Origin of the sequence: Amycolatopsis nivea, from assembly GCF_004522235.1 — a bacterium.
Taxonomy (GTDB): Bacteria; Actinomycetota; Actinomycetes; order Mycobacteriales; family Pseudonocardiaceae; genus Amycolatopsis; species Amycolatopsis nivea.
The window spans coordinates 113016-170686 of record NZ_SDLT01000014.1 but is presented as its reverse complement, the minus strand read 5'-3'; the positions used below and the strand labels follow the sequence as shown (position 1 = coordinate 170686).

General features: G+C 70.0%; 44 protein-coding genes (2 of these 44 cut by a window edge). 29 read left to right on the top strand and 15 right to left on the bottom strand.

Annotation, left to right across the window (positions count from 1 at the left end; translation table 11 throughout):
• The 9 genes from EIZ44_RS18900 to EIZ44_RS18860 form a co-directional block, all read left to right on the top strand.
• On the top strand, nucleotides 1-247 hold the 3' portion of the coding sequence (locus EIZ44_RS18900; RefSeq protein WP_134730133.1) for an ABC transporter substrate-binding protein/permease. It extends 1235 nt beyond the left edge of the window; the window shows 247 of its 1482 coding nt (coding positions 1236-1482); the start codon falls outside the window, past its left edge; it ends in the stop codon at nucleotides 245-247.
• Nucleotides 247-978, top strand: a complete 732-nt coding sequence (locus EIZ44_RS18895) for an amino acid ABC transporter ATP-binding protein (protein WP_134730131.1) — start codon at nucleotides 247-249, stop codon at nucleotides 976-978. The genes EIZ44_RS18900 and EIZ44_RS18895 overlap by 1 nt, the downstream gene beginning before the upstream one ends.
• A gap of 158 nt (nucleotides 979-1136) precedes the next feature.
• A complete protein-coding gene (locus tag EIZ44_RS18890) occupies nucleotides 1137-2561 on the top strand; it encodes an MFS transporter (protein WP_037812936.1) in 1425 nt (474 codons plus the stop codon).
• The gene (locus EIZ44_RS18885) at nucleotides 2558-4036 is read left to right on the top strand and encodes an FGGY family carbohydrate kinase (protein ID WP_134730129.1); all 1479 of its coding nucleotides are present in this window, start codon (nucleotides 2558-2560) and stop codon (nucleotides 4034-4036) included. The genes EIZ44_RS18890 and EIZ44_RS18885 overlap by 4 nt, the downstream gene beginning before the upstream one ends.
• 46 nt (nucleotides 4037-4082) lie before the next feature.
• Nucleotides 4083-5768 carry a glycerol-3-phosphate dehydrogenase/oxidase gene (locus EIZ44_RS18880; protein WP_134730127.1) on the top strand — a complete coding sequence of 562 codons (1686 nt, stop codon included), beginning with the start codon at nucleotides 4083-4085 and terminating at the stop codon, nucleotides 5766-5768.
• The gene (locus EIZ44_RS18875) at nucleotides 5765-7327 is read left to right on the top strand and encodes an FAD-binding oxidoreductase (RefSeq protein ID WP_134730125.1); all 1563 of its coding nucleotides are present in this window, start codon (nucleotides 5765-5767) and stop codon (nucleotides 7325-7327) included. Before EIZ44_RS18880 ends, EIZ44_RS18875 begins: the two co-directional genes overlap by 4 nt.
• Nucleotides 7328-7561: 234 nt before the next feature.
• A complete protein-coding gene (locus tag EIZ44_RS18870; protein ID WP_134662227.1) occupies nucleotides 7562-8155 on the top strand; it encodes a glycerol-3-phosphate responsive antiterminator in 594 nt (197 codons plus the stop codon).
• Complete coding sequence (locus EIZ44_RS18865; protein ID WP_134662226.1) at nucleotides 8152-8436, top strand: putative quinol monooxygenase; 285 nt, start codon at nucleotides 8152-8154, stop codon at nucleotides 8434-8436. Before EIZ44_RS18870 ends, EIZ44_RS18865 begins: the two co-directional genes overlap by 4 nt.
• Nucleotides 8436-9515, top strand: coding sequence for a zinc-binding dehydrogenase (locus EIZ44_RS18860; protein ID WP_134662452.1), 1080 nt, complete (start codon nucleotides 8436-8438; stop codon nucleotides 9513-9515). Before EIZ44_RS18865 ends, EIZ44_RS18860 begins: the two co-directional genes overlap by 1 nt.
• Before the next feature lie 18 nt (nucleotides 9516-9533).
• On the opposite strand, the gene EIZ44_RS18855 is transcribed toward EIZ44_RS18860, so the two are convergent.
• The gene (locus EIZ44_RS18855; RefSeq protein ID WP_240691346.1) at nucleotides 9534-10097 is read right to left on the bottom strand and encodes a YbhB/YbcL family Raf kinase inhibitor-like protein; all 564 of its coding nucleotides are present in this window, start codon (nucleotides 10095-10097) and stop codon (nucleotides 9534-9536) included.
• Between the two features lie 144 nt (nucleotides 10098-10241).
• Between EIZ44_RS18855 and EIZ44_RS18850 the strand changes: the two genes are divergently transcribed.
• On the top strand, nucleotides 10242-11198 hold the full coding sequence (locus tag EIZ44_RS18850) for a phosphotransferase family protein (RefSeq protein ID WP_134730123.1): 957 nt from the start codon (nucleotides 10242-10244) through the stop codon (nucleotides 11196-11198).
• Nucleotides 11199-11316: 118 nt separating this feature from the next.
• On the top strand, nucleotides 11317-12366 hold the full coding sequence (locus tag EIZ44_RS18845) for an FUSC family protein (protein ID WP_134730121.1): 1050 nt from the start codon (nucleotides 11317-11319) through the stop codon (nucleotides 12364-12366).
• Between the two features lie 105 nt (nucleotides 12367-12471).
• Here EIZ44_RS18845 and EIZ44_RS18840 read toward each other — a convergent pair whose 3' ends face one another.
• Entirely contained in the window at nucleotides 12472-14742 is a 2271-nt protein-coding gene (locus EIZ44_RS18840; RefSeq protein WP_134730119.1) for an FdhF/YdeP family oxidoreductase, read from the bottom strand.
• 212 nt (nucleotides 14743-14954) lie between these two features.
• On the opposite strand from EIZ44_RS18840, the gene EIZ44_RS18835 reads away from it, so the two are divergent.
• The 3 genes from EIZ44_RS18835 to EIZ44_RS18825 are packed head-to-tail and all read left to right on the top strand — an operon-like array spanning nucleotide 14955 to nucleotide 16821.
• Nucleotides 14955-16172 carry a PucR family transcriptional regulator gene (locus EIZ44_RS18835; RefSeq protein WP_037812920.1) on the top strand — a complete coding sequence of 406 codons (1218 nt, stop codon included), beginning with the start codon at nucleotides 14955-14957 and terminating at the stop codon, nucleotides 16170-16172.
• A gap of 2 nt (nucleotides 16173-16174) precedes the next feature.
• Nucleotides 16175-16357 carry a hypothetical protein gene (locus EIZ44_RS18830; protein ID WP_037812919.1) on the top strand — a complete coding sequence of 61 codons (183 nt, stop codon included), beginning with the start codon at nucleotides 16175-16177 and terminating at the stop codon, nucleotides 16355-16357.
• Nucleotides 16339-16821 (top strand): CBS domain-containing protein, encoded by a 483-nt coding sequence (locus EIZ44_RS18825; protein ID WP_134662221.1) that lies wholly within the window; start codon nucleotides 16339-16341, stop codon nucleotides 16819-16821. The genes EIZ44_RS18830 and EIZ44_RS18825 overlap by 19 nt, the downstream gene beginning before the upstream one ends.
• Here the strand turns inward: EIZ44_RS18825 and EIZ44_RS18820 are convergent.
• The 6 genes from EIZ44_RS18820 to EIZ44_RS18795 all read right to left on the bottom strand — a co-directional run bounded on the left by EIZ44_RS18820 (nucleotide 16802) and on the right by EIZ44_RS18795 (nucleotide 25308).
• On the bottom strand, nucleotides 16802-19153 hold the full coding sequence (locus EIZ44_RS18820) for an alpha-L-fucosidase (RefSeq protein ID WP_134730117.1): 2352 nt from the start codon (nucleotides 19151-19153) through the stop codon (nucleotides 16802-16804). The genes EIZ44_RS18825 and EIZ44_RS18820 overlap by 20 nt on opposite strands.
• Before the next feature lie 203 nt (nucleotides 19154-19356).
• A complete protein-coding gene (locus EIZ44_RS18815; protein WP_134730115.1) occupies nucleotides 19357-20943 on the bottom strand; it encodes a glycoside hydrolase family 13 protein in 1587 nt (528 codons plus the stop codon).
• Nucleotides 20944-20992: 49 nt separating this feature from the next.
• Entirely contained in the window at nucleotides 20993-21862 is an 870-nt protein-coding gene (locus EIZ44_RS18810) for a carbohydrate ABC transporter permease (protein WP_037812911.1), read from the bottom strand.
• Entirely contained in the window at nucleotides 21859-22833 is a 975-nt protein-coding gene (locus EIZ44_RS18805) for a carbohydrate ABC transporter permease (RefSeq protein WP_134730113.1), read from the bottom strand. The genes EIZ44_RS18810 and EIZ44_RS18805 overlap by 4 nt, the downstream gene beginning before the upstream one ends.
• Nucleotides 22811-24190, bottom strand: coding sequence for an ABC transporter substrate-binding protein (locus tag EIZ44_RS18800; protein WP_134730111.1), 1380 nt, complete (start codon nucleotides 24188-24190; stop codon nucleotides 22811-22813). The genes EIZ44_RS18805 and EIZ44_RS18800 overlap by 23 nt, the downstream gene beginning before the upstream one ends.
• Before the next feature lie 110 nt (nucleotides 24191-24300).
• Nucleotides 24301-25308, bottom strand: a complete 1008-nt coding sequence (locus EIZ44_RS18795; protein WP_037812904.1) for a LacI family DNA-binding transcriptional regulator — start codon at nucleotides 25306-25308, stop codon at nucleotides 24301-24303.
• Between the two features lie 355 nt (nucleotides 25309-25663).
• Between EIZ44_RS18795 and EIZ44_RS18790 the strand changes: the two genes are divergently transcribed.
• The 13 genes from EIZ44_RS18790 (at nucleotide 25664) to EIZ44_RS18730 (ending at nucleotide 49725) form a co-directional block, all read left to right on the top strand.
• Entirely contained in the window at nucleotides 25664-29248 is a 3585-nt protein-coding gene (locus tag EIZ44_RS18790; protein WP_134730109.1) for a discoidin domain-containing protein, read from the top strand.
• A 74-nt stretch (nucleotides 29249-29322) separates the two neighbouring features.
• Nucleotides 29323-32991 (top strand): CARDB domain-containing protein, encoded by a 3669-nt coding sequence (locus EIZ44_RS18785; RefSeq protein ID WP_167754194.1) that lies wholly within the window; start codon nucleotides 29323-29325, stop codon nucleotides 32989-32991.
• A gap of 155 nt (nucleotides 32992-33146) precedes the next feature.
• Nucleotides 33147-33431 carry a DUF1905 domain-containing protein gene (locus EIZ44_RS18780; protein WP_037813387.1) on the top strand — a complete coding sequence of 95 codons (285 nt, stop codon included), beginning with the start codon at nucleotides 33147-33149 and terminating at the stop codon, nucleotides 33429-33431.
• A 115-nt stretch (nucleotides 33432-33546) separates the two neighbouring features.
• Nucleotides 33547-35679: a N,N-dimethylformamidase beta subunit family domain-containing protein gene (locus tag EIZ44_RS18775; protein ID WP_134730107.1), complete on the top strand. Its 2133-nt coding sequence runs from the start codon at nucleotides 33547-33549 to the stop codon at nucleotides 35677-35679.
• Nucleotides 35680-35707: 28 nt separating this feature from the next.
• On the top strand, nucleotides 35708-36730 hold the full coding sequence (locus tag EIZ44_RS18770) for an LLM class flavin-dependent oxidoreductase (protein WP_037812899.1): 1023 nt from the start codon (nucleotides 35708-35710) through the stop codon (nucleotides 36728-36730).
• A 220-nt stretch (nucleotides 36731-36950) separates the two neighbouring features.
• Nucleotides 36951-38069 carry a cobalamin-independent methionine synthase II family protein gene (locus EIZ44_RS18765; protein WP_134730105.1) on the top strand — a complete coding sequence of 373 codons (1119 nt, stop codon included), beginning with the start codon at nucleotides 36951-36953 and terminating at the stop codon, nucleotides 38067-38069.
• Nucleotides 38070-38360: 291 nt separating this feature from the next.
• Complete coding sequence (locus EIZ44_RS18760; protein ID WP_134662213.1) at nucleotides 38361-39629, top strand: ABC1 kinase family protein; 1269 nt, start codon at nucleotides 38361-38363, stop codon at nucleotides 39627-39629.
• Nucleotides 39629-40561 carry a DUF1702 family protein gene (locus EIZ44_RS18755; RefSeq protein WP_134730103.1) on the top strand — a complete coding sequence of 311 codons (933 nt, stop codon included), beginning with the start codon at nucleotides 39629-39631 and terminating at the stop codon, nucleotides 40559-40561. Before EIZ44_RS18760 ends, EIZ44_RS18755 begins: the two co-directional genes overlap by 1 nt.
• Nucleotides 40558-42471 carry a CRTAC1 family protein gene (locus EIZ44_RS18750; RefSeq protein ID WP_134730101.1) on the top strand — a complete coding sequence of 638 codons (1914 nt, stop codon included), beginning with the start codon at nucleotides 40558-40560 and terminating at the stop codon, nucleotides 42469-42471. Before EIZ44_RS18755 ends, EIZ44_RS18750 begins: the two co-directional genes overlap by 4 nt.
• The gene (locus tag EIZ44_RS18745; protein ID WP_134730099.1) at nucleotides 42468-43400 is read left to right on the top strand and encodes an RnfABCDGE type electron transport complex subunit D; all 933 of its coding nucleotides are present in this window, start codon (nucleotides 42468-42470) and stop codon (nucleotides 43398-43400) included. The genes EIZ44_RS18750 and EIZ44_RS18745 overlap by 4 nt, the downstream gene beginning before the upstream one ends.
• A complete protein-coding gene (locus tag EIZ44_RS18740) occupies nucleotides 43397-48604 on the top strand; it encodes a type I polyketide synthase (protein ID WP_167754193.1) in 5208 nt (1735 codons plus the stop codon). The genes EIZ44_RS18745 and EIZ44_RS18740 overlap by 4 nt, the downstream gene beginning before the upstream one ends.
• Nucleotides 48601-49032, top strand: a complete 432-nt coding sequence (locus EIZ44_RS18735) for an acyl-CoA thioesterase (RefSeq protein ID WP_037812894.1) — start codon at nucleotides 48601-48603, stop codon at nucleotides 49030-49032. Before EIZ44_RS18740 ends, EIZ44_RS18735 begins: the two co-directional genes overlap by 4 nt.
• A gap of 12 nt (nucleotides 49033-49044) precedes the next feature.
• A complete protein-coding gene (locus EIZ44_RS18730; protein ID WP_205673223.1) occupies nucleotides 49045-49725 on the top strand; it encodes a winged helix-turn-helix transcriptional regulator in 681 nt (226 codons plus the stop codon).
• A 541-nt stretch (nucleotides 49726-50266) separates the two neighbouring features.
• Here the strand turns inward: EIZ44_RS18730 and EIZ44_RS18725 are convergent.
• The 6 genes from EIZ44_RS18725 to EIZ44_RS18700 all read right to left on the bottom strand — a co-directional run bounded on the left by EIZ44_RS18725 (nucleotide 50267) and on the right by EIZ44_RS18700 (nucleotide 55184).
• Nucleotides 50267-50998 (bottom strand): twin-arginine translocation signal domain-containing protein, encoded by a 732-nt coding sequence (locus tag EIZ44_RS18725; protein ID WP_051728937.1) that lies wholly within the window; start codon nucleotides 50996-50998, stop codon nucleotides 50267-50269.
• A gap of 404 nt (nucleotides 50999-51402) precedes the next feature.
• Nucleotides 51403-52020 (bottom strand): 3,4-dihydroxy-2-butanone-4-phosphate synthase, encoded by a 618-nt coding sequence (locus tag EIZ44_RS18720; RefSeq protein ID WP_134730092.1) that lies wholly within the window; start codon nucleotides 52018-52020, stop codon nucleotides 51403-51405.
• Nucleotides 52017-52589: an NADPH-dependent FMN reductase gene (locus EIZ44_RS18715; protein WP_134730091.1), complete on the bottom strand. Its 573-nt coding sequence runs from the start codon at nucleotides 52587-52589 to the stop codon at nucleotides 52017-52019. Before EIZ44_RS18715 ends, EIZ44_RS18720 begins: the two co-directional genes overlap by 4 nt.
• 34 nt (nucleotides 52590-52623) lie before the next feature.
• Nucleotides 52624-53400, bottom strand: a complete 777-nt coding sequence (locus EIZ44_RS18710; RefSeq protein WP_134730089.1) for a creatininase family protein — start codon at nucleotides 53398-53400, stop codon at nucleotides 52624-52626.
• A gap of 12 nt (nucleotides 53401-53412) precedes the next feature.
• The gene (locus EIZ44_RS18705; protein ID WP_134730087.1) at nucleotides 53413-53775 is read right to left on the bottom strand and encodes a RidA family protein; all 363 of its coding nucleotides are present in this window, start codon (nucleotides 53773-53775) and stop codon (nucleotides 53413-53415) included.
• A gap of 41 nt (nucleotides 53776-53816) precedes the next feature.
• The gene (locus tag EIZ44_RS18700) at nucleotides 53817-55184 is read right to left on the bottom strand and encodes a purine-cytosine permease family protein (RefSeq protein WP_134730085.1); all 1368 of its coding nucleotides are present in this window, start codon (nucleotides 55182-55184) and stop codon (nucleotides 53817-53819) included.
• 196 nt (nucleotides 55185-55380) lie between these two features.
• Here EIZ44_RS18700 and EIZ44_RS18695 point away from each other — a divergent pair, with 196 nt between their 5' ends.
• Nucleotides 55381-56547 (top strand): LLM class flavin-dependent oxidoreductase, encoded by a 1167-nt coding sequence (locus EIZ44_RS18695; RefSeq protein WP_134730083.1) that lies wholly within the window; start codon nucleotides 55381-55383, stop codon nucleotides 56545-56547.
• Between the two features lie 42 nt (nucleotides 56548-56589).
• Here EIZ44_RS18695 and EIZ44_RS18690 read toward each other — a convergent pair whose 3' ends face one another.
• Nucleotides 56590-57174 (bottom strand): helix-turn-helix domain-containing protein, encoded by a 585-nt coding sequence (locus tag EIZ44_RS18690; protein ID WP_051728933.1) that lies wholly within the window; start codon nucleotides 57172-57174, stop codon nucleotides 56590-56592.
• Between the two features lie 233 nt (nucleotides 57175-57407).
• Between EIZ44_RS18690 and EIZ44_RS18685 the strand changes: the two genes are divergently transcribed.
• A protein-coding gene (locus EIZ44_RS18685) for a GntR family transcriptional regulator (protein ID WP_134730081.1) crosses the window boundary here: on the top strand, nucleotides 57408-57671 show its 5' portion. 456 nt of this gene lie beyond the right edge of the window; only the first 264 of its 720 coding nucleotides appear in the window; the start codon lies at nucleotides 57408-57410; its stop codon lies off the right edge, out of view.

The window sequence follows — 57671 nt, the reverse complement described above, 5'->3', positions numbered from 1 at the left end:
CATCCCGCAGGCGTTCCTGCGGATGCTTCCGCCGCTGGGCAACGAATTCGTGTCGCTGACGAAGAACTCGGCGCTGGTCTCCTTCGTGACCATCCACGAGCTGTTCCTGGTCGGGCAGACCATCATCTCCCGCACCTTCGACGCGCTGACCGTGTACCTGTTCATCGGCCTGCTGTATTACCTGCTCACCAACCTGATCAGCGGCACCACGCGCACCCTCGAGAAGAAGATGGCGGTGTACATCTGATGGCACTGTTGGAAGTTCACGGCCTCGCCAAGTCCTACGGGGACGTCCAGGTACTCGACGGGATCGACTTCGCGATCGAACCCGGTCAGGTCGTCGCGGTGATCGGGCCCAGCGGCGGCGGGAAGTCCACCTTCCTGCGCTGCCTCAACCTCCTGGAGACCCCGACGTCGGGCCGCGTCTCGTTCGACGGCGAGGAACTGACCGGGCGCGGCGTCGATCTTGACCGGCTGCGGTCCCGGATGGGCATGGTGTTCCAGCACTTCAACCTGTTCCCGAACATGACAGTGCTGCGCAATGTCGTGCTGCCACAGATGAACGTGCTCAAACGGTCCAAAGAGGAGGCCGAGGCGAAGGCGCGCGCCTTGCTGGAACGCGTCGGCATGCTCGACCGCGCCGGCGCGTACCCGAACCGGTTGTCCGGCGGGCAGAAACAGCGCGTCGCGATCGTCCGCGCGGCCGCGATGGACCCGAAGCTGATGCTCTTCGACGAACCGACCTCGGCGCTGGATCCCGAGGTGGTGCAGGACGTCCTCGACATCATGTCCGAGCTCGCCAAGGACGGCATGACGATGCTCGTGGTCACCCACGAGATGGGGTTCGCCCGCAAGGTCGCCGACCGCGTGGTCTTCGTCGACGGCGGGAAGATCGCCGCCGACCTGCCGCCTGCCGAGTTCTTCTCCGCGGGCAACGCGAATCCGCGCGCCCAGGCCTTCCTGGAAAAGGTGCTCTGACCGACGCGTGCTCGCGGGCCGCTTGACGCCCGCGAGCACGCCGCTTAATCTTGCTTCCTCAGACAGGCACAGACGAAGAGCCACTGTCAGCGGTCTTCGTCGTGTCTGTTTTTTGTATGCCGGGATCGCTGACAGCCAGCGCAGAAAGTTGGCGGTCCATGAGTTCACCCACGGTCGCAACGCCGCGATCGATCGCGAATGTTTCGCAGGTCACCGCGCTGATCAACACGTTGTCGAAGTTGCCGCGCAAGGCGAACCTGCTGTGGTACCTGGTCCTGGGCGGGCTGTTCCTCGACGCCTACTCGAACGCCGCGCTCGGCGCCGGTCTCGCGCCGATGACCAAGGAACTGGGGCTCAGCGCGGGCCAGGTCGGCCTGCTCACCGCGACCGCGCCCGCGGTCGCCATCCTGTTCAACCCGGCGGGCGGCTGGCTGGCCGCGCGGATCGGCCGGGTCAAACCGCTGATCGCGGCGAAAGCGATCGCCGGGCTCGGCGCGGTGCTCACCGCGACCGGCGGCAGTTTCGAGGCGGTCTGGGCCGGTCGCGCGCTGGTCGGCGTCGCCTACGGCATCGACTTCGCGGTCGCGATGGCGCTGCTCGCCGAGTACACCCCCGCGAAGCTGCGCGGACGGCTGAACCTGTGGCAGTCCGTCTGGTACGTCGCCACCACGGTGAACCTCGCGCTGACGCTGCTTTTCTACCAAGCCGGCGTTTCGGTGGAGATCTGGCGCTGGTCGGTGGGTTCGGCCGGGGTCTTCGCGCTCGCGCTGCTGGTGCTGCAGATCGCGTTCCTCGCCGAAAGCCCGTCCTGGCTCGCGTCCAAGGGCCGCCTGGCCGAAGCGGCGCGCAGCCTGCGCCGGATCTACGGTTTCGACGTGGAGCCGGGAACGGCCAGCGGCGCCGACGCCGCGGCCGAGGAGCGCAAGATCGGGTTCCGGCACGCGGGCGTGCTGTTCCGGAAGCCGTACCTGCAGCGCACCTTCCTGTCCACGGCGATCTCGCTGACCCAGGCGATGCAGTACTTCGCGATCGGCTGGTACCTGCCGGTGATCAGCCTCGCGATCTTCGGCAACGAATTCGAGACGGCCACGCTCGGGTCGATGGTGTTCAACGTCGCCGGGATCGTCGGCGGCGCGCTGTCGGCGTGGTTCGGCCGGAAGATCGGGCTGCGGGTCAGCTCGGCGGTCGGCTACGCCTTCGCGTTCGCCATCCTGCTGGTGATGGGGCTGGGCTTCGGGAAGCTGCCGATCGCGATCGGGTTCCTGCTGCCGTTCCTGTTCATCTTCTTCCATTCCGCCGGCCCCGGCGCGAACGGCAAGTCGATCGCGGCGCTGTCCTACCGCAGCGACGTGCGCACCCTCGGCACCGGCGTGACCGGCATGCTCGGCAGCTTCGGCAGCGTCATCGGGCTGTACGTGTTCCCGCAGATCAAGGAGGCGATCGGCCTCGGCCCGACGATCGCGCTGCTCGCCGCGGTGCCCGCGCTCGGCCTGGTGTCCTGCCTGGTCGTGCGCTGGGACCCGACCCGCAGCGGCGTCGACCCGGACGACGAGGAGATCTCGCTGCCGGGGAGGACGGCGTGACGCGGCGCGGAATCCTGGCGGTCGACGAGGGTTCGACCGGCACGCGGGCAGCGGTGGTCGGCGAGGACGGGATGTCCGGCCCGTCGTTCTACACCGCCGTCGACGTCGTCCATCCGGAACCGTCGCGGGTGGAGCAGGACGCGGCGCAACTGCTGGAGCGCACCGTCGACGTCGCCCGTCAGGCGATCGCGTGGGCGGGGGAGAACGGCGTCGAGATCGTCGGGATGTCGGTGTGCACGCAGCGCGCGACCGCGATCCTGTGGGACCGCGTGACCGGGCGGCCGCTGGCTCCGGCCGTGGTATGGCAGGACACCCGGTACGCGGACGAGCTGGCGAAGCTCGCTCCGGAGTGGGATCCGGTGCTGTGGGAGCGGACCGGCCGCCCGGTCGGCACCCGCGCGCCGTTCCTCTGGGCGGCGCGGCAGCTCGACCAGCTCGACGTGCCCGCCGACCGCGTGCTGTTCGGTTCGGTCGACACCTGGCTCGTGTGGCATCTCAGCGGACGCACCAGGTATGTCATGTCGGCGACCAACGCCGTCGCGTTCGGCGGGTACCGGCTGCGCGAGCACGCGTGGGACCGGGAATGGCTGGCCGCACTGGGTTTCCCGGCCGAGCTGGCCCCGCCGCCGGTCGACGACGACGGCGATTTCGGGCACACCGACCCGGCTCTGCTCGGCATCGAGGTGCCGATCGCCGCGGTGATGGGCGACCAGCACGCCTCGCTGATCGCGCTCGGCGCGCTGACCCCGGGCCAGGGCACCTGCGTGCACGGCACCGGCACGTTCGTCGGCGCGCTGGCCGGGGACGAACCGCCGGACGGGCTCGGCGAGGTCGACGGCGTGCTGTGCCTCGTCGGCTGGCGCAGCGCGGGACACAGCCGGTTCAGCCTGGAGGCCTACACCTCCACCACCGGTTCCGCCTTGCGGTGGCTCACCGAGGATCTCGGGCTTTTCCGGTCCGCCGCCGAGATCAGCGAACTCGCGGCGACCCAGCCGGGCAGCACGTCGACCTGGTTCGTGCCGACGCTGGCCGGGCTGCGCACTCCGGTGCAGCGACCCGGTGCGCGCGGATTGCTGACCGGGCTGAGCCTGGCCACCACCCGCGACGTGGTGGCGCGGGCGGTGCTCGACGGGATCGCGCACGCGGTGAGCGACACCGTCGACGCGCTGCGGACGACGATGAACCGGCCGGTGACCCGCCTGCGTGCCGGCGGCGGATTGGCCGCCAGCGACGTCCTGCTGCAAAGCCAAGCCGATTTCGCCGGAGTCGAGATCGAGCGAGTGGCCGATTCGGCGACCGCCAGCCTGCGGGGCGCCGCGTATCTCGCGGGCGTCCGGCTCGGCGTGTGGCCGTCGTTGGCCGAAGCCGTTGCGAACCTGGGGAACGGCGAGGTCTTCGAGCCTCGGCTGCCCGAGGACGAACGGCGCGAACTGCGTGCCCGCTGGCAGAGCGTGCTCGCGGCTTCGCTGTCCTGACCGTCCTCTGTGGACGCTTTCAACTGTTGAGTGGAGAGACAAGCTCATGTTCACACTGCCGTCCCGACGGCCGAACGCCGTCGCCGCGAGGGCGACCCTGTCCGCGCCGTTGCGGCTGGACCGCCGCACCGCGCTGACCGACCTCGAAACCGGCACGTTCGACGTGCTGGTGATCGGCGGCGGCGTCACCGGCGCCTACACCGCGCTCGACGCCGCCTCCCGCGGCCTCAAAGTGGCGCTGGTGGAGCGCGACGACTTCGCGTCCGGAACCTCGTCGAAGTCGTCCAAAATGGTGCACGGCGGGCTGCGCTACATCGAGCAGGGCAACCTCGACCTGGTCCGGCATTCGCTGCTGGAACGGCAGCGGTTCCGCCGCAACGCCCCGCATCTGGTGCAGCGGCTGCCTTTCCTGTTCCCGATCCTGGCCAAGGACGGTGTTTTCGACGCGCGCATCGCCAAGGCGTTCGAGAGTCTCTTGTGGACCTACGACCTCGCGGGCGGCTGGCGGATCGGCAAGCTGCACCAGCGGTTGACCGTGGACGAGGTGCTCGCGCACGCGCCGACGTTGCGCGCGGAAAACCTCAAGGGCGGGCTGATGTATTACGACAGCCGCGCTGACGACGCACGGCTGACGCTGGCGATCGTCCGCAGTGCCGCCCGGCTCGGCGCGGTGGTGGTCAACGGCGCCGAGGTGACCGGATTGCGCACCGCGGGCGGGCGGGTCACCGGCGCGACCGTGCAGGCTGACGGCGAGCAGATCGACATCCGGGCGCGCGTCGTGGTCAACGCGACCGGCGTGTGGGCGGACCGGGTCGAGGGCATGGCCGACAGCGGGCACCAGCCGCAGGTCCGTCCGGCCAAGGGCGTGCACATCGTGCTGCCGTGGTCGAAGATCCGCAACGACTGCACGGTCACCGTGCCGATCCCGGGCCGCGCGCGGCGGGCCACCTGCACGCGCTGGGGCGACGTCGTCGTGGTCGGCACCACCGACACCGACTACACCGGCTCGACCGACGACGTGCACTGCACCCGCGAGGAAATGGACTTCCTCCTCGAAGGCGCCCAGATCGCCTTCGACACCAAGCTCGACGCCAGCGACGTGCTGGGCAGCTACGCGGGCCTGCGTCCGCTCGTCGGCGGCAAGGAGGGCGCGACGCTGGACATGCGCCGCGACCACCACATCACCGTGTCCGCGGGCATGGTCACGGTGACCGGCGGCAAGCTCACCACGAGCAGGCACATGGGCGAGCTGGTCGTGGACAAGGCGCTCGGGCTGCTGGGCCGGAAAGCCAAGTGCCGCACCAAGAATCTGCCGCTGATCGGCGGCGCCGGATACGACGCGGAGGCGACGGCCGCGACCGGTGGCGTCGCCGCGCACCTCGGCGGCCGGTACGGCACCGAGGCGCGGTTCGTGAGCGCGCTGGTCGACGAGAACCCGGCGCTGGGGGAGCCGCTCATCGAGGGGCAGCCGTTCCTCAAGGCGGAGGTCGTGTTCGCGGCGCGCTCGGAGATGGCGCGTTCGGTGGACGACGTGCTGTCGCGGCGGACCCGGCTGCGGCTGTTCGCGCGGGACGCGTCGGTCGAGGCCGCTCCGCTCGTGGGCGATCTGCTCGGCGCGGAACTCGGCCTCAGTCCGGAAACCGTTGCGGCGCAAGTGGAGCAGTACCGGGCGGACGTCGCCCGGGAGAAGTCGATCCTGTTCGGAGACAACCTGTTGGGAGCCAACGCATGATCAGCCGTCAGACCGTCACGCACCCGTTCAACCGGGGCAATTACGTGGTCGGCGCGCCGACGCCGCCGCGCTGGGGCGGACGCACCGAACCGGGCAAGGGCGACGCGTCGCTGCAGACCGCCGCGGTCGCCGTGCCCGCCGCGCTGACCGAGGCGCTGCGCGAGCTGGCGGACGCGGTGCACACCGAACGCGACGAGGTCGTGCTGCGCACCCGCGACTGGTGGGCGGGCTCGATGATCGGCGAGACCACGGGCGCCCCGGCGACCCCGGACGCGGTGATCGCCGAGGTGAGCACCGTGGAGCAGATCCAGGCCGCGGTGCGGCTGTGCGCCGAGCACCGGGTGCCGCTGACTGTGTCGGCGGGCCGCAGCAACGTCACCGGGGCCGCGCTGCCGGTGTACGGCGGGGTCGTGCTGGATGTGTGCGGTCTCGACAAGATCGTGTCGTTCGACGCCGAATCGCAGATCGTCGAAGTGCAGGCGGGCATGTTCGGCGACCTGTTCGAGAAGGAACTGCAGGAGACGCACGGCGCGACCACCGGGCACTGGCCGTCCGCGTTCGCGATCTCCACCGTCGGCGGCTGGGTGGCCTGCCGCGGCGCGGGCCAGCTGTCCACCCGGTACGGGAAAATCGAGGACATGGTCGTCGGCCTCGACGTCGTCCTCGCCGACGGCACCCTGGCCCGCTTCGGCGACTACCCGCGCGCCGCGACCGGCCCCGACCTGCGGCAGCTGTTCGTCGGCTCGGAAGGCACGCTCGGCGTGATCACCGCGGTGCGGCTGCGCACGCACCCGCTGCCGACGTACTCGAAGGCCATCGCGTACGGCTTCGAGACCTTCGCCGCCGGGCTCGACGCCTGCCGCCGGATCATGCAGCGCGGCGCCACCCCGGCCGCGATGCGGCTGTACGACAAGCACGAGAGCGGCACGCACTTCGGGCAGCCGGACACCAACCTGCTGCTGATCGCCGACGAAGGCGACCCGGTGCTGGTCGACGCGATGATCCAGGTGAGCGCCGAGGAATGTGCCGCGACCGGGTCCGAATTGGACGGTCAGCCGGTGTTCGACCGCTGGCTGGACGAGCGGATGCTGGTCGGCAAGTCCGCCGACGGGTTCACGCCGGGTCCGGGCTTCGTCGCCGACACCCTCGAGATGGCCGGTGCGTGGTCCGCGCTTCCGGCGATCTACGACGAGGTGGTGGCCGCGATCCAGGCCGTGCCGGGGACTTTGGCGGCGTCGGCGCACCAGTCGCACGCTTACACCGACGGGGCCTGCCTGTACTTCTCGCTGCGCGGCGACGTGGAGCCGGAGAAGCGGCGGCACTGGTACCGGTCGGCGTGGGATGCCGCGAACGCGGTGCTGGTACGGCACGGGGCGGCGCTGAGCCACCACCACGGGTCGGGGCTGCTGCGCGGGCCGTACCTGGAGGATGCGCTCGGCAGCGGGTTCGGGACGTTCGTCGAGGTGAAGCGGGCGCTGGACCCGGCCGGGCTGCTGAACCCGGGGAAGCTCGGCTTGCCCACCGACCTGGGCCCGAACCCGCTGGACTCGGCCGGCTGAGCCGGGCTTGAGGTCCGTGAAGGACTCCTTGAGGGAATCTGATTCCCTCAAGGAGCCCTTCACGGACAGCGGCGGGAGTCCAGTGGGTTCGCGAGCTGACCGGCCGCGGCCGGCGGGGCTGTGCCGGTCCGTGGGGGCTACCCGCACGGAACCAGATTCCTTCAGGGTTCCCCTCACGGACCTTCGAGGCGGCGGGGACGGGGGAGCGGCAGCGGGCATGAAACGGTGGAGGCCATGAACGAGAAGATCACGGCGGCGTTCGAGGACGTCCCGGTGTGCGCGTCGGTCGTCGGCGTCGCGAAGGTGCCGGATTTCGTGGCCGCGGCGTCCCGGGTCGGGATCCTGGCGTCGGTTCCGGTCGGGCAGCTGCCGAAGATCGTGGCGGCGCTCGCCGGGCGGGACAAGCTCGTGTTCGTCAACATCGATTCGTGCCCCGGGCTCGCCACCGACCGCGCGGGCGTGGACTTCCTCCAGGAGATCGGGGCGGCCGGGGTGGTCAGCACCCGGGTCGCGCCGATCGAACGGGCGCGGGCGCTGTCGATGCTGACCATGCACAAGGTGTTCGTCACCGACCGCTCGAACCTCAACCGGAGCCTGGAGGCGGTCAAGCGCAGCGGGCCGGACCTGGTGGAGCTGATGCCCGCCCCGATCATCCCGTGGATGTCCGAGTCCGCGAGGGAAGTCATGTCGCCGTTCGTCGCGGCCGGTTTCGTCACTGACCGCGACGGGGTGGCGCATTCGTTGGCGATGGGCGCGGCGGCTGCCGCGTCCTCCGATCCGGGGCTGTGGTCGCTGACCCGGTCCCGGCTGCGTACAGGAGAAGAATGAGTTTCGTAGTGGTGGCCCGGTATGCAACCGCGGAACGGGACCGGGTCGTCGAACTGCTCGGCCCGATGGCGGAGGCGTCGCGGCGCGAGCCTGGATGCCTGCGGTACACCGTCCACACGGGAATCGAGGACGGCGTCGTGGTGATCGTCGAGGAGTACGACAGCGAGGCGGACTTCACCGCGCACTGCGCGTCGGAGCACTTCGCCCGGATCGTGCTCGGCGAGGTCGTGCCGCTGTTGTCCGACCGGCAAGTCACCCGCTGCGTCCCGGTCGGCGCGTGATGGAGGTCCGCGGCGCGGTCCTGCGCGAGGTCGGGAAACCGCTGGAGATCGAGACGCTGACGCTGGCCCCGCCCGGTCCCGGCGAACTGCTGGTGCGGGTGCGCGCGGCCGGGCTGTGCCATTCGGACCTGTCGGTCATCGACGGGTCGAGGCCGCGTCCGGTGCCGATGGTGCTCGGCCACGAGGCCGCCGGCGAGGTCGTCGAAGCGGGGCCGGGCAGCGACTTCCGGCCCGGCGAACACGTAGTCCTGACGTTCGTGCCCTCCTGCGGCGATTGCGCTCCGTGCACGGCCGGCCGCCCCGCGCTGTGCGGTCCCGCCGCGGTGGCCAACCGCGAGGGCACGCTGCTGGGCGGCGACGTCCGGTGGTCGTCGCCGGCCGGGAAACCGTTGCACCACCTCGGGGTTTCGGCGTTCGCCTCGCACGTGGTGGTGTCCGACCGGTCGGCGGTGCGGATCGACGAAGCCCTGCCGTTCGACATCGCGGCATTGTTCGGGTGCGCGGTTCTGACCGGCGCCGGAGCGGTGTTCAACGCGGCGGACGTGCGTCCCGGCGACAGTGTGGCCGTGTTCGGCCTCGGCGGAGTCGGCCTCTCCGCGCTGCTAGCCGCGAAGGCCGCGGGTGCCAGTACGCTGCTCGCGATCGATCCGGTCGCGAGCAAGCGGGAACTGGCGCGTTCGCTGGGCGCCACGGTGGTGAGTGACGTCGCGGAGATCCGCGAGCGGACCGGTGGCGGGGTGGATCACGCCGTCGACACCACCGGCGTGGTCGCCGCGCTGAGCCAGGCTTACGACGCGACCCGGCCCGGCGGGACCACCGTCACCGTGGGCCTGCCGGACCCGTCCGCCGGACTGACCCTGCCCGCGCAAAGCCTGGTAGCCGAGGAGAAAACCCTGCGGGGGAGTTACCTGGGTTCGTGCGTGCCGCGGCGGGATGTGCCCCGGTTCATCGCGCTGTACCAGGCGGGGTTGCTGCCGGTGGAGGCGTTGCTGACGCATTCGATCGCGCTGGACGAGATCAACGCCGGTTTCGCCCGGCTGCGGGACGGGGGCGCGGTCCGTCAGGTGATCACTTTCTGAACCGCGCCCCCTGCTCCGCTACGAGTTGCCGCGCAGCGAAGCGGTCGCGCTGGTCGCCGCCTCGATGGCGGTCTCGGCGGCCTGGGTGGACGAGTTGGCGTCGAGCTCGGTGAGCGATTCCTTGTTGAGCGCGTGCACGGCCCACTCGTAGGTGTGGTTCGTCGTGCACGGCCCCTGGTATCCGAAGAAGTTCGCGCTGCCGCGGTAGTAGGCCTGCCGTGACCCGGCAGGAACCGAGGGCTGGTACGCGTGGTCGACGTTCTGCGGCAGCTCGGCGGCGGTCGCCGGGATGTCGTAGATGACCCAGTGGATGATGCCGTTGTCGAGGTCGTGCATGACGATCGCGTAGCTCTTCGCCTGCTCCGGCGCTCCGGACCAGGCCAGCGGCGGCGACTCGTCCTTCTTCTCGGGGTCGCCGTCGCCGCTGCTGGCGCAGTCGTGGACCTTGGGGATCATCCCGCCGTCGGCGAAGGCGGTGCTGGAGAGCGCGAAAGCGGCGCGCCCCGGACTCGCCGACGCGGCGGCGGGGCTCGCGGCGCAGAGGACGAGCAGGGCGAAGAGAACGATTCTGGTGCGTCTCACTGGAAGCTCCCGAGGCGGCTGGTGGTCTCTTGTCCTTTCGTGGGAAGAGTGTGCGCCGCAATCGGCGAGGACCGGCACGCCAGCGGCAGGGAGTACCACGTTTCCCGCCAAGAGTGACATGCGGCGCGGCGGTAGGGTGCGAAAGTGAGCGAACCCCGGGGGAGGCTCGGCCGTCACGACCTGGCCGAGGTGGCGCGCGCGGCGTTCGGCGCCCGCGAATTGGTGTCGGCGGAACGATTGCGCGGCGGTTCGAAGAAGGGCGTCTACCGGCTGACGCTCGACGACCGCACGACCAGCGTCGCCTACGTCTGGAACGCTGACGAGGACTACTGGCCGGACGCGGCATCGCCCGACCACAGCGATCCCTTCGGGCACAGCACCGGCATCGGGTTGTTCGAGGCCGCGCACGCCGCGCTGTCCGGGGCTGGCGTCCGGGTGCCGCGGATCTTCCTGCTCGACCGCAGCAAAACCCTCCTCGCCGGTGACGTCGCGGTGGTCGAGGACGTGCGCGGCGGCACGCTGGAAACCCTCGGGGACCGCCCGCGCGTGCTGGCCCGCCTCGGCGACGCGGTCCGGTCCCTGCACCGCACCCGGCGTGCTCACTACGGCCGTCCGGGCGCCGATAAGCCTGTCTTGCCGGTGCAAGACGTTGTGCTGCGCCGCGCATTGGATCACCTCGCCCAGGCCGCCGCCCGGGTGCCGGAGATCGCGGCCGTCGAACACCTCCTCGCCTCGCTGCTCGGGGAACGGCACGCAGCAGTGGAGCCACGCACCGAGTACGGGTTGATCCACGGCGAACTAGGCCCTGACCATGTCCTCGTCGACGAGCACGACCAGCCGGTGCTCATCGACATCGAGGGCGCGATGTTCTTCGACGTCGAATGGGAACACGTTTTCCTGGAATTGCGCTTCGGCGAAAACTATCGCTATTTCCATGTTGCGAGCCTGGACGACCGCCGAATGCGGTTCTATCGCCTCGCGATGTATTTGTCCCTCGTCGCAGGCCCATTGCAGTTGCTCGACGGCGACTTCCCGCACCGGGAAGCGATGCTGGACATCGTGGACCAGAACGTCGTCCGCACTCTCGGCCAGCTTGGCTGACGGCGCAGACATTATTGTGGTGCCCCACAATCCGGCCTTCTCCCGCCCTTCGCGCAGGTATCGTAAGACGACCGGCCGATCCCGGTGACTTCCCGTCAGACGATCAAGCGGAGGACAGGTGCCGGTGGCGACCTCGGCCGCAGCCGCGCGCTCGTTCGACGGCGGCGAATGGTGGCATGCCGGCCGGGTCGCGGCCGGGCTGCTGATTCCCGGGCTGGCGCTGCTCGCGGCGGGCCGTCCGGACTTGATCATTTTCGCCGCGTTCGGTTCGTTCGCCGGGATGTACGGCCGGGCCGAGTCGCGCGCACTCCGCTTCCGGCACCAGCTCCAGGCGGGTGCGGTGCTCCTGAGCGGCGTCTCACTGGGTGTGCTGCTGTCCGCCTGTCACGCGCCGCCTTGGCTGCTGGTCGTCACCGAGGCCACGTTCTCGTTCGGCTGCGCCCTGGTGACGAATCGCCTCGACTTGAGCCCGCGCGGACCGTTCTTCGGCATCTTCGCGCTGGGCGCGATCGCGTTGGTGCCCGCCGGGCGGGTCGAACCGTGGGTCGGAATCGCCTTGTGCGCGGGCACAATCGCCGGTTGTGTCCTCATTGGACTGACCGGTCCGGAACGCCCGCCCACGCCGGGGACGCCCACGTGCGCCCCGGAATGCGGTGCCGCCTGCGCGGTCGTGCACGCCGCCCGGTACGCGCTGGCGATCGCCGCCGCGGGCGCGGTCGGTCTGCTGCTCGGTGTGGATCACGCGAACTGGGCGATGGCCTCGGCGGCGGTCCCGCTGGCAGCGGCGGACCCGCGCAGCCGGTTGCATCCCGGCCTGCGCAGCGTGCTGGACCGCAGCGCGCACCGGGTCGTCGGGACGCTCGCCGGACTGGTCGTCACGGCCTTGCTGCTCTTGCCGGGATTCGCGGCCGCGCCGCTGGCGTTGGCGGTGGTCGTGCTGCTGTTCCCGACGGAGCTGTTCATGTCCCGGCATTACGGGATCGCGCTGGGGTTCTTCACGCCGCTGATCCTGGTGATGACGGAACTGGCCGCCCCCGCCGCCCCCGCGACGCTGCTGACGGCGCGGGTGGCGGACACCCTGGTAGGCGTGGCGGCGGGCATCGGGGCGGCGGTGCTGGTCCGCGCCCCGTGCCGGACCGCGGTGCTCAGGCGGAGCGTTCGACCGTGACGTTGCTGTGTTCGCCGGTGGCGCACAACACGTTCATCTCCGGCCGCGCAGCTGCCCGCCACTCGGGCGCGGTGCTGGTCCGCGCCCCGTGCCGGACCACGGCGCTCAGGCGGAGCGTTCGACCGTGACCTTCAGATGTTTCATCAACGGCTGATCGCTCTGCGTGCTGTAATCACCAATGGCGCACAACACGTTCATCTCCGGCATATACCCCGCCGCGCACCCGCGCGGGATGTCGTACGGGATCGCCCGGTACCGCTGCACCGAACGTGTCGTCCCGTCCTTCGCCGTGGCCGTGATGTCCACCTCGTCGAACTCGCTCAGCCCCCGGTCCCGCATGTCCTCGGCGTTCAAAAACACCAGCGTGCGGAGGTTCTTGATGCCGCGATACCGATCGTCGTCCGAATAGATCGTCGTGTTCCACTGGTCGTGCGAGCGCATCGTGCCCAGCGCCAGCGTCCCGGCGGCGGGGACCACGTCCGGCAACTCCGCGGTGGAGAACTCGGCGCGTTCGGACGGCGTGTGGAAGACCCGTTCGCGCGCGGCCTGGTGGATGCGGAAGCCCAGAGGCTGCCGGACCCGCGTGTTGAAGTCCTCGAAACCGTCCAGCACCCGCGCCATCGTGTCGCGGATCCGGTCGTAGTCGCCGACGTAATCATCCCACGGCGTCGGGCTTTCCGGCAGCGTCGCGCTCGCCATCCCGGCGATGATCGCGGGCTCGGACAGCAGGTGCGGCGAGGCGGGCTTCTTCATGCCGGTGGACAGGTGGACCATGCTCATCGCGTCCTCGACGGACGTCGACTGCAGCCCGGCCGTCTGGAAGTCCTTTTCGGTCCGGCCCAGGCAGGGCAGGATCAGCGCCTGCTTGCCGTGTTCGAGGTGGCTGCGGTTGAGTTTGGTGCTGACCTGCACGGTCAGTTCGCACTTGCGCAGCCCGGCCGCGGTGTAGGGCGTGTCGGGCGCGGCGAGGGCGAAGTTGCCGCCCATGCCGACGAATACGCGCACGTCGCCGCGGTGCATCGCTTCGATCGTGCCGACCGTGTCGAGTCCGTGGTGGCGCGGCGGGTCGATGCCGCAGACCTCGGCGAGCTTGTCGAGGAACTCCGGCGCCGGGCGGTGGTCGATGCCGCAGGTGCGGTTGCCCTGCACGTTGCTGTGCCCGCGCACCGGCGACGGGCCGGTCCCGGGGCGGCCGATGTTTCCGCGCAGCAGCAACAGGTTCACGATCTCGCGGACGGTGTCGACGCCGTGTTCGTGCTGGGTCACGCCGAGGCACCAGCTGATGACCGACCGGTCGGCGTCGCGGTAGATCTTCGCCGCCGCGCGGATTTCGGACTCGGTCAGCCCGGACTGCCGCTCCAGTTCGGCCCAGGACGTGGTTTCGCAGACGACCCGGTACTTCTCGACGCCGCTGGTGTAGGTCTCCAGGAACTCCGAGTCGATTGCCCCGGGATCGGTCTCGGCCATCTCGAGCAGGGCTTTCGCCATGCCGCGGATGAACGCCAGGTCGCCGCCGATGCGCGGCTGGAGGTTGAGCGTGGACGTCGGGGTCGCCTGGAAGGTCGCCATCCGGACGAAGTCGTGCGGGATGATCGTGCGCGTGGCCCCGGCCTCGACCAGCGGGTTGACGTGCACGATCTGCGCGCCGCGCCGGTGCGCTTCGGCGAGCGCGGTGAGCATCCGGGGCGCGTTCGACGCCGCGTTCACGCCCATGATGAACAGCGCGTCGGCGGCCTCCCAGTCGTGGATGTCCGCGGTGCCCTTGCCGGTGCCGAGGGCGGCCTGCAGCGCGCGGCCGCTCGCCTCGTGGCACATGTTCGAGCAGTCCGGCAGGTTGTTCGTGCCGAACTCCCGCGCCCACAGCTGGTACAGGAAAGTCGCCTCGTTGCCGAGCCGTCCGGAGGTGTAGAACGCCGCCTGGTCCGGGGAGTCGAGACCGCGCAGCGTCGCGCCGACCAGCTCGAACGCCTTGGCCCACGAGATCGGCACGTACCGGTCGGTCTTCTCGTCGTAGCGCAGCGGCTCGGTGAGCCTGCCCTGCGCCTCGAGCGCGGTGTCGCTCCAGCCGTCCAGTTCGGACACGGTGTGCGCGGCGAAGAATTCCGCGCCGACGCGTTTCCGCGTCATCTCCCAGGTGACGTGCTTGATCCCGTTTTCGCAAATGTCGAGATGCAGGCCCTTGGTGTCGTCCGGCCACGCGCAGCCCGGGCAGTCGAAGCCGCCGTTCTCGTGGTTCATCTTCACGATCGCGCGCGGTCCGGCGACGAGTTCCCGTTCCCGGACGAGGAACTGCGTCACGCTTTTCGCCGCGCCCCAGCCCGCGGCCGGGTGGTGGTATGGCTTGAACTCCGGCTGACCCTCGCGCTGCTCGTCCACCGTAACCCTCTCGACCGCGTCTGTGCTTCCCTGTCGATTCAAGCACGACGGCCCGCTCCGGGCATCCGGGCGGGGAATGCGAACAGGCTTATTGTGGAGCGCGACAAACATTTCTGTGCCGGTCCACAAAATGCGCGGGAAAACGGAGAACGTTTCCCCGGGAGGGAAATCCGCGTGGGCGGCCGCTCCGGGACGCGGGTACGATCCCGGACGTGGCCGACCGGGAGGAAAACGCTGTGCGGACCGCCGCCCTGACCGAACTCGTCGCCTGGGCCGACGAACGGCTGCCCCGGCTGATCGACGACGTCTGCGCGGCGAGCTGCGAGCGGATCGGGATGTACCGGGACGAGAAGATCGTCCCGCGCGCCGACCTGCACCGCTCGATCGCGGTGAACCTCCGGTTCATGGTCGACGCGCTCGGCGGCGGCGAGGCCCCGGACCAGCGCGCGCCGAAGGAGACCGGCCGCCGCCGGGCGCACCAGGGCGCGCCGCTGCCCGAGGTGCTGCAGGTGTACCGGATCGCCTGCGCGATGCTGTGGGACCTGCTCGTGGGCCGCGCCCGCGAAACCGGGAGCACCGACGTGCTGATCGACGTCGCGAGCCTGTTGTGGCAGGTCACCGACGAGCACGCGGTCCGCGTCACCGAGGCGTACCGGGCGGCGAGCGCGGAACTGCTGGTCGCGCAGCAGCGGCGGCGGTCCGCGCTGGCCGAGGCGCTGCTGACCGGCGCGCGCGGCTCCGATTCCGGGCCGTGGGAGGCGGGACGGCTGCTCGGCCTGTCGCTGGACGGCAAGCTGACCGTGGTCGCCGCCGAGACGCGCGGGCTGGCCGAAGAAAGCCTGGTCGGCGTCGAGCGACGGCTCGGCCAGCTCGGCATCGTGTCGGCGTGGCATCTGTCGCCGACGCTGCAGGCCGGCGTGGTGTCGCTGCGCGAGGAGCAGTACGACACGATGCTCGGCCTGCTTCGCGAACTGGCGCTGGCCCGCACCGGCGTCAGCCCGCTGTTCCGCTCGCTGACCGAAACCCCGCGCGCGGTCCACCTGGCGCGCACGGCGCTGTCCGGCATCCCGCCCGAACGGGGCGAGGTCCGCGCGTTCGACCCGAGCCCGCTGGCCGCGTTCGTCGCCTACGACCCGGACGAGGGCCGCCGGCTGGGGGAGCAGGTCTTCGGGGCGGTGCTGGAACTGCCCGCCGAGGAACGCGACGTGCTGCTGGAGACGCTGGACGCGTACTTCGCGCACGGCGGCTCCTCCGAACGCGCGGGGCAGGTGCTGCACTGCCACGCCAACACCGTCCGGTACCGGTTGCGCCGGATCCGGGAACTGACCGACCGGACGCTGACCGATCCGCGGGACCTGGCCGAGCTGGTCACGGCGATGCAGGCGCTGCGGGTCGATTCGGTGCGCTCGATCGATTCTCTTGGGAGCTGACGATGTCTGAAGAGTGGTACTACAACACCCGCACGAACGAGGTCGAGCGCGGCCGCCAAGCGCGCGGCGTCGACCGGCTCGGCCCGTACCCGGACGAGGCCACCGCGCGGCGGGCGCTGGAGCTGGCGCGCGAACGCACGAAGGCGGAGGACCAGGCTGACGCGGAGTGGAACAACCCGCAGTGACGGAACCGGATTTCCGCGGCGCGTCGACCGTCGGCGAGGCGATGCTCCGGGCGCCGAAGGTGCTCGACGCGTCGGCGACGGTCGACGAGGTGCGCGCGCTCTTCGAGGACGATCACGTGCACGCCGCGCTGGTCGTTTCCGGGGGAACGCTGCTGAGCGTCGTGGAACGGCCGGATCTGGACGGGCAGCCGGACGCGCTACCGGCGTACCGGGCGGGCCAGTTGACCGGCCGGGTCGTGGCCCCGGAGGCCGACCTGTACGCGACGTGGCTGGGAATGTCGCGGCGCAGGCTGGCGGTGGTGGACGCGAGCGGCCGGTTGCTGGGGCTGCTGTGTTTGAAGCGCAGCGGCCGCGGCTTCTGCTCGGACGCCGACGTGGCGGCCCGCGCGCAAGACCGGGAGAGCGGCTGCCGGGGCGGCCCGTCGCGGACCGCCCCGGTCAGTTTCAGCGCCAGTCCACTTTGAACACCCACGCGTGCTTCCCGGCCGCACGCGCCGCCGCCGGAACGTCGATGACCAGCCGTCCGTCGCTCTGGCTCCAGTGCAGCGGACCGCCGTAACCGAGCATGCTCACGCGGTCGCGGCGGCGGATCGGGACCGGGGCGTCGACCACGAGCTGCGAGCCGGGCGCGACGAGCGACATGACGTAAAACGCCGAACCGGGCCGCACGGTGAACCGCAGGTCGCCGAGCTGGGCCATGCGTGACCAGTACGTGGTGCCGTAGATCGCTTCCCCGTTGGTGCGCAGCCAGGCTCCGGTCTCGCGCAGCCGCTGCTGCATCACCGCCGGGATGGTGCCGTCGAAATCGGGGCCGATGTCCAGCAGGAAGTTGCCGTTCTTCGACACCACGTCGACCAGCGTGTGCACCACGTCGTCGGTGGTCATGTACTTGTCGTCCGGCGTCGCGCGGTTGTAGCCGTAGGAGAACGGGTCCAGGCCCCGGCTCGACTCCCACTTGGCGACGACGGTGTTCGGGTACGTCGTGTACTCCGGCGTGGTGAAGTCGTGGTCCGGGATGCCGCCGCGGTCGTTGTACGTGACGTCCTTGGGGCGACGCCGGTTCTTGGCCCGGTTGAAGTATTCAGTGAGCACTTCGCGGCTGTCGTTCACGCCGCCGATGTCGAACCACAGCACGTCCGGGTCGAAGCCGGAGATCAGCTCCAGCACCTGCGGCGCCTGGAGGTCCTTCACGAAATCGCGTCCGGCGGTGTACCCGGTGTAGGGCAGCGGCGCGCCGGTGTACGGATTGCGCGGCGCGTGGCCCATCCACGGGTTGTCCGGGTTGAACCATTCCGGCAGCGAGAAATACAGGCCGTTGCGCAGGCCCGGCGTGTATTTGCGCGAGGCGGCGAACAGGTCGGCGACGAGGTCGCGGCGCGGGCCTAGCTTCTTGGCGTTGCGGCCGCTGACTTTGGTGTCCCACAAGGCAAAACCGTCGTGATGCTTGGACGTGAGCACGTAGTACTGCGCGCCCGCGTCCTCGATCAGGCGCACCCACGAACGCGGATCGAACCGGGCGGCGGTGAACTTCGGGATGAAGTCGTCGTAGACGAACGATTCGCCGTAAGTCTTCGCGTGATAGGCGTAGGTCGCTCCGTGGGGATCTTGCTGGTTGTTCCAGTACCACTCGGCGTACTGCTGCCCGACCGGAGCCCACGCGGGCACCGAGTACACGCCCCAGTGGATGAAGATGCCGAATTTGGCGTCGCAGAACCAATACGGCGCGCGGTGCGTGGACAGCGACGCGTCGGTCGGCCGGAAATCCGGGATGCCGAGCGGCACCGGCAGGGTCCGGGTGGCGATCGTCGACCGGTCGGCGAGCACGCGGATCCGGCCGGTCGCCGGAGTCCCCGCGGGCAGGCCGCGGTCGGCGGTGAGACCGAGCCGCACCGTGGTCTGTTCGCCGGGCGCGAGGCGGGGGATCGGCGCGGGCGTGCGCACCCGGCCGCCCGGGACGTCGAGCGTGACGGTGATCCGGTCGCGGGTTTCGAGCCAGACGGTGCCGGTGTTGACGATCGTCGCCTCGACCGCCTGCGGACCGCCGTCCTGCAGCAGGTTCGCGGTCGCCCGGGCGTCGAGGACCGTCGCCGAACGGCCTTGCGCGATCGGCTGCAGCGTCAAGGCGAACACGTGCAGGCTCGCCACGTTCACCGCCGGTGCGGCGGTCTTGGGCAGAGTCAGCGCGACCGCCTCGCGCGCCGGGTCCATCCACACCTGCGCGGTGCTGATCGACACCGGGTTCTGGTCGGTGACGCCGCCCGGGCCGTAGCGGAAGGTCGAGACGACAGCGCCGCCGGAGCCCCACCAGTCGGAGCCGGACAGGGTGGCGGTGCTGGTGCTGCCGTCGGCGTAGTGGACGGTCGCGTCGCCTCCGGTGCTGCCGTAACTGCACGCGACGAGGAACGCGGCGCCGTAGTACCGGCCCTTCGGCAGGTCGATGCGCTGGCCGAGCGCGATGACGTTGTTCTTCGCCCCGGCCGCCGCCGAGCCGAGCAGATACGGCACGCCGCCCGCGGTGACCGTGCTGCCCGCCGGGATCTGCTCCGCCGGAAAGGTGTAGCCGGAGCCGTCGAAGTTCCCGTCGTGCGCGCTCGCGGAGTCGACGCCGTCGTTGTCGAACCACGCGTCGAGCGGGACCGGCACCGGCGGGGGCGGCGGCACGACCGGCGCGCCCGCCCCGTCCGTCACCACCGGCTGCGCCGGCCCGCCCGCCGCTGCCGCGGTGCTCGGCAGTCCGAGCAGCACCGCGCCGCCGAGTGCCATGCCGAGTGCGTGCCGACGAGGATAGGTCGTCATGGAACCTCCACAGTGAAGTCCAGTGGTCCGATGCCTAGCGCGGAATTTCTCGATCATCCGAGGAATCAGGGCAAGCGAGTGGCCGATACATCTGATGAATCATCGTCGGCGCGCACTGGGATGCTGTCAAGGAGATCCCGCTCAGCGGAGCACCGCGAAAAAGCCGACCACCGCAGCGGTGATCGGCTTTTCGCGAACGAGGGTCAGGAGCGCAGCCAGACCGCCGTGTCCGTCGGCAGTTCGGCGGTCACCGGGTCGCTGGCCAGCAGGATTTCCGCGTGCGGCGGCAGCGGGACCGGGGCACCGGAGAAGTTGAGGACGAACGTGAATCCCGGCCCCCGGCGGAAAGCCAGCACGCCGTCACCCAGCGAAAGCCACTCGAGCTCTCCGCTGAGTTCCGCGCGCAGCCGCAGTCCGGCGCGGTACAGGCTGAGCATCGACGCCGGGTCGCCCGCTTGCGCTTCCGCCGTGTACGCCTGCCATTCCGCGGGCTGCGGCAGCCACGCGCCGCCGGGGCCGAAGCCGAACGGCGGCGCGTCGCCGGACCACGGCAGCGGCACCCGGCAGCCGTCCCGGCCGGGGTCGGCGCCGTTCGTGCGCGTCCACACCGGGTCCTGCCGCAGGTGCGCGGGAATGTCCTCGACCTCCCACAGCCCCAGCTCTTCGCCCTGGTAGACGTACATCCCGCCGGGCAGCGCCATGGTCAGCAACGCCGCCGCGCGGGCGCGCCGGGTGCCCAGCACCAGGTCCACCGAACTGCCGTGCAGCCGGTCCGCGAACGAGAACCCGGTGTCGCCCGCGCGCCCATACCGCGTGACGTGCCGGGTGACGTCGTGGTTCGACAGCACCCAGGCGGGCGGCGCGCCGACGGCGTCGTGCGCTTCCAGCGTCCGCTCGATGACCTCCCGGAAGCGCGCGGAGTCCCACGGGCAGACCAGGAAATCGAAGTTGAACGCCGAATGCAGTTCGTCGCGGCGCAGGTACCGCGCGGTGCGGGACATGTCCGGCAGCCACATCTCGCCGACCAGCACGCGTTCGCCCGGATAGCTGTCGGCGATCTTGCGCCACGCCCGGTAGATCTCGTGCAGCCCCTCCTGATCGGAGAACGGCGTCTCGTCGCCCGCCTCGACGTCCGGCAGCCGCGCGTCCTTCACCAGCCCGTCGGCGACGTCGATGCGGAAGCCGTCCGCGCCGCGGTCGAACCAGAACCGCAGGACGTCCTCGAACTCCGCGCGCACGTCCTGGTTGTCCCAGTTGAAATCCGGCTGCCGCGAGCTGTAGAGGTGCAGGTACCACTCGCCGTCCGGCACCCGCGTCCAGGCGGATCCGCCGAAGCGCGACTTCCAGTTGTTCGGCGGCTCGGCGCCGTCCGGACCGCGGCCCGGACGGAACCAGAACCGTTGCCGCTCAAGCGAACCCGGCCCGGCGGCGAGTGCCTCGCGAAACCAGCGGTGCTCGTCGGAACAGTGGTTCGGGACGATGTCGATGATCACCCGCAGGCCGCGTCCGTGCGCCTCGGCGATCAATGCCTCGGCCTCGGCGAGCGAGCCGAACAGCGGGTCGATGTCGCGGAAATCGGCGACGTCGTAGCCGCCGTCGTCCATCGGCGACGGATACCACGGAGTGAACCACAGCGTGTCGACGCCGAGCGCGGCCAGGTGGTCGAGCCGGGCGCGGACGCCGGCGAGATCGCCGATGCCGTCGCCGTTGCCGTCGGCGAAACTGCGGACGTAGATCTGGTAGATCGCCGCGGTGCGCCACCAGCTGTCTTGTCTTCGCGATGCGGTCACGGAAAAAACCCTCCTCGTGGTGGGGGAAAGCGAGAGGTGCGGGACGGGCTCAGCCCTTGAGCCCGCCCGCGGTGAGCCCGGACAGGATCTGCCGCTGGAACACCAGGAACAGCGCCACCATCGGCAGGCTGGCGAGCACCATCCCGGCGGTCAGCACGTTGAGCGGCATGTCGATCGCGACTCGTTGCAGCATCACCGAAAGCGTCTGCTTGCCGCTGTCCGGGAACACCAGCAGCGGCCAGATGAAGTCCTTCCACGCGGTGACCACCGCGAGGATCGACACCACGGCCAGGATCGGCCGCGAGATCGGCAGCACGATCCGCCACAGCGTGCGCACCGGTCCCGCGCCGTCGAGCCGTGCGGCCTCGATCAGCTCGTCCGGGATCCGGTCGAAGAACCGTTTCAGCACATACACGTTGAACGCGTTCGCGGCGGCGGGCAGCCAGACCGCGGCGGGGGAGTCGATCAGGTTCAGGTGCAGCAGCGGCAGATCGGTGATGGTGACGTAGGTCGGCACCAGCAACGCAGCCGCGGGCAGCATCAGGGTGGCGAGCATGATCCCGAGGACGGCGTTGCCGAACTTCGGCCGCAGTTTCGACAGCGCGAAGGCGGCGGGCACGTCGATGGCCATCTGCGCCAGCCACGCGCCGCCCGCGACGACCAGGGTGTTGAGGAAGTACTTGCCGAGGTTCAGCTGGTCCCAGGCCTCGCCGAAGGTCTCCGGATGCCACTCGTGCGGGACGAGCGTCGCCGGGGTCTGCGCCAGTTCCTGCGGCGTCTTCATCGCCCCGGTCACCGCCCAGTACAGCGGGAACAGGAAGGCGAGCACGAAGACCAGGAGCGTGCAGGCGAAAACGACGCCGTAGACCACCTTGCCGCGGCGGCTGCGCAGCGCGCCGGGCGAGACGAGCGTCCTCATGCCTGGTCCGCCTTCCTGGTCAGCCGGACGTACAGCGCGGAGAACACGCCGAGCGCCAGGAACAGCAGCAGGCTCATCGCGCTCGCCGAGCCGAAGTCGTTGTAGACGAAGGCATAGCGGTAGAGCAGCAGGAGCACGGTCACCGTCGAATCGTCCGGGCCGCCGCCGGTCATCACGTACGGTTCGGTGAACACCTGCATGGTCGCGACGATCTGCAGCAGCAGGAGCATCAGCAGGACGAACCGGGTCTGCGGGAACGTCACGTGCCGCAGCCGCTTCCACATCCCGGCCCCGTCGAGTTCCGCGGCCTCGTACAGCTCGCCGGGGATCGTGCCGAGCGCGGCCAGGTAGATCAGCGTGGTGCTGCCCATGTTCGCCCAGGTCGAGACGAACACCAGCGACAGCATCGCGGTGCCGCTCGAATCGAGCCACTGCGGCCCGGACAGGCCCAACGCGCCGAGCGCGGAGTTGAACAGGCCGGAACCCGGGTCGTAGAACCACTTCCACATCAGCGCGGTCACCACCGGCGGCAGCATCACCGGCAGGTACACCGCGAGCCGGAAGAACGCGCGGGCGTGCCGCATCTCGTTGAGCAGCACCGCGGTCAGGAACGGGACCGCGAACCCGAAAACCAGCGCGAGACCGGTGAACAGCAGCGTGTTCCGCCAGGCGACGCCGAAGAGCGGGTCCGCGAACAGCCGGGCGAAGTTGTCGAGCCCGACCCAGGTGGGCGGATTGACGAAGTCGACCTGCTGGAAGCTCAGCAGCACCCCGCGCACGATCGGGTACCAGGAGAACATCGCGAACACGACCAGCGCGGCGCAGAGCAGCCCGTAGGCGGTGAGGTTCTCCTTGAGCTTGCGGCGCAGCCGGGCCCGGCGCCGCGCGGCGGGGGAGGCGGCCGGTCGCCTGGCCGGCGACGAGGACGTCGCGGGCCAGGCGAGGAGGCTACTTGACCTGGGCGAGGACACTGGTGACCTTCGCCGCGGCGGACGAGAGCTGCTGGTCGATATTCGCGTTCCGATCGGTGAGCACCGCCTGCATCACGCTGTCCAGGATCGCGTAGACCTGCTGTGCGTTCGGCGGTTCGACGCTGCCCTTGATCGTGCCTGTGGAGTCCACATAGGACTGGTAGTTCCGCGCGGGGACGTTGGCGTACTTGGCCTTCAGCGCCAGCTGCTGGTCGCGCACCGCACCCTGCCAGACGTCCGGAGTCGGCTCGGCCGGGAGCCCGACCGGCTGCTTGCCGTCGACGTACTGCTTGATGTGCTTCTCGAACCGGTCCGGGTTGAGGTACTTCCACTGGATCCACTCGAGACCGGCCTTGATCTTCTCCGGCGACGCCTTCGGGTTGATCATGTAGCCCTCGCCGCCGAGCAGCGTGCCCTTGCCGTCCGGCATCCCGGCGATGCCGTAGTCCGCGTACTTGCCGTTGAACTGCTTGACGAGCACCGGAACGTTGTCGGGGGCGGCCATGTACATGCCGAGCTGGCCCGCGCCCATCATCCGCTGCACGTCCTGGGCTTCCAGCAATTGTTTGCTGCCCATGGAATCGTCGGTCCAGCGCAGGTCGTGGAGCATGGTGAGGGCGGCTTTGCCTTTTTCGTTGTCGAAATCGGCGACCCATTTGCTGCCGTCCTTGCGCGCGACGGAGCCGCCCATCGACGCGAGCCAGCCGGTGAGGTGCCAGCCGCCCTGGTTGTTCTTGCTGTAGTCGGCGTATCCGACGATTCCGTTGCCCAGCGCGGAAATCTTCTTGGCCGCCGCGCGCACCTCGTCCCAGGTCCGCGGCGGCTTGTCCGGGTCGAGCCCGGCCTTCTGGAACAGCGGGCGGCTGTAGAGCAGGCCCATCGTGTAATTCATCGTGGGCAGGCCGTAGAGCTTGCCGTTCGGGCCGCGGAAATTGTCGAGCAGTTCGGGTTTGAGGTCGTTGATGTGCGGGACTTTCTTGACCGCTTCGGTGATGTCCGCGGCCTGGTGCCGGGCGATGATCTGCGCGGGATCGGTGAAGTAGACGTAGTAGACGTCTTCGAGCTGCCCGCCCGCCAGTTTCGCGCCGAACGTCTTCGGGTCCATGAACCCTTCGTGCGGTTCGATGCGGATATTCGGGTGCGTCGCTTCGAATTCCTTGACGTCGGCGTCGAAAACGCCGCGTTCGAACGGCTGGCTTGTCGGCGGCTGGCCGGTGACGGTGATGGTGACCTTGCCCCCGGCGGAGCTTCCCGGATCGCCGCCGCCCCCGCACGCGCTGGCGCCCAGGAGCAGGCCCGCCGCGGCGAGCAGGGCGAACGTCCGGCGGGGAACGGCGGGGGACCAGGGTCTGCTCATCTCAAGCCTCATCTCGCGGGGGAGCACAGCAGGTGATGGCGGTCACCCTAGAGCCGCAGACGGCGTCTCCGCAAGAATCAGATGAGAATCTGCAATTTATGAACAGCCGCTCACGCTGTCCGGCGAGCGGTGGACCCGCGCACCACCAGTTCCGGCGCGAACAGCAGCTCCTCCACCGCGACCTCCCCGCCGTTGATGCGTTTCACCAGCAGTTCGACCACCGCCCGGCCCATCGCCTCGATCGGCTGGCGGGTCGTGGTCAGCGGCGGGTCGGTGCAGTTCATGAGCGCCGAGTCGTCGTAGCCGACCACCGAAATGTCGCCCGGCACGGACAGCCCCTGCCGCCGGGCCGCGCGGATCGCGCCCAGCGCCAGCGGATCGCTCGCGCACAGCACCGCCGTGGCGCCGCGGGGGTACAGCCGGGCCGCGGCGGCGTGCCCGCCTTCGATGGAGAACATCCCGTGCTCCACCAGCTCGTCGAGCACCGGGAGCCCGAGTTTCGCGGCGTGCACCCGGAACGCCTCGAGCTTGCGCCGCGACGGCACGTGATCGCTCGGCCCCAGCACCAGGCCGATCTTTTCGTGGCCGAGCGAGCTCAAGTGCCCGACCGCCTGCTCGACGGCCACCGCGTCGTCGCACGACACCTGCGGCAGCCCGAGGTGGTCGACCGCCGCGTTGATCAGCACCGTCGGCAGCCGGCGTTCCACGAGGTGGTGGTAGTGCGTGTGCGCGGCGTCGGCCTGCGCGTACATCCCGCCGGCGAACACCACGCCGGACACCTGCTGCTGCAGCAGCATCTCGACGTACTCCGCCTCCGACACCCCGCCCGCGGTCCGCGTGCACAGCACCGGCGTGAAGCCCTGCTGCGCCAGCGCATTGCCCATGACCTCGGCCAATGCCGGGAAAATCGGGTTCTGCAGCTCGGGCAGCACCAGCCCGACGAGCCGGGCCCGCTCGCCGCGCAGCTGCGTCGGCCGCTCGTAGCCCAGCACGTCCAGCGCGGTGAGCACGGCGGCCCGGGTGCTCGCGGACACCCCGGCCTTGCCGTTGAGCACCCGGCTGACCGTGGCTTCGCTGACCCCGACCTGGCGGGCGACTTCGGCAAGACGACGTGTCATGAGTGAAAGTTACCGCAAACCAGCGCAAGTTTCCGACGAAGCGGGCGGTTTGCTTGCTCTCCCGGTGAAACCGCTGGTCGCGCACGCCGCAGATCGACGAACGGCGTTGACTTACCGGCGGCGGTCGGCTGTAATTCTTGAACGAATCAGTGAAAATACCTGACGAGATCCCGGGCAATCGCGCCAGCGTCCTGCCCAGCCTCAACGAAGAGGTGCCATGCCGACTGCTCCGCGCTGTTCTCGTGCGCCCCCGGACCCGGCGCCCCGCCGGTCCGCTCCTGGTCCCCGCCGTCCCGCGCCACGCGGGGCGCTTCTGCCCGAGTCGTCTCCCTCCTCCTTGGATCAGAGGAACCCCATGAGAACGAAGCGACTGCTCGCGCGCGCCGCGATCGCCGCCCTGTCCCTGCTCCTGACCGCGCCCGCCTGGCCGGCGAGCGCCGCGCCGACCCTCGCCGCCAAGCCAGCTGTCCAGCCCGCCGCCCAAGCCGCCACCGCGACGTACACCGCGAGCAGCCAGCTCCCCGGCTATCCCGTCGCCAACGTGGGCGACGGCAACCAGGCCACCTACTGGGAAAGCGCGAACAATCAGTTCCCCCAATGGATTCAGGCCGATCTCGGCGCCGCGACGAACGTCGCCCAGCTCGTGCTCAAACTCCCCGCGAACTGGGAAGCCCGCACCGAAACCTTCGCGGTGCAGGGCAGCGCGAACGGAGCGAGCTTCAGCGACCTCGTGCCGTCGGCCGGTTACCGGTTCGACCCGGCGACCGGCAACACGGTCACGGTGAACGTCACCGGCAACACGCGCTACGTCCGGCTGAACATCACCGCCAACACCGGCTGGCCCGCCGCGCAATTGTCGGAATTCGAGGTGCACGGCCCGGCGGGCGGCGACACACAGCCGCCGTCCGCGCCCGGCAACCTCGCCTACACCGAACCGGCGAGCGGCCAGATCCGGCTGACCTGGTCGGCGTCCACGGACAACACCGGCGTCACCGGTTATGACGTGTACGCCAACGGCCAGCTCCGCGGCAGCGTCGCGGGGGATGTGCTGACGTACACCGACAATCAGCCCGCCAGCGCGAGCGTCGCGTATTACGTGCGCGCTCGCGACGCGGCGGGCAACCAGTCGGCGAACAGCGCCACGGTGACCCGCAACGGCACCCAGAGCGGCACGAATCTCGCGCTGCACAAGCCGATCACGGCCTCGTCGACCCAGCAGACCTACGTCGCGGCCAATGCCAACGACGACTCGGTGACCACGTACTGGGAGGGCAGCGGGGCGTACCCGAACCTGCTGACCGTCGCGCTCGGCGCGCACGCCGACCTCGACCGGGTCGTCGTGAAGCTCAACCCGGACCCGGCGTGGAGCACGCGGACGCAGACGATCGCCGTCGAGGGCCGCGACCAAGGCGCGACGGACTTCACCACGCTGGTGCCCGCGCAGCCGTATACGTTCGACCCGGCGAGCGGCAACCTCGTGACTATCCCGGTCAGCGGCCGGGCCAGCGACGTCCGCCTGCGCTTCACCGCCAACTCCGGCGCGGGCGGCGGTCAGGCGGCGGAATTCCAGGTCTTCGGCGTGCCCGCGCCGAACCCGGATCTGACGGTCTCGGCCGTGTCCTGGACGCCGCAGAAACCGGTGGAGACCGACGCGATCACGGCGTCGGCGACCGTCCGCAACGCCGGGACGGCCGCCTCGGGCGCGACCGACGTCAACCTGTACCTGGGCAAGACGAAGGTCGGCACGGCGGCGGTCGGCGCGCTCGCGGCCGGAGCGTCCGCGACGGTGTCGGCGAACATCGGCGCCCGGGACGCGGGCAGTTACGACGTGACCGCGAAGGTCGACGAGGCCAACACCGTCGTCGAGCAGAACGAGGACAACAACTCCTACACCAGTTCGGCGCCGCTGGTCGTCAGCCCGGTGCAGAGTTCCGACCTCGTCGCGGCCACCGCGTGGTCGCCGAACAATCCGGCGGCGGGCAACACCGTGACCTTCACCGCGACCCTGCGCAACCAAGGCACAGTCGCCTCGGCGGACGGTGGCCACGGCGTCACGGTCACGGTCGCCGACCAGAACGGCACGGTCGTCAAGACGTTGAGCGGTACCTCCGCCGGTGTTCTCGCGCCCGGAGATACCGCGTCGGTCAACCTCGGGAACTGGACCGCCGCGAACGGCCGGTACACGGTGAAGACCGTCGTCGCGAACGATGCCAACGAGCTTCCGGCTAAGCAGGGCAACAACACCAGTACGCAATCGCTGTTCGTCGGCCGCGGCGCCAACATGCCGTACGACATGTACGAAGCCGAAGACGGCGTCGTCGCGGGCGGTGCGGCGGTGATCGGTCCGAATCGGACGATCGGCGATCTCGCGGGCGAGGCGTCGGGCCGCAAAGCCGTGACGCTGAACGCGACCGGCTCCTCGGTCGAGTTCACTACGCGCGCGGCGACCAACACGCTCGTCACCCGGTTCTCGATGCCGGACGCCGCGGGCGGCGGCGGGCAGAACTCGACGCTGAACGTCTACGTCGACGGCACGTTCCTCAAGGCCATCGACCTGACCTCGCACTACGCGTGGCTCTACGGCGCCGAAGCCTCGCCGGGCAACTCGCCGGGCGCCGGGCCGGCCCGCCACATTTACGACGAGGCCAGCATGCTGCTCGGCACGACAGTCCCCGCCGGGCACAAGATCAAACTGCAGAAGGACGCCGCGAACAGCTCGAACTACGCGATCGACTTCGTGAACTTCGAGCTCGCCGCCGCGACCGCGAACCCGGATCCGGCGCACTACGCGGTCCCGGCCGGGTTCAGCCAGCAGGACGTGCAGGCCGCGCTGGACAAAGTCCGCCAGGACCCGAACCTCACCGGCGTCTACCTTCCGGCCGGGCAGTACCCGATGACGAGCAAGGTCACCGTGTACGGCAAGCCGGTCACGGTGCTCGGCGCCGGGCCGTGGTTCACCAGGTTCACCGCGCCGGCCGGGCAGGAGAACACCGACATCGGATTCGACGCACAGGCCAGCGCGAGCGGGTCGACCTTCAGCGGGTTCGCCGTGTTCGGGAACTACACGTCCCGCATCGACGGCCCGGGCAAGGTCTTCAACTTCACCGGCGTCACGAACATGACCATCGACAACATCTGGGTGGAGCACCAGATGTGCCTGCTCTGGGCGACCAATGTGGACAACTCCACGGTGAAGAACTCCCGCATCCGCGACACGTTCGCCGATGGCGTCAACTTCACCAACGGCAGCACCGGAAACCACGTCACCAACAACGAGGCCCGGTCCACCGGCGACGACAGCTTCGCGTTGTTCGCCGCCACGGACCTCAACCAGGGCAACCAATACGACAACGTGTTCGAGAACCTGACCGTGCTGCTCCCGTGGCGCGCGGCGGGCATCGCGGTGTACGGCGGGTACAACAACACCTTCCGGAACCTCTACATCGCGGACACGCTGACGTACTCCGGGATCACGCTCAGCTCGCTCGACTTCGGCTACCCGTTCCTCGGGTTCGGCCCGCAGCCGACGACTGTCCAGAACGCCTCGCTCGTCCGCACCGGCGGCCATTTCTGGGGCAAGCAGACGTTCCCGGCGATCTGGATGTTCTCCGCGTCCAAGGAGTTCCGCGGCATCCGGGTGTCCGATGTGGACATCCAGAGCCCGACCTACAGCGGCATCATGTTCCAGACCAAATACGACGGCAGCCAGCCGGAGAACCCGGTCCAGGACACGGTGCTGACGAACGTGTCGATCAGCGGGGCGCACCGCAGCGGCGACGAGTTCGACGCCAAGTCCGGCATCGGGATCTGGGCCAACGAACTGCCCGAACCCGGCCAGGGCCCGGCGGTCGGGTCGGCGACGTTCACCGGGCTCGCGTTGAGCGACAACGACCAGGACATCCGGAACACGACGACCACGTTCACGATCAACCGCAGCTGAGCGCGCGGGTGCCCGCCCGGTCGTCCCGGCGGGCACCCGTCCCTTCTCCCCGTCCCCGCGAAAGAAGAGATGCCATGACACGCATGCGTTTGTCCCGGCTCGTCACCGGATTCCTCGCCGCAGGGCTGCTCGCGGCAGGCCTCACCCCAGCCGCCGCGGCCGGCGGCCCCTCGCCGGGTCCGGCTCCGAACGCCGCCGACGTGCAGTTGACGCGCACGGTCTCGGCGAGCAGCGTGCAGCCCGGCTACCCGGTCGCCAACGCCTTCGACGGCAACCAAGCCACCTACTGGGAATCGGCCAACAACGCCTTCCCGCAATGGATCCAAGCCGACCTCGGCTCCGTCAAGGCACTCTCGCGGATCGTGCTGAAACTGCCTGCCACCTGGGAATCCCGCACCCAGACGCTCACCGTGCGCGGCAGCGCCGACGGCACGTCTTTCACCGACCTGGTCCGCTCGACCGGCTACACGTTCGCCTCCGGCACGGTGACCATCCCGGTGACCGCGTCCGCCCGTTACGTACGGCTGGACGTCACCGCGAACACGCAGTGGTCCGCCGCGCAGCTCTCGGAGTTCGAGCTGTACGGCCCGGACACCGGCGACACGCAGGCACCGACCGCACCCGCGAACGTCACGCTGACCGAACCCGCCTCCGGGCAGGTCAAGCTGACCTGGTCGCCGTCGGCCGATGACGTCGGTGTCACCGGCTACACCGTCTACCGCGACGGCACGCCCGTCACCACGGTCACCGGCACCGCGTTCACCGAGAACCGGCCCGCGGGCACGCGGATCGAGTACTTCGTCCGCGCCAAGGACGCGGCCGGGAACGAGTCCGCGGACAGCAACCACGTCGTCCGGGCCGGGACGCAGACCGGCCAGAACCTCGCCGCGGGCAAGCCGATCGAAGCGTCCTCGACGGTCGGCGCGTTCGCGGCCGCCAACGCGAATGACAACAACACGGGTACTTACTGGGAGTCTTCCGCAGGCTACCCGAACACCCTGACAGTAAAGCTCGGCGCCGACGCCGACCTGTCTTCCGTCGTCGTGAAGCTCAACCCGGACCCGATCTGGGGCGCGCGGACGCAGAACTTCGAGATCCTCGGCCGCGCCCAGGGCGCAGGGGAATTCACCACGCTGTCCGCACGAGCCGACTACCGCTTCGACCCGGCCGCCAACCAGAACATCGTGACGATCCCGGTCACCGGCCGCGCCTCGGACGTGCAGCTGCGGTTCTTCGCCAACTCCGGCGCACCCGGCGGACAGGCCGCCGAATTCCAGGTACTCGGCACGCCCGCGCCCAACCCGGACCTGGTCGTCACCGACACGGCCTGGACCCCGTCGAACCCGACGGAAAGCAGCGACCTCGCCGTGTCGGCGACCGTGCGAAACGCGGGCTCGGCCGCTGCCGCCGCGACGACGGTCAACGTCAGCCTGGGCGGCACCGTCCTCGGGTCCGCGCCGGTCGGCGCACTCGCCGCCGGAGCGTCCACCACGGTGACCGTGCAGGCGGGCAAGCGACCGCAGGGCACCTACCGCGTGGCCGCCACCGTCGATCCGGCCAACTCGGTGATCGAGCAGGACGAAACCAACAACACGTTCACCGCGTCGACGCAGCTGGTGATCGCGCAGGCCCCGGGACCGGATCTCGAGGTCACCGGCATCACGTCGAACCCGCCGAACCCGGCCGTCGGCGCGCCGGTGTCGTTCACCGTCGCCGTGCACAACCGCGGCACGAGCGGCGCGGGAGCCTCGGTGACCCGGCTGACCGCCGGCGAGACCACTCTGAACGGCGACACCCCCGCGATCGCAGCCGGGGCCACGGCGAACGTCGCACTGGCCGGCACCTGGACCGCCGCGAACGCGACCCTCACCGCGACGGCCGACGCGACGGACACGGTCGAGGAAACCAACGAAGCCAACAACACGCTTTCGCAGGCGATGGTGGTCGGCCGAGGCGCAGCGCTGCCGTACGTGGAGTACGAAGCGGAAGCCGCGCAGTACCAAGGCCAGCTGCTGGAGACCGATCCGCTGCGGACGTTCGGGCACACGAACTTCGCGACCGAATCGTCCGGCCGGAAGTCCGTGCGCCTGGCGAACCAGGGCCAGTACGTGGAATTCACCTCGACGAACCAGGCGAACTCGATCGTGGTCCGCAACTCGATCCCGGACGCGCCCGGCGGCGGGGGACAGGACGCGACGATCAGCCTGTACGTCAACGGCGCCTTCGCGCAGAAGCTGAACCTGTCGTCCACGCACAGCTGGCTCTACGGCACCACCGACGATCCCGAAGGCCTGACGAACACTCCCGGCGGCGACGCGCGGCGGCTGTTCGACGAATCGCACGCGTTGCTGACGCAGTCGTACCCGCCGGGCACGAAGTTCAAGCTGCAACGCGACAACGGCGACACCGCGGCGTACTACGTCATCGACCTGATCGACCTCGAACAGGTCGCACCGGCTCTGCCGAAACCGGCCGGATGCACGTCGATCACCGACTACGGCGCCGTGCCCGGCGACGGGATCGACGACTCGGCGGCGATCCAGCGCGCGGTCACCGACGACCAGAACGGCGTGATCAGCTGTGTCTGGATCCCGCCGGGCCAGTGGCGGCAGGAACGCAAGATCCTGACCGACGACCCGAACGTGCCCAACGGCGGCGGGCAGTACAACCAGATCGGCATCTCGAACGCCACCATCCGCGGCGCCGGGATGTGGTATTCGCAGCTGTACTCGCTGATCCAGCCGCAGGACGCGGGCGGCATCAACCATCCGCACGAGGGCAATTTCGGGTTCGACATCGACAAGAACGTCCAGATCTCCGACCTGGCGATCTTCGGCTCCGGCCGGATCCGCGGCGGTGACGGCGGGGCGGAAGGCGGCGTCGGGCTGAACGGCCGGTTCGGCACCGGCACGAAGATCTCGAACGTGTGGATCGAGCACGCGAACGTGGGCGTGTGGGTCGGCCGGGACTACAGCAACATCCCGGCGCTGTGGGGCCCGGCCGACGGACTGGAGTTCAGCGGCATGCGGATCCGCGACACCTACGCCGACGGCATCAACTTCACCAACGGCACCCGGAACTCGCGGGTGGTGAACTCGTCGTTCCGCACCACCGGCGACGATTCGCTCGCGGTCTGGGCGAACCAGTACGTGAAGGACCCGGCCGTCGACATCGCGCACGACAACGTGTTCCGCAACAACACCGTCCAGCTTCCGTGGCGGGCCAACGGAATCGCGGTCTACGGCGGGTACGGGAACAAGATCGAGAACAACCTGGTCTCCGACACGATGAACTACCCGGGCATCATGCTGGCGACCGACCACGACCCGCTGCCGTTCTCCGGGCAGACCCTGATCGCGAACAACGCCCTGTACCGCTGCGGCGGAGTGTTCTGGGGCGAACAGCAGAAATTCGGCGCGATCACGTTCTTCGCCCAGGGCAAGGACATCCCCGGCATCGTGCTGCGGGACACGGAAATCCACGATTCGACCTACGACGGAATCCAATTCAAAACGGGCGGCGGTTCGATGCCGAATGTGACGATCAGCAACGTCAAGATCGACAAGTCGAACAACGGCGCGGGCATCCTCGCGATGAGCGGCGCCCGGGGCAGCGCGACGCTGTCGAACGTGACGATCACGAACTCGTCGGCCGGCGACGTGGTCCGCGAACCGGGCTCGCAGTTCACGATCACCGGAGGCCCAGTCCCGGCGGCGGCGCGGGGCCGGCGCGGGACGCGGTAAAGGGGGAGCGGTCCGGCGCCGGGACGGGTGACCGTTCCGGCGCCGGGCGTGCGCGATCCAGGGTATTTCCGCGGATCTGCCGGTACCGTGTCGAAATCCCGCGGCCAGGTTCGTACCTCGAGGTGAACGTCCCGCCCGATCCGAAGGAGAACCCGATGAAGACCGGCGAACTCGACGAGAAATTCACCGCGACCCTGCGCAAGAGCCCGGCCAAGGGCGGCCACACGTACCTGATCTGGCCCGGGTCCGCGGAGTTCTTCGGCACCCGCGGCCTGGTGAAGGTCCGCGGCACCGTCGACGGCGAACCGTTCCGCAGTTCCTTCATGGCGCTCGGCGACGGCACCCACAAACTCCCGGTCAACGCCTCGCTGCGGAAAGCGATCGGCAAGGAGGCCGGGGACACGGTGACCGTCGTTCTGCTCGAACGCCTCGCCCGCTGAGCCGTTGGGCTGATCGGGTGGTAGTCCGGCCGCCGGGTAAACGCCCGGCGGCCGGACGAGCGTTTACCCCATCAGACGTGTGCGAGGGGACGCACACCGAACTCCTGGGGGAGACATGGGGATTCTCAGCGGCCGTCCGGCATTGCCGATCGCCGAAGCGACAGAAGCACGTCCGGAAGCAGCGCTGGAAACCGGAGCGTTCGATCCGCACCAGCGCTGGAGCAGGCTCGTCGGCGGAGGCGACGGGATCGTCTACGCCGTGCAGGCGGACGGCGCCCTTTACTGGTACCGGCACCGGGGCTGGGCCACCGGCGCGTTCGACTGGGCCAACCAGGGCAGCGGGCTGCTGATCGGGTCCGGCTGGCAGGACTTCGTCACGGTGCTCGGCGATCTGAACGGCGTCCTCTACGGCGTGCGCGCGGACGGGACGGTGCTGTACTACCAGCGGCTCGTCACCAACCTGGACACCGGCGCGGGCAGTTGGGCCAACAACGGCACCGGGGTCGTCGTCGGGACCGGATTCAACGCCTTCCCGCGCATTTTCGGCGGCCCGGGCGGCGTCATCTGGTGCGTGGACGCCAACGGGATCCTGTACCGGTCGCGGCGGATCAACGGCACCTTCGAAACGCCGCAGGCGCTCGGCGACGGGTTCAACGTCGCGCGCTATCTGTTCTCCGACACCGCGAACGTCATCTACGCGGTCAGCGGCACCGGCGCGCTCACCTGGTTCCGCTACCGCGACGGCAGCGGATGGGCGAACAACGGGCAGCCCATCGCGATCGGCGACAACGACTGGTTCGAGCTGTTCCGCCGGGACCTGTTCGCCGGCGGCGGCAACGGTGCGGTCTACCTCATCCGGATCGACCACTCGACGGTGCCGGGCGACGACGGCGACCTCGTCGAACTGCGCCTCACCAACCACGAGACGGTCGACACCGACGGCGGGCCGCGCTGGATCAACAACGGCACCGGGATCGTCGTCGGGCACGGGTTCACCGTCGAACGCAGTGCCGGGTTGCAGGGGTATCCACAGCAGCAGAGCGTGCCCGCCGGCGGGCGGGTGTCCATCGCGGTGTCGACGGCGTTCAGCACGGTCACCGCGCAGCTCGTGCGCGTCGCGCCTGGCGGGGACACCCCGGAAGCGGTCACCGGCACGACCACTGTCACCGGCGGCCTGCAGATGGTGGGCGCGAACTACCGGTCCGCCGGATGCGGCTGGACCGAGCGCTACGCCGCGGACATCCCCGCGACCTGGCCGTCCGGGGTGTACGCCGCGCGGTTGACCGGCCGGTACGGCCGGGTGCAGCACATCCCGTTCGTGGTGCGGCCCGCGGCGCCCGCGCAGAAGATCGCCGTGGTCCTGCCGACCAACACCTACCACGCGTACAACGGCTGGAGCGGGCACGACCAGTACTCCGAGGGCCAGGCCGGCGTCCGGCGGGTGATCTCGTTCCTGCGGCCCAGCTACACCTGGCTGATCGCGCCGAAAGGCCAGTACGACCTGGAGCTCTACAGCGATCTGGAGCTGCTGCGCTGGCTGAGTGCCGAGCAGGTCGGGTTCGACTGCTACACCGACCACGACCTGCACACCGGCGGCTGGCTCGAGGACTACAGCGCCGTCGTGCTCGGCTCGCACCCGGAGTACTTCTCGATGGCCATGCGCACCAACCTGGCCGGCTACCTCGCGGCCGGCGGCAGCGTGATCGCCACCGGCGGCAACCAGATCTACGAACGCGCGGAGTTCGACGCCGCGGGCACCACGCTGACGTTCCGTGCCGCCGACGGCAGCCGCGACCTGTTCCTCGACCACTACGACCTGCCGGAGTCGCAGCTGCTCGGGGTGAATTTCGAGTACGACGGCTGGATGACCTTCGCGCCGTACCGCGTCCTGCGCGACCACCCGTTCCTGGCCGGGACCGGCCTGACGGTCGGCAGCGAGTTCGGCGCGCACGGCCGCAACGGCGCGGCGAGCGCCTGGGAGTTCGACACGCTCCAAGGCCTCGACGGCGAGGTGCCGCCGAGCGGGGTCATCGCGCAGGGCACGAACCCGACCGACCGCGCGGGCGCCGCGATGGCGTGCAAGGAACTGCCCGGCGGCGGTTTCGTGTTCAGCGCGTCGTCGCTGACGTTCAACGGCGCCGTCCGGGTGGACCCGGTGGTGGCGCAGGTGTTGCGGAACGTGGTCGACCGGGCACTCAGCCGTCCCGCACCGGCACATTCCGCCGCCGCGGCGGCGGCCAGGGAATGAGACGGGGTAGTTGAACGTTTGACGATGCGTGAAGAACATTGGCTTCCTGTCGTTCGGCCACTGGTCGCCGAGCCCGCACTCCGAGACCCGGTCGGCCGCCGACTTCCTGCACCAGTCGATCGACCTCGCGGTCGCGGCCGAGGAGCTGGGCGTCGACGGCGCGTACTTCCGCGTGCACCACTTCGCGCGGCAGGCGGGCAGCCCGTTCCCGCTGCTCGCGGCCATCGGCGCGCGGACGTCGAAGATCGAGATCGGCACCGGCGTGATCGACATGCGGTACGAGAACCCGCTGTACATGGTCGAGGACGCCGGTGCCGCCGACCTCATCTCGCGGGGCAGGCTCCAGCTCGGCGTGAGCCGGGGATCCCCCGAGCAGGTGATCGACGGCTGGCGGTACTTCGGCTACGCCCCCGCGGAGGGCGAGACCGACGCGGACATGGCCCGCGACCGCGTCGAGGTCTTCCTGAAGCTCCTCGAAGGCGAGGGCTTCGCGAAGCCGAATCCGCGGCCGATGTTCGCCAACCCGCCGGGCCTGCTCCGCCTCGAACCGCACTCCGAGGGGCTGCGCGACCGCATCTGGTGGGGCTCGGGCTCGAACGCGACGGCCGTCTGGGCGGCGAAACTCGGCATGAACCTGCAGAGTTCCACGCTCAAGGACGACGAGACGGGCGAACCGCTGCACGTCCAGCAGCGCAAGCAGATCGAGGCCTACCGCGAGGCGTGGAAGGAGGCGGGCCACGAACGCGAGCCGCGCGTTTCGGTCAGCCGCAGCATCTTCGCGCTGACCAACGACCTGGACCGCGCGTACTTCGGCAGCGACCGCAACTCGCGCGACCAGATCGGCATGATCGACGAGAACACCCGGGCGATCTTCGGCCGCTCGTACGCCGCCGAACCGGACGAACTGGTGCGGGAACTGAAGGAGGACGAGGCCGTGCAGGCCGCGGACACCTTGCTGCTGACCGTGCCGAACCAGCTGGGTGTCGACTACAACGCCCATGTGCTGGAGAGCATTCTGACGCACGTCGCTCCGGAGCTGGGCTGGCGTTGAGCGCACGCTGACCGAGGGGGCGGCGGCTGGAACAGGCCGCCGCCCCCTCGGTTTTGTGTTGCTGGTGAAAATGCTTTTTGCACTGCGCCAATAAAGCGCTTTTCTTGCCGGACTGCCGTGTCAACACTTTCGAACCGGTAATGGCTCGAAAGAAGGAGAACGGCGTTCTCCGGTGTTTCTTTCCTGTTCCGCTCCGTGTCGCCGCTCCTAGGCTCGCCGCATGACCATTCCTTCCGAACCCATCGGCAGCATCCCGCGTTCGCCCGAATTGCTCGGCGCTCTCGCCGCGCGCCAAAGCGGGCAGCTCGGCGACGCGGCCTTCGCCTCCGTTCTCGACCGGGCCGTTCGCGAGACCATCGAAACGCAAGCGGAGCTGGGCGCGACCGTGGTCACCGACGGCGAGCAGCGCAAACCCAGCTTCGTCACCTACCCGATCGCGGGCTCGGGCAACCTTTCCGCGGACGGCGTCGTCATCCCGTTCGCCGACGGCCACCAGCGGCAGCTGCCCTGTTTGACGTCCGGGCCGTTCCGTTACCAGGAGCACGCCGAGCAGTATGTGCGGGCCGCGCGGCAGTGCACGAATATTCCAGTGAAACAAGCGGTTATCGCGCCTTCCGCGCTGTCGCTGCTTTACCCGGTCTCGGGCATCGACGGCTATTCGCGCGAGAAATTCCTCGAGGACCTGGTCGACGGGGCCGAGGCCGATATCCGCGGGTGCCTCGACGCGGGCGCGCACGTCGTCCAGCTGGATTTCACCGAGGGACGCCTGTCGCTCAAACTCGATCCCAGCGGTCAGGTGCTGCGCGATTTCGTCGAGCTGAACAACCGGGTCCTGGCGAGGTTCAGCGAATCCGAGCGGGCGCGCATCGGCGTCCACACCTGCCCCGGCGGCGACCTGGACTCGACGCACAGCCTCGACGTCGATTACGCCGACCTGCTCCCGACGCTGTTCCGGCACACTGTCGGCAATTTCTACGTCCAACTGGCCAGCGAGCCCGATCCGGACCGGGTCCTGCGCGTCATCGCGGATCAGCTCAGGCCGGGCGTTCGCGTGTTCGTCGGGGTGATCGACCCGATCGACCCGCGCGTGGAGACGGCCGAAGAGGTGCGCGATCGGGTTCTGCGTGCTGCTCGTCATATCCCGGTGGAGCAGCTCGGAACCTGTGACGACTGCGGCTTTTCCCCGTTCGCGGACGACCAGTCGACCTCGCGGCAGACCGCGTTCGCCAAGATCCGCGCGCGGCTGGAAGGCACCGCGCTCGCGGCGGAACAGCTCGGCGTCGGTTTTCCCGCTGCCCGCACTGGCCAGGATGCGCACCATGCCGCCGCTGTCGACTGATTATCGCGCGCGGTAAGGGAAATCGCCCGGCGGTCGCTACGCACCGTGCCTTTCCGTGCCTGGATCGGGGCAGGCGAGGGTGCGGACGAGGCGGTGGCGGTGACCCGCGGCCGACCATGCGCAGCAAACCGGACCGGATTCCCGGCCACGAAAGGGAAACGGCTTGCCCGGCCGGGTGTTTCTGGCCCGGTTTCGCTGGAACGGATGGTCTTGCAGTAACAGCGTGCATTCGCTGCGCTACTGGTTGTAACGTCGGTCGTCGGCAGTGCGGCCGGACGGCGAAGGGGAGAGATGACGTTTTCGAGAATCAGCGGCGGCGCGGTGGCGCTGCGGGCGGCGCGGGCTTTGGCGGTCCTCGCCGGACGATCGCTGCTGCTGGGACCGGCGAGGGCAGCGGCGTGGCTGCGCGGCGAACGGTTCGACCGGGACGTCTGGCTGGCGGACACCGTGGTGGCGCTGGGACCGGCGTTCGTGAAGGCTGCCCAGCTTCTGAGCACCCGGGCGGACCTCCTGCCGCCGAGCGGATGCCGCGCGCTTTCCCGGTTGCACGACCAGGTTCGTCCGGCCCCGCTGCGCACGATGCCGCCCGCGCTGCGGTTCGGCGCGGCCGAACCGCGGCTGGTCGGTGCGGGCAGCATCGCCTGCGTGTACCGGGTGGACCTCCCGGACGGCCGGACGGTGGCGGCCAAGGTGCGCAGGCCGGGGATCGTCCGGTCCCTCTCGGCCGATCTCGCGATGCTGGAATGCGGCGCACGCTTGGCGGCCCGACTGCCGATACTGCGCGGGGCGCCGGTCAACGCGGTGACCGCGCAACTCGCCGAAAGCATTCGTGCGCAACTGGATTTCACGCGGGAAGCGGAGCGGCTGGAAGGCTTCCGCGAAGCGCTCAGCACCGCCGACGGAGTGACGGTGCCCGGAGTTCATCGCGGACTGTCCACTGAGGACATTCTGGTGATGGACTTCCTGGACGGCCTGGCGCGTCGCCGTCCGGAAGAGCTCGGCGAGGAGGAGCGCCGGAACGCGGTGGTCACGGCGTTGCGCGCGGTGTACCGGATGCTGTTCCTGGACGGCGTGGTCCACTGCGACCTGCATCCCGGCAACCTCTACTTCCGGGAAGACGGTTCGATCGTCGTGCTGGACGCGGGTTTCACCGTCCAGCTGTCCGAGTCCGCACGGGAGAAGTTCGCGGCGTTCTTCTACTGCATGAGCCAGGGCGACGGTGAGGCTTGCGCGGACATCGTGCTGTCGACCGCGACGGCACCGCCCGGGTCCGACCCCGCGGGATTCCGCGCCGAACTGTCCGCACTGGTGGAGGAGCACACCGGGCGCAGCGCGGCCGACTTCGACCTGGTTTCGTTCGCCGCCAAGCTGTTCGACCTCCAGCGCCGCCACGGTCTCCACGCCGATCCGCAGTTCGTGTTCCCGATTCTGTCCCTGCTGGTCCTGGAGGGCACAGTGCGCGAGTTCCATCCCGACGTCGATTTCCAGCGCGAAGCCCGGCCCATGCTGGTCACCGCCCTGATGGAACGCGTCGTCGCCATGCCTCAGGAAACGCGGTGATGCCCGGCGTCGTGGCCAGGGCGCTGCGCCAGGACATGAGGCAGGTCGACTTCGGGCTGCGCCGGTTCCGGCTTCGTCCCGGCCCCGCCCGCGGTGTCCTGGAAGCGTCCGGGCGAGCGTTCCTGACCGGACTGAACGCCTCGGTCGAGCCGGACCGGGACGCGCTCGGGCAGCGGGTGTCCGCGCTCGAACCGGAGCTGCGCGGGTTCGCGCTCGAGGGTGCGGGAATGGGCTGCGCCCTGCTGGACCTGCTCCTCCCGGCCCGGCGCGGGCGGGTCGCGGCCCTGCTGAACGGACCGGCCGCGGACTATCCGCACCTCGTGCACGTCGGCATCGGCTGGGCCTATGCACGGCTGCGGCTGCGCCCGTCGCGGAACGCGGGAACGGATCCGTTGCTGCGGTGGCTGGCCTGGGACGGATTCGGCTTCCACCAGGGCTTTTTCCACACCGATCGGACCGTCGGCCGCCATCGCGTCGAACCCGGGATCGGCCCCGGACCGCGGCATATCCGCGACCAGGGGCTCGGCCGGGCGCTGTGGTTCTGCGAATGCGCCGACCCGGACGGCGTCGCGCTGCGGATCGCGGAATTCCCCGTCGAACGGCAGGCTGACCTGTGGAGTGGAGTCGGCCTCGCCGCGACGTACGCAGGCGGTGCCGACGCCGGGGAACTCGCCCGGCTCGCCGACCTGTCCGGGCCGCTGCGCGCGCATCTGGCGCAGGGCTGCGCGTTCGCCTGCGCCGCGCGGCGGGTCAGCGGAATCGTGCCCGCGCACACCGACAAAGCGGCCGAGGTGCTGGCCGGGACCAGCACCGGCGCCGCCGCGGACTGGACCGACCAGGCGCTCGGCCGGCTGCCCGCTCCGTCGACGCTCGCGCACTACCAGCGCTGGCGCGCGGAAATCCGGTATCTCTGGGAGAGGAAGAGCCGATGAGGCCTTTTCTGCGCCGGCACCTCGCTCGCGTGGTCGCGTTGTTCGGCTGCGCGGCGGTGTTCGCGTTCACGGTCGTTCCGCAGTCGTCCTCAGCCGAGGAAGCCGAGCTGGCGCACCAGTTCTCGTTCGCCGCCGCGCCGGTCAGCCCGGACAACGCGCCCGGCGGACGGCACGTGCGGACCGTCGCCCCGGCCTACGAACAAATCCGGTCGTGGATCTCTTCCGTGGGCGCGGCGACCGCCCTGTTCGCCGCGGACGGCGGCCCGGTCGCGCACGACATCTGCCTGGTAGACCCACGCACGGACACGGTCACCGTCGAGCCTGCCCCCGGCACCGGTGCGCGATACCAGCCGTTCGCGCTGACGCCGTCAGGGCTGGAGATGCCGTCCTTCGCGGCACCCATGGGCTGCCTGCCCGCGGACGTCGACGAGAACGGCCGCCAGGACGTCGTCGTCTACTACTGGGGCCGGTCCCCGGTCGTCTTCGAGCGCCTGCCGGGGGCCGCGCCGTCCGCGGCCGCGTTCCGCGCGCGCGAACTGGTCAGCCCGTGGCAGGTCTGGAACACCAACGCCGCCACCATCGGCGATTTCGACGGCGACGGGCACACCGATCTCGTCTTCGGCAACTATTTCCCGGACGGCGCACGCGTGCTCGATCCGACCGCGCACCAGCCGGAACTGACGATGAACGATTCGCTGTCGCACGCCGCGAACGGGGGCACGCTCCGGTTGTTCCGCTCCAGCGGACCCGGGCGGTTCGCCGAGGTGCCCGACGCTTTCCCGCCGGAGACGCGAACCGGGTGGGCGCTCGCGCTCGGCGCCCAGGACATCGGCGGCCGAGGGCTGCCGGATCTCTACGTGGCGAACGACTTCGGCCCCGATCACCTGCTGGTCAACGAGTCCGCTCCGGGCCGCGTCGCGTTCCGCACGGCGACCGGGACCAGGCACGCGACGACACCGAAATCGAAGGTGCTGGGCAACGATTCGTTCAAGGGCATGGGCGTGGCCTTCGCCGACCTCGACGCGAAGGGCGTCCCGGACATCCTGGTCAGCAACATCACCGAGCCGTACGCGCTGCAGGAAAGCAACTTCGCCTATCAGTCCAGTATGGACCGCGCACAGACAGCCGCCAGATTGCGCGATGGCGTAGCACCCTACGACGACCGCAGCGAGGATCTCGGCCTGTCCCGCACCGGATGGTCGTGGGATGTCAAGGCGGCTGACTTCGCCAACTCCGGTTCCGACGAGGTCATGCACGCGACCGGGTTCGTCGCGGGCGAGGTGAACCGGTGGGCGCAACTGCAGGAGACCGCGATGTCGAACGACCTCGTGCTGAGCCACCCCGCGTTATGGCCGCGATTCACCGAGGGGACCGATCTGTCGGGGCATGATCACAACTCGTTCTTCGCCCGCGGCGCGGACGGCCGCTACGTGGACGTCGCGGACCGGGTCGGGGTCGGGACCGACGCGGTGAGCCGCGCGTTCGCGGTCGGCGACGTGGACGGCGACGGGCGGCTCGACTTCGTCGTCGCCAATCAGTGGGCACCGTCCACTTTGTACCGCAACACCTCGCCGGCCGGTGCCTTCCTCGGACTGCGCTTGCGAAAACCCGTCGGCGGCACCGCGTGCGGGACAGGCGGGCCGGTTTCGCCTGCCATCGGAGCCGAGGCCGAGGTCGCCGCACCCGGTGGCGGGAAGCGGCTGGAACAGGTGTACCCGGCGAACGGGCACAACGGCGTCAACGCCCCTGACCTGCACTTCGGCCTGGGCAGCGAGCCACCGTCCACACTGCCGGTCCGCCTGGCGTGGCGAGACGGCTGCGGACACCGCCACGAGGGTTCGGTGACGCTTCCGCCCGGCTGGCACCAGCTGCGGCTCAACCCCGACGGCACCATCGAGGAGGACCGGTGACCAAGTCGCCGAGCGAACGCCGTTCCGCTGCCCTGCGCCGGTTCGGCGCGTCGATCACCGTGCTGACCGTGCTCGGGCACACCGTGCTCGGCTTCGAACAGGCGTATCTGACCCCGGTGGTCGCCGTGTTCGCCGCGCTGGCCGCGGAGATCGTGCTGGAGTCCGTGGAGGCGACGGCCGCCGAACGTCGCCCACGCTACCTCGGCAAACCCGGTGCGGTGGTCGATTTCCTGCTCCCCGCCTACATCACCGGCATGGCGTGCGCGATGCTCCTGTACGCCAACGACCGGTTCATGCCGACGGTGCTCGCCGCGGTGGTCGGGGTCGCTTCCAAGTACCTCGTGCGGGTGCGGATCGGCGGCAAGAGCAGGCACGTGCTGAACCCGAGCAACGTCGGGATCGTGGTGGTCCTGCTGCTGTTCGGCTGGGTCGGCATCGCGCCGCCGTACGAGTTCACCGAATGGGTCACCGGCTGGTGGGGCGCGCTCGTGCCCGCCCTGCTGCTGGTCGCCGGGACCATGCTGAACGCCAAGCTCACCGGCAAGGTCCCGCTGATCCTCGGCTGGGTCGGCGGCTTCCTCGGCCAAGCGTTGCTGCGCGCGCTGTTCACCGATATCTCGCTGGTCAGCGCGGTGCTGCCGATCACCGGCACGGCGTTCGTCCTGTTCACCAACTACATGATCACCGACCCGGGCACCACGCCGTCCTCGCGACGGAACCAGGTGTACTTCGGGCTCGCCACCGCCGCGGTGTACGGCGTGCTCGTGCAGTTCCACGTCGTGTTCGGCCTGTTCTTCGCGTTGACGATCACCTGCGCGCTGCGGGCCGCGGCGCTCGCGATCGCCGCCCGGAAGAGTCCGCAATGGACGGTCCTGGTCCCGGCGCCGCGCACCGCTGCCGAGCCCGTCCCGGCCCGGGAGCCCGCATGACCCGCCGCGAACCCGGCGAGCCGATCGCAATCGTCGGGATGGCCTGCCGCTACCCGGACGCGGCCGATCCGGCGCAGCTGTGGGAAACCGTGCTCCACCAGCGCCGCGCGTTCCGGCAGTTGCCGCCGGGACGCCTCGACCTCGCCGACTACTGGAGCGCCGACGCCAGCGTCCCCGACCGGACCTACAGCACCCAGGCCGCGGTGCTGGCGGACTGGGATTTCGATCGGGAGGCGTTCCGGATCCCCGGCTCGACGTTCCGCGCCGCCGATCCCGCGCACTGGCTGGCCTTGGAAACCGCGGACCGGGCGCTGGCGGACGCGGGTCATCCGGGAGGTGCCGGCCTGGACGCGGACCGGGTGGCCGTCGTGGTCGGCAACAGCCTCACCGGCGAAGTGACCCGCGCCCGGACCCTGCGGCTGCGCTGGCCGTACGTCCGCGACGTCCTGCGCGTCACGTTGTCCGAGGTCGACCTCGCGGAAGTGGAAAAGCGGTACCTGGCAGCGTTTCCCGAGGTCGGGGACGAGACGCTGGCCGGAAGCCTCGCCAACACCATCGCGGGCCGGATCTGCAACCACTTCGGCTTCCACGGCGGCGGGTACACAGTGGACGGTGCGTGCGCCTCGTCCATGCTCGCCGTGATCACCGCCTGCCGCGCGCTGCGAGACGGTAGTGCCGATTTCGCGCTGGCCGGGGGAGTGGACCTGTCGCTCGACCCGTTCGAGCTGGTCGGCTTCGCGAAGACCGGTGCGCTGGCCGCCGAGGAGATGCGGATCTACGACGAGCGTTCGGCGGGCTTCTGGCCCGGCGAGGGCTGCGGAATGCTCGCGCTCGCCCGCGCCGAGCACGCCCGCGCGGCGGGACTGCCGGTGTACGCGGAAATCCTCGGCTGGGGCGTTTCCTCGGACGGCCGCGGCGGCATCACCCGGCCCGAGCCGGACGGGCAGCTGCTCGCGCTGCGCCGCGCGGGCGAGATGGCCGGGATCGAGCACGCCGAGATCGGACTGTACGAGGGACACGGCACCGGAACGGCGGTCGGGGATCTGGTCGAGCTGACAGCGCTGAACCGGGCCCGGTCGGGTGCCTCGTCGGCCGCCGCGCTCGGCTCGGTAAAAGCGAACATCGGGCACACCAAAGCAGCTGCCGGAGCCGCTGGGGTGGTGAAAGCCGCGCTGAGCGTGTCCTCCGGGCTGCTGCCGCCGACCACCGGCTGCGCGACGCCGCATCCGGCGCTGGGGGAGACCCTGCGGGTGCTCTTGGAGGCAGAGCCCTGGCCGGAGGGCCGCCGCCTCGCCGGGGTGAGCGCCATGGGGTTCGGCGGCATCAACACCCACGTCGTGCTGGGCTCTCCGGCGCGGACCCGGCCAGTGCGGTCGTCGGTGGCGGATCGGCCGACTCCGGAATTCGACGTCATCGCGGTCAGCGGACCGGACCCCGCTCTCGTCGCCGCCGAACTAACCCGGATCGCCGAAGCAGCGCCGCGATTGTCACGAGCCGAACTGCACGACCTCGCCTGCCAGTACGGACGCCTGGGCACCGCCGGGCCCGTCCGCGCCGCGCTGGTCGCCCACACCCCGGCCGAGCTGGGTTCTCTCGCTGCCCGTGCAGCAGCCGAGGTGCCGTCGTTGCCCCACGGTCAGCTCGCGGCATCCCCGGGCTGCTGGCTGGGCAACGCCGTACCAGGCCGGGTCGCGCTGCTGTTCCCCGGACAAGGCGCGAGCGGCGCGGAACCAGCCGACACCACGCTGGCCCAGCCCGCGATCTACCGTGCCTGCCGCACGGCGCTCGCGCGGCTCGACGAGCTTGGCGTCACCGCGAGCGCGGCGATTGGACACAGTCTCGGCGAACTGGCCGCGCTCACGTGGGCGGGCTGTCTGTCTGCCGAGGACGGTGGACGGCTGGCCGTCGAACGCGGCCGGATCATGGGCAAATACGGCACGTCAGGCACCGGAATGCTCGCTGTCGCGGCGAGCGCGGACGAGGCGCAGGCGCTCTGTACCGGCACGGACGTCGTGCTGGCCGCCGACAACTCCGCTCTGTCGCAGGTGCTTTCCGGTTCGGTGGCCGAACTCCAGACGGTGGCGGAAACAGCCGAGCGGCGCGGGTTCCGCGTCACCTGGCTTCCGGTGTCGCACGGCTTCCACAGCCCCGCCATGGCTGCCTGCACCAAGCCGTGGCGTGCGTTCCTCAAGGGCATTGGGCTCGCTCCGGTGCGGCGCACGGTGGTGTCCACTGTGTACGGCCGCCCGCTCACCGACGAGGATGATCTCGGCGAACTGCTCGTCCGGCAGTTGTGCGCGCCGGTGCAGTTCCGGACCGCCGTACAGGCCGTCGACGCGGACCTGTTTGTCGAGGCGGGCCCCGGCCGGGCTCTGAGCACCTTGGCTGGTCGGGAGGCAGTCAGCCTGGACATCGGCTCATCCGGCGACCGGGCAGCCGCCGATTCCGTTGCCGCACTGTTCGCCGCCGGATCCGTCGCGAACCTCGCCCGCTGGTTCGCCGGACGCGCCGCGCGTCCCTTGGACCTCGACCACGAACCGGAGTTCCTTACGAACCCGTGTTCGGCAGCACCCTCGGCGATCCCTGAGCCGCGGGAAGCGCTCGACGCTGCTCCGGCTCGCGACGCCGCCGCGACCGTCACCGGCTTGCTCGCCGAGGCCACCGAACTCGACGCAGCGCTCATCGGCTCCGACGCGCGCCTCCTCGCCGACCTCAACCTGAGCTCGCTCCGGGCGACCCAGCTCGTCGTGGAGGCGGCGTCGGCGCTCGGCCGGAAGCTCCCGTCGGTGTCGATGGCGTTCGCCGACAGCTCGGTCGGCGAGGTGATCGCGGAGATCGAACGGCTCCCGGAGACCGCGGAACCCGACGTGGAGACCCCGGGAGTGCGGCCCTGGACCGGCTGCTTTACCGAGGTCCTGGCCCCAGCCCGGCCGGAACCGTGGCGTCCGACGAAAACCGTGTGCCTCGCCGACCCGGAAGACGTCGAGGCGCTGCTCGACGCCGGGCGGAAAGCCCTGCGCCATCAGGCGCTCGTGGTCGTGACGCACGACTGCGCGCTCAGCGGCTTCTTCCGTTCGCTGCACCAGGAACACCCCGGGATCGGCATCACCCTCGCTCAGGTCCCGGCCGGCACCGCGGATTTCTCAGCACTCCACGCCGAGCCCGGCCGATTCCGCGAACTAGTCCTCGGTGAGGACGGCTCCTGGTATGAACCGCGCGAGCAACTCGTCGCCGCGGAGCCGGACGAAACCCTCCTCGACGAGCAAGACGTGCTCCTGGTCAGCGGTGGCGGCAAAGGCATCGGCTACGAGTGTGCGCACGCCCTGGCCCGCAAAACGGGGCTCGCGCTCGCCCTTCTCGGCCGCTCTCATCCGGAGACCGACGAACTCCTCCAGTCCAACTTGGACCGGCTGAGGGCGGACGGGATCCGCGTCGCCTACGAGGCCGCCGACGTCGGCGACCCGGATGCCGTCGCGCTCGCCGTGGAAAAACTCACCGCCGAAACCGGCCCGGTGACCGCCCTGCTGCACGCGAGCGGCATCAACGAACCCGCCCGATTCGCCGACCTGACGCCCGACCGGATCCGCGCTCACCTGCGTCCGAAGGTCACCGGTCTGCGCGCGTTGCTCGCCGCCGTCCCGCCCGAATCGCTGCGGCTGCTGGTCACGTTCGGCTCAGTCATCGGGTCGGCCGGGATGGCGGGGGAGTGCCACTACGCGCTGGCCAACGGCCTCCTGCGCGCCGAGGCTCGACGGCTCGCCCGGGAGGTGCCGTCCTGCCGAGTGCTCGACATCGCCTGGTCCGCGTGGTCGGGTGCTGGCATGGCCGAACGCATGGGCGCGGCGCAAGCCCTCGCCCGCTCCGGTGCCACGCCGATCCCGGTCGAGGACGGAACCGAACTGTTCCTGCGGCTGCTGCGCGTGCCGTCGACCCCCGCCGACGTGTCCGTGCACGGACGGCTCGGCGCTGAATTCCCGGCCGGAACCGGCCGCTTCCTGGAGCGGATCCGAGCGGGCCACCCCGGCGTCGAACTCGTCGCCGACGCCACCCTTTCCCTCCGCGCCGACCCGTGGCTGGACGGTCACCGGGTCGACGGAGCAATCCTGCTGCCCGCCGTCGTCGGGCTGGAAGCCATGGCACAGGCCGCTTCTGCGGTCGCTGACCGGGCCCTGACGACCGCGTGCGACGTCAAGTTCGACCGGCCAATCATCATTCCCGACACCGGCGAGCACGTTGTCCGAGTTTGCGCGCTGCGGGACGGCGACGTGATCACCACCGTGTTGCGCTGTGCCGAATCCGCCTTCCAGGCAGACCACTTCACTGCCACTTTCCCCTTGTCTACCAGCGAAAACACTGCGCCGCCGGTCGTCCCCGACCACGGCCGCATCGAGCCGACCGAACTGTACGACCGGCTTCTGTTCCACAAAGGACAGTTCCGCCGGGTCACCTCGGCAGCCGTCCCGGACCCGTGGTCCTGCCTGGCCACGATCACCCCGAACGACGAGCCCTGGTTCGCCTCGGTACTCGGCGACCCGGCCGCCCACGACGCCACCGTGCACGTCCTCCAAGCCTGCGTCCCGACGCGTCGGCTGTTGCCCGTCGCCTGCGACCGCGTCGACTTCGACCCGCGCGCGGCAGGCCCGTGGCAACTCCGCGGCACCGAACAAGACGCCGCAGACGGCCGCTACACCTGGAACGTCGCGGCGACTGACGCGGACGGCCGCACCGCCGTCCGCTGGACCGGCTTACGCCTGGCCGACACCGGCTCACTGCCCGACGACCGGCCGTGGCCCGCGTCCTTGTTGTCCGTGGCGATCACGCGGACAGCGGTGGCGCTCGGACTCGATCCGTCGCTGCGCATATCGATCGGCGAACCGTTCAGCGTGGCTGCCGACAGCTCCTGCCCGGCCGCCTGTGCCTGGGAATTCGTGGAACCACACGAACCACCAGACCCCAGGCTGCTCCGCGTGCTCTCAGGCCCGTGCGACGAGTCGCCCGAACGCCTGGCCGCGCGGGTCTCGACAGTGACGCGGTGCCTGACCCAGGTGAGCGCGAATCCTTCGGAGGCAAGGTTTTCCGGAGCGTATGACGGAGGCTGGCTCGTCCTCGCCGCGGGCCGCGCGCGGATCGCCTCCGCAGTGTTCACTGTGGACGGTTACCCGCTGCCAGTCGCGATCGCTCTGCTCACGGTCGGCATCGCATGACCCCCGCCTACCGGTACCGCCATCCCGTCACCCTGGAGGAGACCAACCTCGTCGGCAACGTCTACTTCGCGCATTACGTTCGCTGGCAAGGACATTGCCGGGAACGGTTCCTCGCCGAGCACGCCCCGGACGTCCTCGCCTCGCTCACCGACGGCTTCGCCGTGGTCACCACCGGCTGCGGCTGCGAGTACTTCGGCGAACTGACCGCCGGGGACGTCGTCGAACTGCGCATGACCCTGACCGAACTCGAGGGCCACCGGGTGGCGATGGCGTTCGACTACTACCGGACCGAGGTCGCGGTGCCGCAGCTGGTGGCGCGCGGGCACCAGTCGGTCGCCTGCATGACCCGCGGCCCCGCCGGACTCGAACCGGTCCCGGTCCCCGAGCAGCTCCGGACGGCCCTGACGCCGTACTTGAAAATCGCGTAGTAAGCTGGGCTGGTGACGACCACCGCCCGAGGAGAACGCCAGTACCGCCAGTACTGCGGGCTCGCCGCCGCCCTCGACACCGTCGGCGAACGCTGGACGCTGCTCATCGTGCGCGAACTGCTGCTCGGCCCGCGCCGCTACACCGAACTGCTCGCGGACCTGCCCGGCATCGGCACCAACCTCCTCGCGGACCGGCTGAAGAAGCTGAGCGGCGCCGGAATCGTCGAACGCTCCGAAACCGGCGCCGGACACGCCTACCGGCTCGGCCCACTGGGCGAACAACTGCGGGAACCGGTGCTGGCGCTGTCGAAATGGGGCATCGGCCTGCTGGGCGAACCGAGCGCGGACATGGTCACCCGCCCGCACTGGGCACTGCTGGCCGTCCAGTCGATGGCGGACGCCAGCCGGCTGCCGGAGGTCTCGGAAACGTACGAATTCCAGGTGGACGACGAAACCTTCCACCTGACCGTCGACCGCGGCGCACTCACCACGGCACGCGGACCCGCCGAAGCCCCGGTACTGAGCATCCGTACCGACGCGACAACATTCGTCCGCATCGGCGCCGGAGCACTCGGCCCGTTCGAGGCGCTGGCGACGGGAAAACTGACGTTCTCCGGCGACCCCGGCGCGGTAGTCCGCTGCTCAACGGTGCTGGGGCTGATGGCGCAACCCGCTGCGCGCGCGGACGGGTGAGCTGGGCAGCGAACTCGCCGACGGGCTGACCGGCGAGCAGGTGGCTGGTGAGCGGCAATGCCGGTTCTCGCCGGAATCGCCGCCCACGAGAACCGCCCCGCACGGCAAGCGTGCCGCCGCCGCCCCGAACTCGCCAAGCGGCCCGGCCGCTGCAGGGAAAGCGCGCCGCCGTTGCCCGCTGTCCCAGGACTGGCGGCCCGGCCCGCTGTGCGGGGCAAGGGCGCTGTCGTCGCCCGGTCGCTGCAGAGTTCGCGAGGTGGCCCGGCCTGCCGTGCAGGGCTAGCGCGCCGCCCCAGTACTTGCTGGGTGGCCTGGCGCGTTCTGTAGGCAAGCGCGCCGCCGTTGCCGCTGTCCCTGCGAGGCTGCCCGGCCCGCTTTGCAGGGCAACGGTGCTGCCGTCGCCCCGGAACTTGTGAGGCGGCCCGGCCTGCCTTGCAGGGCCAGCGCGCTGCCGTCGCCCCGTCGTCCCAGAACTCGCGAAGCGGCCCGGCCCGCCCTCGCAAGGGCGGACCGGGCCGCGAGCCGGATGTCTCCGGCGACGTCAGAGGCCACCCACCTTCACCGGGAATTTCTGGATCGACGCGATCGTCGTGTCCGGGTCGTCCGGGAGCACCAGGTCGATCGGGTTCTGCAGCTGGTACAGGTCCCCGCGCGGCGGGAACTGGGTCAGCTGTCCGACGAGCATCCCCGGTTCCTTCGTGGTCAGCACCAGCGGCTCGTACGCCTTCCGGGACCGGATGCCTGCCCGGCGCAGGAGGCCGTCTGGCTGGTCGATCGTCATGGTGAAGCTCAGCACCATGACCTGCTCGTAGCGCGGCGGGAACTTCTGCGTGAGCTTGAGCAGGCTCTTGGCGTCCACGTCGACGTCGTTCTGCTCGATCGTGATCGTGCCGCCGCCCTGCTCCGCGCTGTCGCCTCCGGGGAGTTCGGCCGTCACGCGGTGGCCGACGACCCGCAGCCGCACCGAGTTGACCGGGTCGTCCGGGTTCACGTCGACCCGCACCTTGATCCCGCCGCGGAAATCCACGCTGACCAGGGCTGTGCGGATCTGCAGCGGCGTGTTGATCGCCAGGCAGCTGCACGGGATCTCCGCCCCGATCGGCGGCAGGCCGGTCTGCTGCGGGAAGGCCTGGGCCTGCTGCCCGCCCAGCAAGCCGCCGGCCGCGACCCCGCCCACCCCCAGCGCGGCCGCGGCGGCGGCCCCCTTCAGGAAGTCCCGCCGGTCCTTGCCGGAACCTTGCCGGTCGGGTTTCTCGTCGTTCGGAGCAGGCATCCTCTACCTCCGCGAGTGCGTTTCGAAGACTCTGGCTCGCTTGAATTTAAGGTAGTGCCCGCTCGCGCGACCAGGGTCCGGAGCAAGATCGACCCGGTCGTGTCCGCCGCCGATGACCCACGGCGACCGGACCCGGGGGACCCCGCCAGCCGGACAGGCGACCCCGGTCATCAGGTCGGGTGTCGCTCGCCGGACCTCCGCGACGATCACCGCGGAATGCTGACGAGAACGCTTCTGTCAAGGCGAATCCGGTTCAGATCCCGTCCACAAAGGACGCACGGTGGCCCGGGCCGGTACCTGCGCCGGGATTCGTGGCGTCGGCAATACCGACGGGAGCGCAGTCAAGCCTCGGAGTGGCTGCACCGCGGCCCTAGCAGCGCGGTGCCGAACTCGCTCAAGGGCCTTCATCCGTATCGGAGATCGCCCGAGCCATTCCCGAGAACATCGGCCGAACCAAGCACCGCCAACCCGTGCGCCGCGGCGAAGACAACTGCCTCCTCCGCCCCAGCCATCCGCGTCGGATCTTCCGGGCTGACCAGCGCGGCAAAAGCGGCCGCAGCGGGCAGTCCGGCTCGCTGGCACAGGTCGACCCCCGCTTCGGGGATGCCGAAAACCCCGTGCGGACGGGTGGCGTACGGCAGCACGTGCCCGGGTCGGTTGAGGTCGTCCGGCCGGGTGGTGCGGTCGGCGAGGCGGCGGATCGTCTCGGCCCGATCGGCCGCGGAAATCCCCGTGGTGACGCCCGTCGCGGCGTCGACCGCGACGCACCAGCCAGGGCCGCCGTCGTGGCGGAAGGTCGGTCGCATCGGCGGCAGTTCGAGTGCGTCGCACCGGTCGCCGGGCAGGGCGACGCCGACCAGTCCGGACGAGTGCCGGATGACGAACGCCAGCATCCTCGTGGAGGCCTCCGCCGCGGGCAGGACGAGGGCCGCGTCGCCGGGGGTGGTGAGCACGATCGGCTGTCCGGCCGAGAGAGCGTCGAGGGCGGCGTCGACGGGGCGTGCGTCGAGCGAGAGCGTCATGCGACCGTCCGGATCTCTGCGGTCGCGAACCGGGCCACCTGCTCGGCGACGGTCGCGAGCTGGGCGGCGAGTTTCCGGTCGGCGACGCGGCCGTCGGCGGCGAACGGCTGGGCGGTCGAGTCGACCACGACACCGAGCGGGGTCGGCCAGCCGCGCAGGGCGTGCACGGTCGAGCGCAGCGACGTCAACGTCGTGACCCCGGCTTGCGGCCCGTACGCGCTGACGATGCAGCCGACGGCGCGTCCATGCAGGTAGGGGCGCTCGTCGTCGGCGAGGTCCTGGAGGTAGTCCAGCGCGTTCTTGAGCAGGCCGGACAGTCCGCCGTGGTATCCGGGCGTCGAAATCAGCACGCCGTCGGCGCGGCGGACGGCGTCCAGGAACGCGGTCGCCGACGGAGAGCGGTGCGCGAGATCCGGTTCGTACATGGCGAAATCGAGATCGCGCGCGGTGAACAGTTCGGTGCGGGCCCCGTGTGCCCGCACGTGGTCGAGCACTGTGCGGAGGGCTCGTTCGGAGGAGGAATCGGGGCGGACAGTGCCGCCGATGCCGACGATCAGGGGTGTATGCATGGCGAACCGGCTTCCTGCGGCGAGAGGGGCTGAGTCATCGGGCGGAGTCGGGGAAATCGAAGCGGGCGACTTCCGCGAGCTGGTCGCCCAAGGTGGCGACCATCGACTTGAACCCGCTCGCGCCCGCTTCGGCGCTGGCCAGGGTCGGGTCGCCGAGGTAGCCCTCGGGGCCGAAATCGTTGGCCAGCCAGCCGAAAGCGACACTGCCGCCGAAGCGGGTGTGGACGTTGTCGGCCATCTGCGCGGGGATCCGCCGTTCCGCCGCGGACAGGTCGACCAGGTCGGGGCGCAGGTGCAGCATCAGGGACGTTTCCGCGGCCCCGCCGTGGATTCCGAGACCGGTTTCGCTCGCGGCCCAAGCCGGGTCGTGCTCCTCGGGGAGGAAGACGTTGATACTGAAAGTCAGCAGGTCGTAGGCCAAGCGCAGATCGCGCAGCGCGGTTTGGATTTCGGACACGTTCCCGCCGTGGCCGTTCACCAGGACGATCCGGCGGATGCCCGCGGCGGCGACCGAACGTCCGATGTCGTCGAGTACCGCGGCGAAGGTCGCCGTGGACAGAGACAGGGTACCCGCCGCCCAGGTGTGTTCGACGGAGCGGCCGTAGCTGAGCGTCGGCAGCAACCAGAGGTCTTCGTCGTGCGTGGCAACGACTTCCTTCGACACAGCTTCGGCGACGAGCGCGTCGGTGGCCAGCGGGAGGTGCGGGCCGTGCTGTTCGATGGCGCCGACGGGCAGCACCGCGACCGAGGACGGGCCGCAGGCAGCCTTGACCTGCGACGCGCGAAGCTCGGCGAAAAACCGTGAAGCCATAGGGAATCTCCTTCAAGCGCCCAGATAGGCGACGACCCGGATTTCCACCCGCATCTCGGGGGTGGCCAGCGGGGGATAGATCAGCAGCGACGCGTACGAACGCTCGGACAGTAGCTTCGGCGCGTGCTCGGCCAGCCATTCGTCGCGCACCCGCATGTACTCCGTTCGGTCGGCGGGATCGGCGAGGAACTGGTCGAATTGCACGATGTCCTCGAACTCCGCGCCCGCGTCGGCGAGCAGCCGGTGCACCCGGTTGAGCGTGACCAGGGTCTGCGCGGCGACGCCGTGGGCGGGCCGGCCGTGCTCGTCGGTGACGCCGTCGATTCCGCTGAGGAAGACGAAGCCGCCCGCCGCGGCTCCTCTGCCCCAGGGCATGACCGTGGTGCCGTATTTCAAGGGGCCAAGCGCTTGTTTCGTCACTCGTCGGCCTTCCGGTAGCGTCGGATGAGGTAGTAGGCCACGGCGGCGACCGCGCCCGCGACCCACGGGGTGAGGTCGCCGAACTGCGGGAAGCGGGCCGCGAAAACGCCGGTGTAAAGGCTTTGGTCCATGAACGGCACGGAGACCGCGATGGCGATCACGAACGCCGCCAGGCCGGGGCGGAACCGCCGGGTGCGGTCGAAATACCGTTGCGGATCGATCTCCTGGCGGCCGAAGACCACTGCGTCCACGACGACGATCCCGAGCCAGGGGCCGATCCAGTAACCCATCAGGAACAGGAAATTCTGGAAGGTGCCGAAGACGGATCCGGCGTTGTGCCCGGCGATGAAACCGACCGCGGTGCCCAGCACGCCGATGATGATCGCGGAGACCCAGCGGCGCACCTTCGCGCCGACCATCAGCAGGCCGAGCGAAGCGGTGTAGATGTCCAGGACGCTGCCGGAGATCGAAGCCGCGAGCAGCGCCACCAGGATCACGGCGGCGAGGCCGGCCGGGATCAGCTTCGCCACCAGGTCGGTCGGACTGTCCACAGTGATCACGGTGCCGATTGCCGCTCCGACGACCGCCATCCACAGCCCGGCCAGCGACGCGCCGGAGAACGCCGCGAGCAGCACGCGCCGCCGGGACGTGTCGCGCGGCAGGTAACGCGTGTAGTCCGAGCCGCCGATCGACCAGCCGAACGTCCGGGTCGAAGCGAGCGCGACGGTGGTCAGCATGCCTCCGGCGACCCCGCCCGCGCCGCGGTGCAGGACGTCGCCGGACGCGGCGAGATCGCCTTTCGCCAGGCCGTACCAGGTGAGGATCACGAAGAGCACGGACGCGACGATCGCGAGGAAGCGTTCGGCCTGGTGCACCAGATCGTGCCCGACGATCGCGATGACGATCTGCACCGCCGCCACCGCGACGAGCGAAACCAGGAACGGCAGCCCGAACAGCTCGCGGACGATGTAGGCGCCGAGCACGGTGTTGACCGCGAAGTAGCCGAGGCCGGTCAGGCACAGGAGCAGTACCGGCAGGAAATTGCCGTAGTAGCCGAACGGAATCCGCGACTGGATCATCTGCGGCACGCCGGCGCGCGGTCCCATCGACGCGGCGAAGCCCAGCAGCACGCTGCCGATCAGGATGCCGATGGCCAGCGAGAGGACGGCTTCGCCGAACTCGAGGCCGAGGAACGCGGTGGGAATGGCGCCGACCGCGAGCGCCGAGTACTGCAGATTCCCCGCGAACCACAGGGAAAAGGCGGAGCGCGGCGAACCGTGGCGCTGGTCGTCGGGAATCCTTTCGATGCCGTGGTGCTCGACGGACACGGCGGGTGGGCGGACTGCCTGGGCGTCTTTGACCATCTGTCCTCCAGCGGAAGAGCCCCCTGCGGCGGAAGTGTTGATATAGGTAACACGGATGCCACAGCCTGCGCTGCGGCTTCCCGAGATGTCAAGAGGCTGCTTGGGGCTTGACACTCCGCAGGTCGCGCCGCACAGTGTTGATATTACTTACATTTTTGCGGACGACCCGGCCGAGCCGGGGCGGGATGGAGGCGCTGTGCGGCACGGAGTGTTTTTCTTCGGCTCGGTCGAGATGCCGGACGTGCTGGCCGGGAACCCGGTGCCCGCCGCGCGCCGCCGCGCCACCCGCGAGCAGGTGTGGCACGCGCACGAGCGGCTGGTCGGGATGGGCGAGCTGGCCGAGGAGCTGGGATACGACAGCTATTGGCTGGCCGAGCACCATTTCCAGCACGAGGGCTACGAGGTCGTGCCCAACGCGATGCTGCTCGAAGCGCATCTGGCCGCGCGGACGTCGCGGATCCGGCTGGGGTCGATGTTCAGCATCGTTCCGCAGTGGAATCCGCTGCGGCTGGCCGAGGATTTCAGCAGCCTGCTCAACCTCTCCGGCGGACGGGCGGTGCTCGGCGTCGGGCGGGGCACGGTGTCGCGCGAATTGCGCAGCCTCACCGCGCATCAGGCGGACATCGGCGTGATGACGTCCAGCGAGGAACGCAAGGTCATCGACGCGCACAACCGCGAGGTGTTCGCCGAGTACATGGACATCGTGCGCACCGCGTTGAGCCAGGAAACCTTCTCGTACAACGGGAAGTTCTTCGAACTGCCGCCGCCGGACAACCGCGACCCCGACCACGACGCGGACACCCTGACGCTGGTGCCGGGTCCGCTGCATCCCGTCGAGATCTGGCAGGCGGTCACCAGTCCGCCCACTTTGGACTACGCGGCCGAGGTGGGCCACGGCTGTGTCTGGTGGAACCAGTACCACGGATACATCCGCGAGCAGTGGGAGCGCTACGCCGAGCTGTACGAACAGCGCCACGGCACCCGGCTGGCCCCGGGGCAGAACCGCATTCTGGTGCTGCCGGTGCACATCGCCGACACCCACGAGGAGGCCTGGCGCACCGGGCGGATCGGGCACGACGAGTTCTGGAACCTGCTCGCCCCGTTCGGCTGGAGCAGCGGCTACCGCGGCGACGACGGCAACCGGGCCCCGGCCGGGCTGGTGCCGACGCTGGAGCAGTCCACGCGGCAGAAGTGCTGGGCGGTCGGCACGCCGGAAGAGGTCGCGGAGATCGTGCAGCACCACAAAGACACGCTCGGCCTCGAACAGCTCGTGGTGTTCCCGCATTTCCCCGGGCACACCTACGACATGGCCGCCGAGCAGATGCGGCGCTTCAGCGAGCAGGTCGTGCCGCTGCTGCGCTGAGCCTGGCTTTTCCGGACCGCGCGGCTTCTCCCGGCCGCGCGGTCATTCCCCGGCGTTGATCAGCAGGACCCGGACCGGTTCGTCGCCCAGCCTGCGCCAGCGATGCGGCCGCGACCCGGGATAGGTGGCCACGTCCGCCTCGCCCAGCTGCTCGCGTCGCCCGTCGGCGAAATCCAGCTCGATCCGCCCGGTGACGACGTAGAGCATCTCCTGCCCGACGTGCTCGAAATACTCGCCGAACTCCGCCGGCCCGCCGGTGTATTCGATGGGCTGCACCGGAAACCCCGCCCTGGACAACGCCCGCGCCGTGGACCCGGTCGGGATTTCGGCCCCCGGCATCACCATTCCCTCGTCGGCGCGCAGCAATCCCACGCCCTGCTCGGCGGGACCCGCGAGGAGTGCCGACACCGTGGTGTCCAGCGCGACCGCGATCCGCTGCAAGGTGCTGACGCTCGCGGCGGCCAGCCCGCGCTCGAACTGGCTGAGAAAAGCGTGCGAGAGACGGGAAACCTCGCCGACCTGCTTCAGGGTGAGCCCTCGGCCGCGCCGCAGCTCGCGCACCCTTGCCCCGAGCAGCTGCGCGGGATCGGGCGCAGCGCCGGAATCGGGGGAGGGAGGGGTTCGCATTGGCCCGACTATACCGGAGCGGGGGTGTTCCGAAGTGGACGCTGGAGGGGAACGGGGCGATGTGCAAGGGAAAGCGCGCGGGAATCGCGGGTAGCGCCCGCGGCTGGGGCAGAGATCCGTGAAGGGCTCCTTGAGGGAATCAGATTCCCTCAAGGAGCCCTTCACGGACGTCGGGGCCTGGGTGCCTCGGGTGAAGCGGGAGCCTAGTTGACACACTTAGTACACTAAGTTGCATGACCGGTCGACCCAGCCGTGCGCCGCTTTATCGCACGATTCAGAGCGAGATCCAGCGCGACATCCTCAGCGGCAGGCTGAAGCCGGGGGACTGGCTGCCGTCGGAGAGTCAGTTGCGGGCGCAGTACGGGGTGTCCCAGACGTCCGTCCGGCGCGCCTTTCAGGAGTTGCAGCGGCTCGGGCTCGTGGAGCGGTTCCATGGTCGCGGCAGCATCGTCGCGTCGAACGAGATTCGGGCGATGAGCCCGATGCTCGGTCTGGGG

Bases quoted from the DNA above. Each gene is read 5' to 3' on its own strand.
- EIZ44_RS18895 (WP_134730131.1), top strand. From the start codon at position 247: ATGGCACTGTTGGAAGTTCACGGCCTCGCCAAGTCCTACGGGGACGTC.
- EIZ44_RS18890 (WP_037812936.1), top strand. From the start codon at position 1,137: ATGAGTTCACCCACGGTCGCAACGCCGCGATCGATCGCGAATGTTTCG.
- EIZ44_RS18880 (WP_134730127.1), top strand. From the start codon at position 4,083: ATGTTCACACTGCCGTCCCGACGGCCGAACGCCGTCGCCGCGAGGGCG.
- EIZ44_RS18875 (WP_134730125.1), top strand. From the start codon at position 5,765: ATGATCAGCCGTCAGACCGTCACGCACCCGTTCAACCGGGGCAATTAC.
- EIZ44_RS18870 (WP_134662227.1), top strand. From the start codon at position 7,562: ATGAACGAGAAGATCACGGCGGCGTTCGAGGACGTCCCGGTGTGCGCG.
- EIZ44_RS18865 (WP_134662226.1), top strand. From the start codon at position 8,152: ATGAGTTTCGTAGTGGTGGCCCGGTATGCAACCGCGGAACGGGACCGG.
- EIZ44_RS18860 (WP_134662452.1), top strand. From the start codon at position 8,436: ATGGAGGTCCGCGGCGCGGTCCTGCGCGAGGTCGGGAAACCGCTGGAG.
- EIZ44_RS18830 (WP_037812919.1), top strand. From the start codon at position 16,175: ATGTCTGAAGAGTGGTACTACAACACCCGCACGAACGAGGTCGAGCGC.
- EIZ44_RS18820 (WP_134730117.1), bottom strand. From the start codon at position 19,153: ATGACGACCTATCCTCGTCGGCACGCACTCGGCATGGCACTCGGCGGC.
- EIZ44_RS18810 (WP_037812911.1), bottom strand. From the start codon at position 21,862: ATGAGGACGCTCGTCTCGCCCGGCGCGCTGCGCAGCCGCCGCGGCAAG.
- EIZ44_RS18800 (WP_134730111.1), bottom strand. From the start codon at position 24,190: ATGAGCAGACCCTGGTCCCCCGCCGTTCCCCGCCGGACGTTCGCCCTG.
- EIZ44_RS18795 (WP_037812904.1), bottom strand. From the start codon at position 25,308: ATGACACGTCGTCTTGCCGAAGTCGCCCGCCAGGTCGGGGTCAGCGAA.
- EIZ44_RS18790 (WP_134730109.1), top strand. From the start codon at position 25,664: ATGAGAACGAAGCGACTGCTCGCGCGCGCCGCGATCGCCGCCCTGTCC.
- EIZ44_RS18785 (WP_167754194.1), top strand. From the start codon at position 29,323: ATGACACGCATGCGTTTGTCCCGGCTCGTCACCGGATTCCTCGCCGCA.
- EIZ44_RS18780 (WP_037813387.1), top strand. From the start codon at position 33,147: ATGAAGACCGGCGAACTCGACGAGAAATTCACCGCGACCCTGCGCAAG.
- EIZ44_RS18775 (WP_134730107.1), top strand. From the start codon at position 33,547: ATGGGGATTCTCAGCGGCCGTCCGGCATTGCCGATCGCCGAAGCGACA.
- EIZ44_RS18765 (WP_134730105.1), top strand. From the start codon at position 36,951: ATGACCATTCCTTCCGAACCCATCGGCAGCATCCCGCGTTCGCCCGAA.
- EIZ44_RS18760 (WP_134662213.1), top strand. From the start codon at position 38,361: ATGACGTTTTCGAGAATCAGCGGCGGCGCGGTGGCGCTGCGGGCGGCG.
- EIZ44_RS18755 (WP_134730103.1), top strand. From the start codon at position 39,629: ATGCCCGGCGTCGTGGCCAGGGCGCTGCGCCAGGACATGAGGCAGGTC.
- EIZ44_RS18750 (WP_134730101.1), top strand. From the start codon at position 40,558: ATGAGGCCTTTTCTGCGCCGGCACCTCGCTCGCGTGGTCGCGTTGTTC.
- EIZ44_RS18740 (WP_167754193.1), top strand. From the start codon at position 43,397: ATGACCCGCCGCGAACCCGGCGAGCCGATCGCAATCGTCGGGATGGCC.
- EIZ44_RS18735 (WP_037812894.1), top strand. From the start codon at position 48,601: ATGACCCCCGCCTACCGGTACCGCCATCCCGTCACCCTGGAGGAGACC.
- EIZ44_RS18725 (WP_051728937.1), bottom strand. From the start codon at position 50,998: ATGCCTGCTCCGAACGACGAGAAACCCGACCGGCAAGGTTCCGGCAAG.
- EIZ44_RS18720 (WP_134730092.1), bottom strand. From the start codon at position 52,020: ATGACGCTCTCGCTCGACGCACGCCCCGTCGACGCCGCCCTCGACGCT.
- EIZ44_RS18715 (WP_134730091.1), bottom strand. From the start codon at position 52,589: ATGCATACACCCCTGATCGTCGGCATCGGCGGCACTGTCCGCCCCGAT.
- EIZ44_RS18710 (WP_134730089.1), bottom strand. From the start codon at position 53,400: ATGGCTTCACGGTTTTTCGCCGAGCTTCGCGCGTCGCAGGTCAAGGCT.
- EIZ44_RS18705 (WP_134730087.1), bottom strand. From the start codon at position 53,775: ATGCCCTGGGGCAGAGGAGCCGCGGCGGGCGGCTTCGTCTTCCTCAGC.
- EIZ44_RS18700 (WP_134730085.1), bottom strand. From the start codon at position 55,184: ATGGTCAAAGACGCCCAGGCAGTCCGCCCACCCGCCGTGTCCGTCGAG.
- EIZ44_RS18690 (WP_051728933.1), bottom strand. From the start codon at position 57,174: ATGCGAACCCCTCCCTCCCCCGATTCCGGCGCTGCGCCCGATCCCGCG.